The sequence below is a fragment of the Exiguobacterium sp. s7 genome (assembly GCF_018618195.1).
GTDB classification, from domain to species: domain Bacteria; phylum Bacillota; class Bacilli; order Exiguobacteriales; family Exiguobacteriaceae; genus Exiguobacterium; species Exiguobacterium mexicanum_A.
In genome coordinates this window covers 1-57,671 of sequence record NZ_JACSLO010000013.1, presented here as the reverse complement: position 1 = coordinate 57,671, position 57,671 = coordinate 1, and the positions used below count along the sequence as shown (strand labels likewise).

Annotated in this window: 53 protein-coding genes, 1 tRNA gene, 1 other RNA gene and 1 pseudogene (1 of these 56 running past the window's edge); 50 read left to right on the top strand and 6 right to left on the bottom strand. The window is 51.0% G+C overall.

The window, feature by feature from the left end:
• The 7 genes from KNP79_RS13315 to KNP79_RS13285 form a co-directional block, all read left to right on the top strand.
• Nucleotides 1-96, top strand: the final stretch of a protein-coding gene (locus KNP79_RS13315; RefSeq protein WP_215192753.1) for a YitT family protein. Its footprint begins 762 nt before the window's first position; the window shows 96 of its 858 coding nt (coding positions 763-858); its start codon lies off the left edge, out of view; its stop codon occupies nt 94-96.
• A gap of 108 nt (nt 97-204) precedes the next feature.
• Nucleotides 205-537 carry a cytochrome c551 gene (gene cccB, locus KNP79_RS13310; RefSeq protein WP_215192751.1) on the top strand — a complete coding sequence of 111 codons (333 nt, stop codon included), beginning with the start codon at nt 205-207 and terminating at the stop codon, nt 535-537.
• Between the two features lie 378 nt (nt 538-915).
• On the top strand, nt 916-1,602 hold the full coding sequence (gene ftsE, locus KNP79_RS13305) for a cell division ATP-binding protein FtsE (protein WP_214707244.1): 687 nt from the start codon (nt 916-918) through the stop codon (nt 1,600-1,602).
• Nucleotides 1,592-2,494 carry a permease-like cell division protein FtsX gene (gene ftsX / locus KNP79_RS13300; protein WP_034778552.1) on the top strand — a complete coding sequence of 301 codons (903 nt, stop codon included), beginning with the start codon at nt 1,592-1,594 and terminating at the stop codon, nt 2,492-2,494. Before ftsE ends, ftsX begins: the two co-directional genes overlap by 11 nt.
• Before the next feature lie 30 nt (nt 2,495-2,524).
• Nucleotides 2,525-3,883, top strand: a complete 1,359-nt coding sequence (locus KNP79_RS13295; RefSeq protein ID WP_215192748.1) for a murein hydrolase activator EnvC family protein — start codon at nt 2,525-2,527, stop codon at nt 3,881-3,883.
• Nucleotides 3,884-3,982: 99 nt separating this feature from the next.
• The gene (locus KNP79_RS13290; protein WP_215192746.1) at nt 3,983-5,386 is read left to right on the top strand and encodes a S41 family peptidase; all 1,404 of its coding nucleotides are present in this window, start codon (nt 3,983-3,985) and stop codon (nt 5,384-5,386) included.
• A gap of 40 nt (nt 5,387-5,426) precedes the next feature.
• Nucleotides 5,427-6,563 (top strand): PDZ domain-containing protein, encoded by a 1,137-nt coding sequence (locus tag KNP79_RS13285; protein ID WP_215192744.1) that lies wholly within the window; start codon nt 5,427-5,429, stop codon nt 6,561-6,563.
• A 41-nt stretch (nt 6,564-6,604) separates the two neighbouring features.
• On the opposite strand, the gene glpK is transcribed toward KNP79_RS13285, so the two are convergent.
• The 3 genes from glpK to KNP79_RS13270 all read right to left on the bottom strand — a co-directional run bounded on the left by glpK (nt 6,605) and on the right by KNP79_RS13270 (nt 9,816).
• Nucleotides 6,605-8,122: a glycerol kinase GlpK gene (glpK, locus tag KNP79_RS13280; protein WP_214823210.1), complete on the bottom strand. Its 1,518-nt coding sequence runs from the start codon at nt 8,120-8,122 to the stop codon at nt 6,605-6,607.
• A 30-nt stretch (nt 8,123-8,152) separates the two neighbouring features.
• The gene (locus tag KNP79_RS13275; RefSeq protein WP_034778546.1) at nt 8,153-8,860 is read right to left on the bottom strand and encodes an MIP/aquaporin family protein; all 708 of its coding nucleotides are present in this window, start codon (nt 8,858-8,860) and stop codon (nt 8,153-8,155) included.
• A 101-nt stretch (nt 8,861-8,961) separates the two neighbouring features.
• Nucleotides 8,962-9,816 carry a sulfite exporter TauE/SafE family protein gene (locus tag KNP79_RS13270; protein ID WP_215192742.1) on the bottom strand — a complete coding sequence of 285 codons (855 nt, stop codon included), beginning with the start codon at nt 9,814-9,816 and terminating at the stop codon, nt 8,962-8,964.
• Nucleotides 9,817-9,960: 144 nt separating this feature from the next.
• Between KNP79_RS13270 and uvrB the strand changes: the two genes are divergently transcribed.
• The 4 genes from uvrB (at nt 9,961) to KNP79_RS13250 (ending at nt 16,479) form a co-directional block, all read left to right on the top strand.
• Nucleotides 9,961-11,937: an excinuclease ABC subunit UvrB gene (gene uvrB, locus KNP79_RS13265; protein WP_251132975.1), complete on the top strand. Its 1,977-nt coding sequence runs from the start codon at nt 9,961-9,963 to the stop codon at nt 11,935-11,937.
• Complete coding sequence (uvrA, locus tag KNP79_RS13260; RefSeq protein ID WP_029595043.1) at nt 11,938-14,811, top strand: excinuclease ABC subunit UvrA; 2,874 nt, start codon at nt 11,938-11,940, stop codon at nt 14,809-14,811.
• 66 nt (nt 14,812-14,877) lie between these two features.
• A complete protein-coding gene (locus KNP79_RS13255) occupies nt 14,878-16,056 on the top strand; it encodes a DUF4097 family beta strand repeat-containing protein (protein WP_215192740.1) in 1,179 nt (392 codons plus the stop codon).
• Nucleotides 16,057-16,119: 63 nt separating this feature from the next.
• The gene (locus tag KNP79_RS13250) at nt 16,120-16,479 is read left to right on the top strand and encodes a hypothetical protein (RefSeq protein WP_215192738.1); all 360 of its coding nucleotides are present in this window, start codon (nt 16,120-16,122) and stop codon (nt 16,477-16,479) included.
• Between the two features lie 49 nt (nt 16,480-16,528).
• On the opposite strand, the gene KNP79_RS13245 is transcribed toward KNP79_RS13250, so the two are convergent.
• The gene (locus tag KNP79_RS13245; RefSeq protein ID WP_029595046.1) at nt 16,529-16,885 is read right to left on the bottom strand and encodes a hypothetical protein; all 357 of its coding nucleotides are present in this window, start codon (nt 16,883-16,885) and stop codon (nt 16,529-16,531) included.
• Between the two features lie 151 nt (nt 16,886-17,036).
• Here KNP79_RS13245 and hprK point away from each other — a divergent pair, with 151 nt between their 5' ends.
• From hprK to KNP79_RS13180, 13 genes are all read left to right on the top strand, one after another.
• Complete coding sequence (gene hprK / locus KNP79_RS13240) at nt 17,037-17,975, top strand: HPr(Ser) kinase/phosphatase (protein ID WP_029595047.1); 939 nt, start codon at nt 17,037-17,039, stop codon at nt 17,973-17,975.
• Entirely contained in the window at nt 17,975-18,793 is an 819-nt protein-coding gene (gene lgt, locus KNP79_RS13235) for a prolipoprotein diacylglyceryl transferase (protein WP_029595048.1), read from the top strand. The genes hprK and lgt overlap by 1 nt, the downstream gene beginning before the upstream one ends.
• Nucleotides 18,793-19,443: a pyrophosphatase PpaX gene (gene ppaX / locus KNP79_RS13230; RefSeq protein WP_035385648.1), complete on the top strand. Its 651-nt coding sequence runs from the start codon at nt 18,793-18,795 to the stop codon at nt 19,441-19,443. The genes lgt and ppaX overlap by 1 nt, the downstream gene beginning before the upstream one ends.
• Nucleotides 19,436-19,918: an acyltransferase gene (locus KNP79_RS13225; protein WP_215192735.1), complete on the top strand. Its 483-nt coding sequence runs from the start codon at nt 19,436-19,438 to the stop codon at nt 19,916-19,918. Before ppaX ends, KNP79_RS13225 begins: the two co-directional genes overlap by 8 nt.
• A gap of 295 nt (nt 19,919-20,213) precedes the next feature.
• Entirely contained in the window at nt 20,214-21,686 is a 1,473-nt protein-coding gene (locus tag KNP79_RS13220) for a tetratricopeptide repeat protein (protein WP_251132974.1), read from the top strand.
• 68 nt (nt 21,687-21,754) lie between these two features.
• On the top strand, nt 21,755-22,708 hold the full coding sequence (gene trxB / locus KNP79_RS13215; RefSeq protein ID WP_029595052.1) for a thioredoxin-disulfide reductase: 954 nt from the start codon (nt 21,755-21,757) through the stop codon (nt 22,706-22,708).
• Between the two features lie 125 nt (nt 22,709-22,833).
• A complete protein-coding gene (rapZ, locus tag KNP79_RS13210; RefSeq protein WP_029595053.1) occupies nt 22,834-23,706 on the top strand; it encodes an RNase adapter RapZ in 873 nt (290 codons plus the stop codon).
• A 1-nt stretch (nt 23,707) separates the two neighbouring features.
• Nucleotides 23,708-24,703: a gluconeogenesis factor YvcK family protein gene (locus tag KNP79_RS13205; protein ID WP_214752922.1), complete on the top strand. Its 996-nt coding sequence runs from the start codon at nt 23,708-23,710 to the stop codon at nt 24,701-24,703.
• Nucleotides 24,704-24,734: 31 nt separating this feature from the next.
• Nucleotides 24,735-25,688, top strand: coding sequence for a DNA-binding protein WhiA (gene whiA, locus KNP79_RS13200; protein WP_034778536.1), 954 nt, complete (start codon nt 24,735-24,737; stop codon nt 25,686-25,688).
• An 86-nt stretch (nt 25,689-25,774) separates the two neighbouring features.
• Complete coding sequence (locus KNP79_RS13195; RefSeq protein ID WP_021065439.1) at nt 25,775-26,011, top strand: hypothetical protein; 237 nt, start codon at nt 25,775-25,777, stop codon at nt 26,009-26,011.
• A gap of 95 nt (nt 26,012-26,106) precedes the next feature.
• Nucleotides 26,107-26,622 carry a DUF2179 domain-containing protein gene (locus tag KNP79_RS13190; protein ID WP_021065440.1) on the top strand — a complete coding sequence of 172 codons (516 nt, stop codon included), beginning with the start codon at nt 26,107-26,109 and terminating at the stop codon, nt 26,620-26,622.
• Between the two features lie 62 nt (nt 26,623-26,684).
• Nucleotides 26,685-27,125 (top strand): hypothetical protein, encoded by a 441-nt coding sequence (locus KNP79_RS13185; protein ID WP_215192733.1) that lies wholly within the window; start codon nt 26,685-26,687, stop codon nt 27,123-27,125.
• 57 nt (nt 27,126-27,182) lie between these two features.
• Nucleotides 27,183-27,878, top strand: a complete 696-nt coding sequence (locus tag KNP79_RS13180) for a MerR family transcriptional regulator (RefSeq protein WP_215192731.1) — start codon at nt 27,183-27,185, stop codon at nt 27,876-27,878.
• 41 nt (nt 27,879-27,919) lie between these two features.
• On the opposite strand, the gene clpP is transcribed toward KNP79_RS13180, so the two are convergent.
• Both clpP and KNP79_RS13170 read right to left on the bottom strand, forming a co-directional pair.
• Nucleotides 27,920-28,495, bottom strand: coding sequence for an ATP-dependent Clp endopeptidase proteolytic subunit ClpP (clpP, locus tag KNP79_RS13175; protein ID WP_138859072.1), 576 nt, complete (start codon nt 28,493-28,495; stop codon nt 27,920-27,922).
• Nucleotides 28,496-28,646: 151 nt separating this feature from the next.
• Nucleotides 28,647-28,719: transfer RNA gene (locus KNP79_RS13170), tRNA-Arg, on the bottom strand.
• Nucleotides 28,720-28,842: 123 nt separating this feature from the next.
• Between KNP79_RS13170 and KNP79_RS13165 the strand changes: the two genes are divergently transcribed.
• The 26 genes and pseudogenes from KNP79_RS13165 to KNP79_RS13045 all read left to right on the top strand — a co-directional run bounded on the left by KNP79_RS13165 (nt 28,843) and on the right by KNP79_RS13045 (nt 57,137).
• Nucleotides 28,843-29,988 carry an RNA polymerase factor sigma-54 gene (locus KNP79_RS13165; RefSeq protein ID WP_215192729.1) on the top strand — a complete coding sequence of 382 codons (1,146 nt, stop codon included), beginning with the start codon at nt 28,843-28,845 and terminating at the stop codon, nt 29,986-29,988.
• Between the two features lies 1 nt (nt 29,989).
• Nucleotides 29,990-30,247 (top strand): glutaredoxin family protein, encoded by a 258-nt coding sequence (locus tag KNP79_RS13160; protein WP_034778531.1) that lies wholly within the window; start codon nt 29,990-29,992, stop codon nt 30,245-30,247.
• A 112-nt stretch (nt 30,248-30,359) separates the two neighbouring features.
• Complete coding sequence (locus tag KNP79_RS13155) at nt 30,360-31,385, top strand: sugar-binding transcriptional regulator (protein ID WP_215192777.1); 1,026 nt, start codon at nt 30,360-30,362, stop codon at nt 31,383-31,385.
• A gap of 59 nt (nt 31,386-31,444) precedes the next feature.
• Entirely contained in the window at nt 31,445-32,452 is a 1,008-nt protein-coding gene (gene gap / locus KNP79_RS13150; protein WP_034778529.1) for a type I glyceraldehyde-3-phosphate dehydrogenase, read from the top strand.
• 98 nt (nt 32,453-32,550) lie between these two features.
• Nucleotides 32,551-33,735, top strand: a complete 1,185-nt coding sequence (locus KNP79_RS13145) for a phosphoglycerate kinase (protein ID WP_131437839.1) — start codon at nt 32,551-32,553, stop codon at nt 33,733-33,735.
• A gap of 18 nt (nt 33,736-33,753) precedes the next feature.
• A complete protein-coding gene (gene tpiA / locus KNP79_RS13140) occupies nt 33,754-34,506 on the top strand; it encodes a triose-phosphate isomerase (RefSeq protein WP_034778525.1) in 753 nt (250 codons plus the stop codon).
• The gene (gene gpmI, locus KNP79_RS13135; RefSeq protein WP_214823204.1) at nt 34,507-36,045 is read left to right on the top strand and encodes a 2,3-bisphosphoglycerate-independent phosphoglycerate mutase; all 1,539 of its coding nucleotides are present in this window, start codon (nt 34,507-34,509) and stop codon (nt 36,043-36,045) included.
• 37 nt (nt 36,046-36,082) lie between these two features.
• On the top strand, nt 36,083-37,375 hold the full coding sequence (gene eno / locus KNP79_RS13130) for a phosphopyruvate hydratase (protein WP_021065450.1): 1,293 nt from the start codon (nt 36,083-36,085) through the stop codon (nt 37,373-37,375).
• A gap of 466 nt (nt 37,376-37,841) precedes the next feature.
• Nucleotides 37,842-38,723 (top strand): UTP--glucose-1-phosphate uridylyltransferase GalU, encoded by an 882-nt coding sequence (galU, locus tag KNP79_RS13125; RefSeq protein ID WP_215192727.1) that lies wholly within the window; start codon nt 37,842-37,844, stop codon nt 38,721-38,723.
• A 21-nt stretch (nt 38,724-38,744) separates the two neighbouring features.
• Complete coding sequence (locus tag KNP79_RS13120) at nt 38,745-39,953, top strand: glycosyltransferase family 4 protein (protein WP_034780020.1); 1,209 nt, start codon at nt 38,745-38,747, stop codon at nt 39,951-39,953.
• Nucleotides 39,950-41,290, top strand: coding sequence for a glycosyltransferase (locus tag KNP79_RS13115; RefSeq protein ID WP_214796955.1), 1,341 nt, complete (start codon nt 39,950-39,952; stop codon nt 41,288-41,290). The genes KNP79_RS13120 and KNP79_RS13115 overlap by 4 nt, the downstream gene beginning before the upstream one ends.
• 54 nt (nt 41,291-41,344) lie before the next feature.
• Entirely contained in the window at nt 41,345-42,232 is an 888-nt protein-coding gene (locus KNP79_RS13110; RefSeq protein ID WP_052090147.1) for a YitT family protein, read from the top strand.
• A gap of 73 nt (nt 42,233-42,305) precedes the next feature.
• Nucleotides 42,306-42,530: a preprotein translocase subunit SecG gene (gene secG, locus KNP79_RS13105; protein ID WP_012726902.1), complete on the top strand. Its 225-nt coding sequence runs from the start codon at nt 42,306-42,308 to the stop codon at nt 42,528-42,530.
• A 102-nt stretch (nt 42,531-42,632) separates the two neighbouring features.
• Nucleotides 42,633-43,373, top strand: a complete 741-nt coding sequence (locus KNP79_RS13100) for an alpha/beta hydrolase (RefSeq protein ID WP_215192725.1) — start codon at nt 42,633-42,635, stop codon at nt 43,371-43,373.
• A gap of 16 nt (nt 43,374-43,389) precedes the next feature.
• A complete protein-coding gene (gene rnr, locus KNP79_RS13095) occupies nt 43,390-45,792 on the top strand; it encodes a ribonuclease R (protein WP_215192723.1) in 2,403 nt (800 codons plus the stop codon).
• A 49-nt stretch (nt 45,793-45,841) separates the two neighbouring features.
• Nucleotides 45,842-46,312: an SsrA-binding protein SmpB gene (smpB, locus tag KNP79_RS13090; RefSeq protein WP_029595066.1), complete on the top strand. Its 471-nt coding sequence runs from the start codon at nt 45,842-45,844 to the stop codon at nt 46,310-46,312.
• Between the two features lie 49 nt (nt 46,313-46,361).
• Nucleotides 46,362-46,717: a transfer-messenger RNA gene (gene ssrA, locus KNP79_RS13085) on the top strand.
• Nucleotides 46,718-46,844: 127 nt separating this feature from the next.
• Nucleotides 46,845-47,000 carry an alcohol dehydrogenase gene (locus tag KNP79_RS13080; RefSeq protein WP_215192721.1) on the top strand — a complete coding sequence of 52 codons (156 nt, stop codon included), beginning with the start codon at nt 46,845-46,847 and terminating at the stop codon, nt 46,998-47,000.
• Nucleotides 47,001-47,139: 139 nt separating this feature from the next.
• A pseudogene (locus KNP79_RS15890) lies at nt 47,140-47,322 on the top strand (transposase family protein); the annotation flags it as partial.
• A gap of 180 nt (nt 47,323-47,502) precedes the next feature.
• Nucleotides 47,503-47,781, top strand: coding sequence for a transposase (locus KNP79_RS15775; protein WP_251132972.1), 279 nt, complete (start codon nt 47,503-47,505; stop codon nt 47,779-47,781).
• A gap of 130 nt (nt 47,782-47,911) precedes the next feature.
• Nucleotides 47,912-48,595 (top strand): transposase, encoded by a 684-nt coding sequence (locus KNP79_RS15770; protein WP_371743435.1) that lies wholly within the window; start codon nt 47,912-47,914, stop codon nt 48,593-48,595.
• A gap of 79 nt (nt 48,596-48,674) precedes the next feature.
• Nucleotides 48,675-49,052, top strand: a complete 378-nt coding sequence (locus KNP79_RS13065) for a hypothetical protein (RefSeq protein ID WP_215192715.1) — start codon at nt 48,675-48,677, stop codon at nt 49,050-49,052.
• A 197-nt stretch (nt 49,053-49,249) separates the two neighbouring features.
• Nucleotides 49,250-51,121, top strand: coding sequence for an N-6 DNA methylase (locus tag KNP79_RS13060; RefSeq protein WP_215192713.1), 1,872 nt, complete (start codon nt 49,250-49,252; stop codon nt 51,119-51,121).
• Between the two features lie 78 nt (nt 51,122-51,199).
• On the top strand, nt 51,200-52,771 hold the full coding sequence (locus KNP79_RS13055) for a type I restriction-modification system subunit M (protein ID WP_215192711.1): 1,572 nt from the start codon (nt 51,200-51,202) through the stop codon (nt 52,769-52,771).
• Nucleotides 52,755-53,981 (top strand): restriction endonuclease subunit S, encoded by a 1,227-nt coding sequence (locus KNP79_RS13050; protein WP_215192709.1) that lies wholly within the window; start codon nt 52,755-52,757, stop codon nt 53,979-53,981. The genes KNP79_RS13055 and KNP79_RS13050 overlap by 17 nt, the downstream gene beginning before the upstream one ends.
• Before the next feature lie 3 nt (nt 53,982-53,984).
• Nucleotides 53,985-57,137, top strand: coding sequence for a type I restriction endonuclease subunit R (locus KNP79_RS13045; protein WP_215192707.1), 3,153 nt, complete (start codon nt 53,985-53,987; stop codon nt 57,135-57,137).
• The last annotated feature ends 534 nt before the right edge of the window (nt 57,138-57,671 follow it).

Sequence of the window (57,671 nt, the reverse complement as noted above, 5' to 3'; positions counted from 1 at the left end):
CGCATCGATCCCGACGCGTTCCTCATCTTCAGCGAGGCGCACGAGGTGATGGGGCAAGGGTTCACGTCCGACAAACGCTATATCAACGTGCCTTGAGTTGTGGAATCTTTGTGTATTTTTGATGAGATTAGGTTAGAAAGCGGTTCATAACGGCTATAATGGTAAAAGTAGGTTATTTCTACAACTTAGGAGGGGAACCTGATTATGAAGAAATGGATGATGGCAATCGGACTTGGCGCCATGCTCACGCTCGGAGCGTGTGGCGGTGGCGATGAAGAAGAGACGACGAGCAACGGGGACGGCGCGAACACGGCGTCGGTCGACGCGGAAGCGGTCTACGCCCAAAACTGTGCGGCGTGTCATGGCGCGAACTTAGAAGGTATGAGCGGCCCGAAACTTTCGGACGTCGGTTCACGTCTGTCGGCTAGTGAAATCGAAGAAATTATCAAAAACGGGAAAGGCGCCATGCCTGCGAACGTGATCGAGAAAGACGAAGAAATCACAGCGGTCGCGGCTTGGCTCGCTGAGAAAAAATAATCAAGGCACGGGAAACTCGTGATTTGACTAAGGCATTCGCGTCCGCGAGTGCCTTTTTGAATGTGCGTTTCACCGTCTGTGTCGATCTCGTGAAGCCCATCTTCATTTCGACAATTTCCCACCGAACTCCATCCAACTGAAACAATCCTGTAATGGTTATTTAAAAGTTCGATTGTTATAATTGTAGGCGCTTGAACTATCGCCTCAGCGATGAATTGGATAGGGGTGACTGTTATATGGTCGCTTGACAGGTTATCTGATTATCGTGTAGAACAGAGGCTAGGCGAAAATATTCACTTAACGAATCAATTCGATGAAACCAATTCAGAATTCGTCATAGATGCATGGAAAATATATAAAAAGGGTAGGGAATACGTTATGATATCGATGCAAAAAGTCAGCAAAGTATATCCAAACGGCGTCGTCGCAGTCGACGACCTCGATTTGAAGATCGAAGACGGCGAATTTCTATACGTCGTCGGACCATCCGGCGCCGGGAAATCGACGTTCATGAAAATGATTTATCGGGAGGAAAAACCGTCGAGCGGTCAGCTCATGATTGACGGGATTGACGTCGGCAAACTGAAAAACCGCCACGTCCCAAAACTGCGCCGTCAACTCGGCGTCATCTTCCAAGACTACAAGTTGTTGCCGTCTTTGACGGTATATGAGAACGTCGCGTTCGCACTCGAGGTCGTTCAAGCCGACACGGGCACGATGCGCAAACAGGTCATGGACGTGTTGAACCTCGTCGGCCTGAAGCACAAGGCGCGCAACTATCCGGACGAACTGTCGGGTGGGGAGCAACAACGTGTGTCGATCGCCCGTGCCATCGTCAATAAGCCTAAGCTCATCATCGCCGACGAGCCGACCGGTAACTTAGACCCGGACACGGCTTGGGGCATCATGGAAGTATTTGAAGAGATTCACCGTCGCGGGGCCACGATCGTCATGGCGACGCACAACCGTGATATCGTCGACAAGATCCGTCATCGCGTCATCGCGATCGAGAACGGAAAAGTCGTCCGCGATGAAGAGAAAGGAGCATATGGCTATGATATTTAAAAGTGGAATCCGTCATCTGCGCGAAGGGTTCAAGGGAACACTTCGCAACGGGTGGATGACGTTTGCGGCTGTCAGTGCCGTCACCATCACCTTGTTACTCGTCGGGGTGTTCGCCCTCGTCATGTTCAACGTCAATGAGATCTCGGAGAACGTCGAGAACGACGTCGAAATCCAAGTCTTCGTCACCCGGACCGCGGAGGAAGCGAAAGTCGAGAAGCTAGGGGAGAACTTAGAACAAATCCCTGGCGTCGCGTCGGTCACGTTCAGCTCGAAAGAAGATGAACTTGAAAACTTCCGTAACCAGCTCGGGGAAGACGCCAACGCCTATGGAACGGTCGAGAAAGACAACCCGCTCCATGACCGCTATATCGTCAAGGCATCAGACCCGCTCAACACGGAGACGGTCGCCGACGCCGTGCAATCACTCGACAACGTCGATAAGGTCACATATGGACAGGACTATATCGACAAGATGTTCGCCTTCTTCAACGGGATTCGCATCGGTGGACTCGTGTTGATCGTCGGTCTCACACTCATGGCGATGTTCCTCATCTCGAACACGATCAAGATGACGATCTTCTCACGCCGTCGCGAGATTGAGATCATGCGCCTCGTCGGGGCGAAAAACAGCTTCATCCGCTGGCCGTTCTTCATCGAAGGACTTCTCCTCGGTGTGCTCGGCGCGCTCATCCCGATCGCCGTCATCTACTTCGGTTATGACGTCGCATATAGTGCTTTACAACCATCGCTAGATCAACTGAATAGTGATATATTTAAATTGATTGATCCATCGGTACTGACGACACAAGTGTCGCTCGTCCTCTTGGCGCTCGGTGCTTTCATCGGGATCTGGGGCTCGACGACATCACTCGGTCGGTTCTTGAAAGTTTAATCTAATTTAAATATGAGGAGGAGTTGGCGGATGAAACGTTCGCTTGCGCTTGGATTAAGTTTGACGCTACTTGCCTCGCCGGTCATGGCGACGGAGAAAGACACGCTGAAAGCACGACAAGATCGTCTATCCAATCAATTGGAGGAGTCCAAGAAAGCGCAAGACGAGACGGACGCCGAGCTCGACATCACCGAGGCGGAACGCGACGCGGTATCGACAGAGATTCGCGCCGTCAACGAACGTCTCGAGGGATTAAGTGAACAGATCGTCGTCCAGCAGGAAGAAGCGGACGCGGCGCGCACTGAGCTCGAGGAAACCCGTGATCAACTCGCTGCCCAAGGGCAGTACCTCGAAAGCCAGAAGGCGCTCCTTAGTGAGCGTCTTCGTGTGCTTCAAGTACACGAGGACCGGTCCTATCTCCAAGTCGTCTTTGAGTCCCGCTCGTTCGGAGACTTCGTGACGCGGCTGTTGACCGCGCAGACGATCGCGGAGCAGGACCGGGACCTCATACATACCTACATGAATGAAGTCGAGCGGCTCGAAACGCTCGAGGCACGGCAACGGACGCAGCTGTCATTCTTGAAACAAAAAGAACGTGAGCTCGTCGTGACGAAACAAGCGCTCGACGTCGCCGCCGAACAGAAGCGCGACTTGTTGTCGGAGCTGAACGAACAGGTCGAACTGCTCGAACTTGAAAAAATGAGCCGTGCCGAAGAGCAGGCGCTCATGAACGAACAGAGCCGCATCATCGCCGGGCAGCTCGAAGCGATCGCCACGGCGGAACGAGAAGCGGCCGAAGCGCAGGCTCGAGCCGAAGCGGAAGCACGGGCGAAGGCAGAAGCCGAGGCGAAAGCACAGGCCGAGGCCAAAGCCGCAGCGGAAGCGAAAGGACAGTCGGACGAGAAGGCCACGGCCTCACCAGCACCGACGACCCCACCGCCTGCGGAAGCCCCGACGAACGTGTCGGGGCCGGCGACCTCGTTCGTCCGTCCGGTGTCCGGTTACGTGTCGAGCCCGTTCGGTCCTCGCCAAAACCCATTGACAGGCGTGGCGGAGTCGCACCGCGGCATCGATCTCGTCAATGCGACCGGGACCCCGATCGTCGCGGCGGCACCAGGCATCGTCATCAAGGCGGCGCCGGCGACCGGATACGGCAACGTCGTCTTCGTCTCCCACATCGTCGGTGGGGCCGTCTGGACGACCGTCTATGCCCATCTCGACTCGATCACGGTCTCGTCTGGGCAAACGGTGTCCGCTGGCCAGACCGTCGGTACGCTCGGTAACACGGGCTGGTCGACGGGACCGCATCTCCACTTCGAATTACATCGCGGACAATGGGCGCCAGGGCAACCGAATGCGGTCGACCCGGGTCCTTATATCGGTTACTGATGAGACGGACGTGTTCCAAATTTGTGGAACGCGTCCGTTTTTCTGAACTTTTTGCTATACTGAATGAAAGACTGACAAAGAGAAAAGAGGGAATCACCCGTGAAAAATACAACCGCAGGATTACTAGCCGGCGCCACGTTCGTCGCCGGAGCCGGTGCAGGGCTCGCGACGATGGCGTTTACGGATACGGCGCTGCCGATTCAACCGAAGGCAGAAGGCTGGGACAAGGTCGACCAAGTCCGGCAATTGATCGAGACGCATTCGCTCAAGGACATCTCGGAAGAGGACTTGTTGACGGGAGCGCTCGACGGTATGACCGGAGCGCTTGACGACCCGTACTCGGACTTCCTCGACGCCGAAGAGACGTCACAGTTCACCGACTCGATCGAGTCGAGTTTTGAAGGAATCGGCGCGACTTTGGAGAAGAAAGGAGAAGACATCTTAATCGTCGCTCCAATCAAGGGCGCACCGGCCGAAGAGGCGGGACTCCGGGCCGGCGACGTCATCACGGCGGTTGACGGCGAGTCGATCGAAGGGATGGCCGTCGAAGAGGCGGTTCAGCTCATCCGGGGCGAGAAAGGGACCGTCGTCACGCTCACGATTCGCCGCGGCGGACAAGAGGCCGACTATGAGATCACACGTGACACGATTCCAATCGAGACCGTCTACTCGGAAGTGAAAGAACAGGACGGAAAAAAGGTTGGTTATATCGAGGTGACCCAATTCTCCGAGCCGACGGCGGACGAATTTTTAGAGCAGCTCGAGGCGCTTGAATCGGAAGGGATCGATAGCCTGATCATCGACGTACGAGGCAATCCGGGTGGATTGCTCCCTGCCGTCATCGAGATGACCGAAGGATTCGTCCCGACGAACAAACCGGTCGTCCAAATCGAGAATGCGGACGGGGACCGCGAGTCGCAGAGCGGCCGTGCCCGGGAAGCGAAGCCGTACGACTTGTTCGTCTTGACGGACGAAGGGTCGGCATCGGCGTCTGAAATTCTGGCCGGAGCCCTCAAAGAAGGTGCCGGGGCCACGATCATCGGCAACAAGACGTTCGGGAAAGGCGTCGTCCAGACGGCGTTCGATTTAGAGGACGGCAGCAACTTGAAGCTGACGACGAGCAAATGGCTCACACCGGACGGGAACTGGATCAACGAGAAAGGCATCGAACCGGACGTCGAGGTCGATCAACCGGATTACTTCAATGTCACCCGCATCCTCGCCGACGCGGATACGCTCAAAGTCGGGGACTACGGGGAAGCGGTCTCGAACTTGCATACCGTGTTGACGGGCATCGGCTATGAGCCGGGCGGACAGCCGGGCTATTTCGGTGATACGATGGGCCGTGCCGTCAGTGCCTTCCAAGCCGACAACAACTTGCCGGAAGACGGGATCGTCAATGAAGCGACGGCGTCGGCGCTCGAGTCACGCTTGCTCGAGGAGATTCAAGATGAGGCGAACGATGCCCAATTGAATCGCGCGCTCGAAGAAGCTGCAAAATAAGGATTAGGGAAAGGATTGGACAAGTGTGGACGTTCTACGAATGAGTTTTACTGCTTTGTTGACCTTGATCGGTAGTCCGCTACTCTGGGCGACGCTCGTCGCCCTCGCTTACATATCCATGACGCGCATCAAACGGGAGCGGGGCATGTTCCGCTCGCGTCGGCGTTCGCCGAAATCGGACTGGCGCCATTTTCTATGGCCGAGCCTGCTCCTTGCCGTCATCGGTTCGGCGGCGCTGATTCTGCTCGAGACGACCGTCAACTGGGAATGGGTCGTGACGTTCAGTGTGCTTTACGCGCTCATCGTCTTGACGATGCACCCGCGTTTCAGCAGCCCAGCGTTCCCGTTTTTGATCATGCTGACGGCAGTCGCGCTTCGTGACGTCATCGAGTATGGCGGACTGACAGGGTGGATGGATCGATTGGCCGAGGTCGACTGGCCGGTGTATGCGCTCGTGTTCGGTGTCGTGACGCTCGCGGAAGCGATCCTCTTACGGTGGAACGGTCCGGTCGAGACGTCACCGACGCTCATCTTGTCCAAACGGGGCCAATTCATCGGCGGCCACGTCGTCAAACGGCTCTGGTTCTTCCCGCTTGTCGTCTTCCTACCCCCGTCCTTCGGTCTCGACGGCCCAGTGCCGATCATCTTGCCGATCCCAATCGGGGTGAGCCTGCTGTCGACGGGAGCACTCCCAGGGACGCTCCTCGGCCGCTTGAGCCTGTATCGAGGCCTGCTCGCGCTCATCGCCATCGGTTTGGTCGGGGCTTCCTACGCCATCGACGTCCCGTACGCGGCCTACGGATTGCTCGGTCTGTTCGTCTTGTATGAGCTCGCATTGCAACTCATCAAGCGGGAGAACCGAGGAACGACGCCGGTGTTCATCAACGGCAACCGGGGCGCGGTCATCATCGATACGCTCCCGGGCTCACCGGGCGAGGCGATGCAGCTCATCCCGGGTGAATCGATCTACAAAGTGAACGGGACCGTCATCACGGGCGGGAGCAGCTTCTATGAGGCGCTCCAGTTGCATAAACCGTACATCAAGCTCGAGGTGCTCAACTTGAACGGGGACATCCGTTTCGTGCAACGGGCGATGTACGAGACCGACCCGCACGAGCTCGGCATCTTGTTCGTCGCCGAACCGGCGAGCCCGCGTCTGCGGTTACGGAAACTATAAAAGGGAGCATCCTTGGCGGATGCTCCCTTTCGTGCGTTCAATTAAAGTTCAAGTTTTGATGGTTTGAAGCCCATTGTCGCTTCGACTGCGTGTTGCCAGCCTTTATACAGATTTTCGCGGTGTGCGTCGTCCATCTTCGGTTCGAATTGATGGTCAAGTTTCCACTGTTGTTTGATCTCTGCTTGGTCTTTCCAGAACCCGACGGCGAGACCGGCGAGATAGGCGGCACCAAGAGCCGTCGTCTCGCTCACTTCAGGTCGTTCGACCGGGACGTCCAAGATGTCCGCTTGGAACTGCATGAGGAAGTTGTTGTTGACCGCACCGCCGTCGACGCGGAGCGTCTTCAACTCGATGCCAGAATCTTGTTCCATCGCCGTCAAGACATCGCGTGTCTGATAGGCGAGTGACTCGAGCGTCGCCCGGACGAAATGTTCTTTCTCCGTCCCGCGCGTGAGGCCGAAGATGGCACCACGGACGTCCGAGTTCCAATACGGGGCACCAAGTCCGACGAAGGCTGGGACGACGTAGACGCCGTCTGTCGTCTCGACGCGGTTGGCGTACTGTTCCGTGTCTTTCGCCGACTTGAGCATACGGAGTCCGTCACGGAGCCATTGGATGGCCGAACCGGCGACGAAGATTGAACCTTCGAGCGCATATTCGACTTTACCGTTGTATCCCCATGCGATCGTCGTGAGCAGACCATGGTCCGACTTGACGGCTTCTTCGCCCGTGTTCATGAGCATGAAGCAACCTGTACCGTACGTGTTCTTACCTTCTCCTGACTCGAAGCAGGCTTGACCGAAGAGGGCTGCCTGTTGGTCACCGGCCGCGCCGGCGATCGGAACTTCGAAGCCGAAGAAGTGGTACGGGATCGTGTTGGCGTACACTTCACTCGACGGTTTGACTTCCGGGAGCATCGACTTCGGTACCGTCAAGATCTCGAGCAACTCATCGTCCCACTTCTGCTCATAGATGTTGTACATGAGCGTCCGTGACGCGTTCGAGTAGTCCGTGACGTGGGCGTGGCCGCCTGACAGTTTCCAGATGAGCCAAGTGTCGATCGTTCCGAAGAGGAGGTCACCGGCTTCGGCTTTCTCACGGGCGCCTTCGACGTTGTCGAGGATCCATTTGACTTTCGTGCCTGAGAAGTAGGCGTCGATCAAGAGGCCTGTCTTATCGCGGAACAAGTCGGCATGACCGGCTTCCTTCAACTCATCACAAATACCGGCTGTTTGACGCGATTGCCAGACGACGGCGTTATAAACCGGACGTCCTGTCGACTTCTCCCAGACGACGGCTGTTTCCCGTTGGTTCGTGATCCCGATAGCTGCGATCTCTTTTGGATCGATGTCGGCCGAACCGAACGCCTCGGCCATGACGGCGAGGACAGAACCCCAAATCTCATTGGCGTTATGCTCGACCCAGCCTGGCTTAGGGAAGTATTGTTTGAACTCGCGCTGAGCGGTCGTGACGATTTTTCCGTCGTGGTCGAAGATGATCGCCCGTGAGCTTGTCGTTCCTTGGTCAAGTGCTAAGATGTAGCGTTTTTCTTTCTCCATATGAGAGAGCCTCCTTAGAAATTAGAAAGATTATGGTACGAGAATACCGTACAGCAATGCGGCGATGACCGCCCCGATGATCGGTCCGACGACCGGGATCCATGAGTAGCCCCAGTCCGACGTGCCTTTGCCTTTGATAGGAAGGATCGCATGTGCAATCCGCGGTCCGAGGTCACGCGCCGGGTTGATGGCATATCCCGTTGTACCACCAAGCGAGAGACCGATCGAGACGACGAGGAAACCGACGATAAGCGGATTCAAACCGTCCGTGAACGTGTTGGCCCCGAAAGATAAAATTCCGAAGACGAGGACGAACGTACCGATGATTTCTCCGATCACGTTGAACGGTGTGCTACGAATCCCAGGTGCGGTCGAGAATGTCGCCAATTTGGCGCCCGGGTCGTCGGTCGCATCATAGTGCGGCTTGTAATGGACATACACGAGGACGGCCCCGATGAACGCCCCGATGAATTGTGCCAAAATATACGCTGGCACATCAGCCCAAGGGAATGAGCCTGCTGTCGCGAGACCGACCGTCACGGCAGGGTTCAAGTGAGCCCCTCCATAGATTCCGGCTGCGTATACCCCGATCATAACGGCGAAGCCCCAACCGAACGTGATGACGACCCAACCTGCGTTCTCCGCTTTCGAATGACGGAGGACGACGCCGGCGACGACACCGTTACCGAGCAAGATGAGTAGCATTGTACCAATAATTTCGCTGACGAATGCTGACATGTGATACTCCCTTCCTTCCATATTAAATTTGGCTTACCACTTCATTATATGCCCCAAATGAAAGCGTTTCAAAACCGAATATGCAAAAAAAGCCACTTTTCTTATGAAAAGTGGTTTTGATTGGTAATCCGGCGTCTGAAGTCGAGGCCGATCCCGACGAGAAAGATGAGCAGGACCATCAAACTCACGTACGCGAGCGGGGGAAAGCTCGTGGCTCCAAGGTCGAGGAGGATCGAAGCGATGACGGCGAGGTAGAGCCAAGCGAGGCGTCGCGAAATCTCTTTATCGTCGTAACGGTCCGTGAGGGATGCCCCGATCGGCGCGCCGATGAACGCCCCGAGGACGAGGGCAAGCGGCGTCACATAATCGAGCGATAGCGACGGCAGATAGCCGACGAGTCCGCCGAGCGAGATGAACAGGACGGCAGCAAGGCTCGTCCCGACCCCGCGATGCGTCGTGAAGCCGAGCCAACTGACGAGGAGCGGGACGATGATGAACCCGCCGCCGATGCCGAGGAGGGCGGACAACAGTCCGGCCATCGCTCCGATCATCATCCCCGCGAGAACGGTCGATTTTTTCGGCTTCTGCGGTTTCGATGTTTTCTTTAATAGCGTAACGGCAAAATAAGATAGGATAGCCAGATAAAATAAGTTCAGTAACCAATCATACGTCCCCGAGATCGAGAGGACGAGGCGGCTCGACAGCTGTGCCGTGACGGCGCCGGTCAGTCCGACCGTGATGCCGGTCGACCAAGACACGTTGCCGAGCGACGTATGTTTCTTCGCGCCGGACAGGCTCGTCCCGACGACGAACAGGAGCGACGTGGCGACGGCCTCTGCTGCCGAATAACCACTAAAGAGTAGCACCGGGACGATGATGACCCCGCCGCCGATGCCGAAGAATCCGGACAAGGCGCCGACGATGGCACCGAGCGGGATGAAGAGAAGTGACCACATGACGACCAACTCGTTTCTACTTAGATTCACTCTCCATGATAACGAAAAGCGGAACGATTTGGGAAGCGTGTCAGAAGCGAATATTTGTTCGTGTATGTGCTATAATCAAGTCAATATGCAAGGAACAGAAAGCGAGGAATATATATGGATAAGATTAGCGTTCCGTTCGACTTACAATCAGAATATAAGCCGGCCGGCGACCAACCGGAGGCGATTCGACAGCTCGTCGAGGGCGTCAATCGCGGCGACCGGTACCAGACGTTGCTCGGGGCGACCGGCACCGGGAAGACGTTCACCGTATCGAACGTCATCCAAGAAGTGAAGAAGCCGACGCTCGTCTTGGCCCACAACAAGACGCTCGCCGGACAGCTCTACTCGGAGTTCAAGGAATTCTTCCCGAACAACGCCGTCGAATATTTCGTCAGCTATTACGACTATTACCAGCCGGAGGCGTACGTGCCGTCGACCGACACGTTCATCGAGAAAGACGCCTCGATCAACGATGAGATCGATAAACTCCGCCACTCGGCGACATCGGCCTTGTTCGAGCGCGACGACGTCATCATCGTCGCTTCCGTCTCCTGTATTTACGGTCTCGGTAACCCGGAAGAATATAACAGTCTCGTCATAAGTCTCCGTGTCGGGAAAGAGATGGGGCGCGACCAGATGCTTCGCAAACTGATCGACATCCAATATGAACGGAACGATATCGATTTCCAGCGCGGCCGTTTCCGTGTCCGCGGCGATGTCGTCGAGATTTTCCCGGCGTCACGCGACGAACAATGCTTGCGCGTCGAGTTCTTCGGAGACGAAATCGATCGCATCCGCGAGATGGACCCGCTCACCGGCGAGATCATCGCCGACCGCGAGCACGTCTCAATCTTCCCGGCGTCCCACTTCGTCACCCGCGACGAGAAGCTGCAAAAAGCGATCGTCAACATCGAGGCCGAGCTCGAACAACAGCTCGCGAAGTTCCGCGAGGAAGGCAAACTGCTTGAAGCCCAGCGTCTCGAACAGCGGACGAACTATGACCTCGAGATGATGCGTGAGATGGGCTACTGTTCAGGCATCGAAAACTATTCGCGTCATTTGAACTTGACCGAGGCAGGGGCGACGCCTTACACGCTCATCGACTACTTCCCGAAAGACTTCCTACTCGTCGCCGATGAGTCGCACGTGACGCTCCCGCAAGTACGCGGCATGTATAACGGTGACCAGGCCCGGAAGCAAGTGCTCGTCGACCACGGGTTCCGCCTGCCTTCAGCTAAAGATAACCGTCCGCTCAAGTTCGACGAGTTCGAGAAGAAGTTGTCGCAAGCGATCTTTATCTCGGCGACACCAGGTCCGTTCGAGCTCGAGCATACCCCGCACATGATCGAACAGATCATCCGGCCGACAGGACTGCTCGACCCGACGATCGAGATTCATCCGATCAAAGGACAAATCGACTACTTGATGGACCAAATTCGCGACCGCATCAAACAGGACGAACGCGTCCTCGTGACGACGCTCACGAAAAAGATGGCCGAGGATTTATCGGACTATCTGCGTGAAGCGGGCATCAAGGTCAACTATATGCACTCTGAAATCAAGACGCTCGAGCGGATTGAGATCATCCGTGACCTGCGTCTCGGAAAATACGACGTCCTCGTCGGAATCAACTTACTGCGGGAAGGACTAGACATCCCGGAAGTGAGTCTCGTCACGATTCTAGACGCCGACAAGGAAGGGTTCCTTCGTTCGGACCGATCGCTCATTCAGACGATTGGGCGGGCGGCGCGGAACTCGAACGGGCACGTCATCTTGTTCGCTGATAAGATGACCGACTCGATGACGCGCGCGATTGAAGAGACCGATCGTCGTCGCTCGATTCAAGAAGCTTATAATGAAGAACACGGCATCACGCCGCAGACGATCCGTAAAGAAGTACGCGGCGTCATCCGCGCGACGGTCGACGCCGAGGAGGATGTGCTCGAATCACTCAGCTCGATGAAGCCGGCTGAACGTGAGGAAGCCATCGCCAAGCTAGAAGAAGAAATGAAACAAGCGGCCCGCGACCTCCAGTTCGAACGGGCGGCCGAATTGCGTGACTTAATCTTGGAGTTGAAGGTAGGGAATTAAATGGCTGAAAAGAAAAATGCGATCGTCATTAAAGGGGCGCGCGTCAACAACTTGAAAAACATTGATATCGATATTCCACGGGACCAGCTCGTCGTCTTGACGGGCTTGTCCGGTTCCGGTAAATCGTCACTTGCGTTCGACACCATCTACGCCGAGGGGCAGCGCCGTTACGTCGAGAGTCTATCGGCCTACGCCCGTCAATTCCTCGGACAGATGGACAAACCGGACGTCGATACGATTGAAGGGCTGAGCCCGGCCATCTCGATCGACCAGAAGACGACGAGCCGTAACCCGCGCTCGACCGTCGGAACGGTGACGGAAATCTATGACTACTTACGTCTTTTGTTCGCTCGCATCGGGAAACCGGTCTGTCCGCGTCACGGTATCGAAATCTCGAGCCAGACCATCTCACAGATGGTCGACCAAGTGATGGAACTGCCGGAGAAGACGCGCCTGCAAATCCTGGCGCCAATCGTCTCGGGCCGCAAAGGGACGCACGTCAAAGTGTTCGACTCGCTCAAAAAGGAAGGGTTCGTCCGCGTTCGTGTCAATGGCGAGACGATCGAACTGACCGATGAGATCGAGCTTGATAAGAATAAGAAACATTCGATCGAAGTCGTCGTCGATCGCCTCGTCGTCCGCGCTGACGTCGAAGGTCGTCTTGCCGACTCGCTCGAGACGGCGCTTCGCCTTGCCGACGGCCGAGCCATCATCGACAAGATGGACGGCACCGAGCTCCTGTTCAGCGAACATCACGCTTGTCCGATTTGTGGCTTCTCCATTGGCGAACTCGAGCCGCGTATGTTCTCGTTCAACTCGCCGTTCGGTGCCTGTCCGACGTGTGACGGGCTCGGTACGAAGCTTGATGTCGACCCGGAACTCGTTATCCCGGACCCGTCGAAGACGCTGAAGGAAGGCGCCGTCGTCGCCTGGCAGCCGACAAGCTCGCAATATTATCCGCAACTGCTCGCCTCGATGTGCAAACACTTTGACATCGACATGGACGTGCCGTTCGAACGTCTGTCGAAGCGTGACCAAGACCTCGTCTTGCACGGGACGGACGAAGAGTCGTTCTTGTTCCGTTACGAGAACGATTTCGGACAAGTCCGGACGAACACGATTTTCTTCGAAGGGGTGCTCCGCAACATCGAGCGCCGCTATAAAGAGACGACGTCCGATTATATCCGTGAACAGATGGAGACGTACATGGCGACACACGCTTGTCCGACATGTAGCGGTTATCGGTTGAAAGAAGAGACGCTCGCCGTCAAAATCACGGGCCACCATATCGGGCAAGTGACCTCACTGTCCGTCGTCAACGCCATCAAGTTGTTCGACTCAATCATGACAGAGTTGAGCGAGAAAGATATCGCCATCGCCCGTCTCATCTTGCAAGAGATTTGTGAGCGGCTCAGCTTCTTGAACAACGTCGGTCTCGACTATTTGACGTTGTCACGCGCCGCCGGGACGCTCTCGGGTGGAGAAGCGCAGCGGATTCGTCTCGCGACGCAAATCGGCTCACGGCTCACGGGCGTCCTATACGTCCTCGATGAACCGTCGATCGGGTTGCATCAGCGTGACAACGACCGCTTGATCGCGACGCTCAAACAGATGCGTGACATCGGTAACACGCTCATCGTCGTCGAGCACGACGAGGACACGATGATGGCAGCCGATTATTTGATCGACATCGGACCGGGTGCCGGCGAACACGGCGGAGAAGTCATCGCCGCCGGGACGCCGAAACAGCTCATGAAGAACCGAAAGTCGCTCACGGGCCAATATTTGTCCGGTAAGAAGTTCATCCCGCTCCCGGCCGAACGGAAAGTGCCGGACGAGCGTTTCTTGAAGATCTTGAAGGCGGAAGAGAACAACTTGAAAGGGGTCGACGTCTCGATCCCGCTCGGTATGTTCATCGCCGTCACCGGCGTCTCCGGTTCCGGGAAATCGACGCTCATCAACGAGATTCTGTATAAATCGCTCGCTCATCACATCAACCGGGCCAAGGCGAAACCAGGGAAGCATAAGAAGATTGAAGGACTCGACCATATCGACAAAGTCATCGATATCGACCAGTCACCGATCGGACGGACGCCGCGGTCGAACCCGGCGACATATACCGGTGTATTCGATGATATCCGTGACGTGTTCGCGTCGACGAACGAGGCGAAGATGCGCGGCTATAAGAAAGGGCGCTTCAGTTTCAACGTCAAGGGCGGACGCTGTGAGGCGTGCCGCGGGGACGGGATCATCAAGATCGAGATGCACTTCTTGCCGGACGTCTACGTCCCGTGTGAAGTGTGTCACGGGAAACGCTATAACCGTGAGACGCTCGAAGTGAAGTACAAAGGTAAGACGATCGCCGACGTGCTCGATATGACGATCGAGGAAGGGCTCGACTTCTTTGACAAGATTCCGAAAATCAAGCGCAAGATCCAGACGATCTTTGACGTCGGTCTCGGTTATATGAAACTCGGACAACCGGCGACGGAACTGTCCGGCGGGGAAGCGCAACGCGTCAAGCTCGCCTCCGAGCTCCATAAACGTTCGACCGGGAAGACGATTTACATCTTGGACGAGCCGACGACGGGTCTTCACGTCGACGACATCGCTCGTCTGTTGAAAGTGCTGCAACGCCTCGTCGAGAACGGGGACACGGTGCTCGTCATCGAGCATAACCTCGACGTCATCAAATCGGCCGACTACTTGATCGACCTTGGACCGGAAGGCGGGGACGGCGGCGGTACGATCGTCGCGACCGGGACGCCGGAAGAAGTCGCCGAAGTCGCCGCGTCGTACACCGGCAAGTATTTGAAACCGGTGTTAGAACGGGATGCGGCCCGAGCGAAACCGAAAGCAGGAAAACGTAAGTAAGGTATAGAAATGATGAGAAACGGGAACATGATTGACGTGTGACCAAATCGAAGGGGGAAACGAACAGTGAAACAAGAAATGCGTGAACTGATTCTCCAGCAAGTGAAAGACGGGAAGTTGACGATTGAAGAAGGCATGACCCAGCTCGAACGGCTCGAGAAGTTGGAGCCGGAGCGTGTCCAAGCGCTCGAGGAACGTCAAGAGACGGAGAAAGTCGATGCCTACTCGGTCGAGTCGCTCACGACGAAACTGACGTCGGCGGTCGAAGGGCTCGTGACGAAACTTCGTGAAAGCGACTTCACGTTCAGCTCGAACTTCGGGCCGGAAGTGACGTATTCGAAATCGTTCCCGTTCACCGGGAAAGATATCTCGCTCGACTTGTTCAACGCCTCGGCGACGATCGTCTCGTCGGACAACGACGAGTGTGAACTGATTGTCACCGGACGTCCGCTCCGTCAGCAGGACGCGGACAAGGCGCTCGAACAGCTCCAGTCAGCGGTCAAGCATTCGGTCATCGGTGACCGTCTCGTCGTGTCACTCCGCGACAAGCTCGTCCGGGCGCACGTCGAACTGTACGTCCCGCATCATCATTTCGATCACCTACACGTACAGACGCTCAACGGTGAGGTCCGTGCCGACGGCCTAGACGTCGAGAGCGTTCGTATCCAGACGGCGAACGGCCGGGTCGTACTTCATGAAGTACATGCCTCGGAGCTGCTCCTCAACACGGGGAACGGAACGGTCGAAGTCGAAGCGGTCGAATCTGAACTCGTCCACGTCCGGACCGGCAACGGAGCCGTCATCGTGAACGGCAAATACGACAAGGCGTCGCTCAAGACCGGCAACGGGAACATCCGCGCCGAACTCGCGACGGCACGTCCGGCCAAGTTCGAGCTCGCCTCGCTCGCCGGAAACGTCCGTCTCGTCTTGCCGCACGGCGTCGAGGTCGAAGGAGAACTCGAGACGAACTTCGGTGGTCTCCACTGTAATTTAGACGAGCTCGAGATCATCCGCGACCGGAAAGACGTCGCCCAACGCCGACTCGAATTCTTGTCGGGCCGTGGCCAGACACCGCGGATCGAAGTCGAGGCCGGGACGCGTACCGGCACGATCGACCTCGAACACGGTTCGCTCCACACACCGTCGACGTTCCTCGAAGAGGACAAAAACGAACCGACGGAACCAATCGACCCAGTCGACCCGGTCAATCCGGCCGACTTGAACAACCCGTTCCATCAGCAATGACCGACAACCCGAAGGCCTCTTGCCTTCGGGTTTCTTTTAACTTGAGAGACGAGGAGGGACGGGATGAAGCGATTTGTGTCAGCGTACGGATGGATGATGATTGCGGTGCTGGTGCTTGGCGGATGTGCCGACGAACAGCGCATCGTCAATGAGAACGAGCCGGCTGGCGACGAAGCGATTGCTGTCGCCTGGGCGTATGTGACCGCGCGGAACTGGCAGGAGCCCGCAATCGATGCGGGAGCAAGTGCCGAGGTACATCGTGTCACGGTCGATGATGGTTATGAACTGTTGGACGATGCGTATGCCGGGACCGAGGCGCTCGCCGTCTCGTTCGAAGCGGACCCGAACAGTAGCGTCGACGTACCGACGATCTTGGCCGCACCGGAGTCGAACACCGTGGTCGGCTATGTACCGGGCGAATGAGACATCCATGACAAAACCCGAAGGCAGTTGCCTCCGGGTTTTTGTCATGTCATAGATTCATTTGATACTCCATTTGTTCCCAATCCATCATTTGACCGTCATACAGCGTGAATGAGCCGATGATGAACAGGATGAACAGGACCGGTCCGGCGATGAGTAAGAAAATCCCGAGGTTCCGCATCGTCTTCGACCGTTTCCAATAGAAGATGATGGCGACGATCATCGATAACAGCGACCCGGACAAGAACAAGCCGACGATGTTCAAGATGAACAACAGCAACACCGTCTCGTTTTTCGTCGCGGCATATTCGCGCCACATGTCAAACAGTGATTTGACCAAGTAGACGAGCGCCGCGATCCCGACGATAAAAATAAAGACAATGGCAATCCAAAATAGTGAATTCATGTGATTTCACCTCCCTAATCCTCTATACCCGTTCTACGGAATCGCCACGAATTAGTTTCATCTCTTTTTTTCGACACGTTTCGCTCACTTTCGTTGACGCTTCTCCAGAAGAGCTATGATACAATAATGAGCGTGAAAGGGGCAGATACTCATGCAAAATATCGTACGCACGGCTCAACTCGTTGAGCGCTTCAAACTTCAAGTCATCGCCGGGGAAGAGGGACTCCATCGTCCCGTCGCCACACCGGACCTCAGTCGACCGGGACTCGTCCTTGCCGGCTACTATACCCACTATGCGAAAAATCGGCTGCAAGTGCTCGGGAAGACCGAGCTCACGTTCTACGCGAGCTTGTCGGAAGAGAGCCGCCGCGAGCGGGCGAAGATTTTATGCACGGAATTGACACCGGGCATCCTCATCACGCGCGGCTTCGACATCCCGAAAGAGATTGAACAAGAAGCCGAGGCGGCGAACGTCCCGCTCATGCGCACGAACGCGATGACGACATCGATCGAGTCACAGATCACAAACTTCCTTGAGATGGAACTCGCACCGATGACCGCGATGCACGGCGTGCTCGTCGACATCTACGGCGTCGGCGTGCTCATCAAAGGACAGAGCGGTGTCGGGAAATCTGAGACCGCGCTCGAACTCGTCAAGCGGGGTCACCGCCTCGTCGCCGACGATTCAGTCGAGATTCGTCAGACCGGGGACCAGTTGCTCGTCGGTTCGGCACCGAAATTGATTCGTCACTTGCTCGAGATTCGTGGGATCGGCATCATCGATGTCATGACGTTGTTCGGCGCTGGCGCCGTCCGCTCGCACAAGAAGATCAGCTTGATCATCAACCTCGAGAACTGGGATGCGGGCAAAGTATACGACCGCGTCGGGCTCGACCACAACACGATGAAAATCATCGATAGCGAAGTGCCGTTACTCACGATCCCGGTCCGTCCGGGACGAAACTTGGCCGTCATCGTCGAAGTCGCGGCGATGAACTATCGCCTGCAGAACATGGGCATCAACACGGCCGAAGAGTTCGCGGAACGTCTCGCGAACGCCATCCAAGACAACGAAGGGGACATGGAATAATGGTAGAGCCAACGTTTGACCGCGTCGCGTTTGAAATCGGGTCGCTCCCGATTTATTGGTACGGCATGATCATCGCCTTCGGTGCGATGCTCGGCCTCGTTCTCGCCTTGTTCGAGGCGAAGCGCCTCAATTATGATTCAGAACGGGTCGTCGATGTCATCATCTGGTCGATTCCGATCAGTATCGTCTTCGCCCGGATTTACTACGTCATCTTCCAATGGGACTACTACAGTGAGAACCTTGGACAGATCATCGACATCCGCCAAGGCGGGATTGCAATCCATGGTGCCATCTTTGGAGCGCTGCTCGTCGTCATCATCTATTGCATGCGCAAGTCGATGTCGTTCTGGAAGATCACCGATATCCTCGCTCCGTCGCTCCTGCTCGGGCAAGCGGTCGGACGTTGGGGGAACTTCATGAACCAAGAGGCGCACGGTGCCGAGACGACGAGCCGTTTCTTGAAAGAGACGCTCTTCCTCCCGGATTGGATCGTCAATCAGATGTATATCGACGGCGCTTATTACTTGCCGACGTTCTTGTTCGAGAGCGTCTGGAACATCCTCGGCGTCATCTTGCTCGTCGTCTGGCGTATGGTCGGTAACCCGCCGCGCGGCTACATCTTCTTATCGTACCTCGTCTGGTATTCGATTGGACGCTTCTATATCGAAGGGCTCCGCACGGATAGCCTCATGGCCGGCGATCTCCGGACGGCACAACTCGTTTCGATCGCGATGATCGTATTCGGTGTCGTCATGATGATCGTCCGCCGCAAAGCGAAACGATACGACGACCCTTCAGAGAAAGGACTGTTTGATTGATGGATACACTTCTATTCGATTTGGATGGCACGTTGCTCGATACGAACCCGCTCATCATCGCGAGTTTCCGTCACACGCTCGGGTACTACTTCCCGGACGAGACGTATCGCGATGAGGACATCTTCCCGTTCATCGGACCGACGCTCGAGAAGTCGTTCAAGGCGCTCAATGAGCCGGAATGGAAAGAGATGCAGGCGTTCTATCGCAGCTTCAATATCGCGATGCACGACCAGCTCGTCGCCGAATATCCGGGTGTGATCGAGGGGCTGTATCGCCTCCACGCCAAAGGCTACAAGATGGGCGTCGTCACCTCGAAAGGCCGTCCCGTCGTCGAGCAAGGCTTGCGTCTGTTCAAGATCGACCATCTGTTCGATGTGGTCGTCACGGCCGATGATGTCGTACATGAGAAACCGCACGCCGAACCGGTCGAACGGGCGCTCCGTGCGCTCGGATCGACGGCGGACCGCGCTGTCATGGTCGGGGACAACGACACGGACATCTTCAGCGGCAAGAACGCCGGGACGAAGACGGTCGCTGTCGGCTGGGCCATTAAAGGCCGTGCGTTCCTCGAAGCGCTCGAACCGGACGTCATCATCGACTCGATGGAACATTTCGAGGCGTGGCTCGACGAGGTCACGGTCCATGCGTAAGACGGAACGCTTTCGTCTAGACGGGCCAAACCCGCTTTGGCAGATGTACCGGACGATTCGCTTCCTGCGTGTCTTCAAAAATACGACGGTCGTCTTGATCGGGCGGTATTTCCCGTCCGTCAAGGCGAAGCGGTGGTTGTATCGAAACTTCCTCGGTATGAAAATCGGGGACTATAGTGCGCTCGCACTCATGGTGACGCCAGACGTCATGTTCCCGGAGCGGATTTCGATCGGCCGTAACACGGTCATCGGGTTCAACTCGACGATCCTCTGTCACGAGTATCTCGTCGACGAGTATCGGATCGGCGACGTCCACATCGGGGACGAGGTGTTGATTGGGGCGAACGTGACGATTTTACCTGGCGTGACGATTGGCGATCGGGCCGTCATCGGTGCCGGGGCCGTCGTCCATCGTGACGTCGCGCCCGGAGAGCGCGTCGTTGGGGCAAAGCTCCATATCATCGACACAAAATAGACACAATTTAGTGCGAAATCATTTTGAGGTCAAGACATGTAGGGCCTCATAAAATTACTAGGGCGGTATCACTTTTTTTAAAGGAGATACCGCTTTTTTGTGTCTATGGGCGCTGACATGAAACCTCCATATTTTTGTCGAAAAGCATTTGAACGACCTAGCAAAATATATTCATTATAGAAGGAATATAGTCCCGATTTTTTTTAAGTTTTTCAGTTGCCCTCGTTGTTTGAGTGCGGTATTCTTAACCCTGCAACTAAAAATAGATTTAGAGATGATGTGGAGGATTTAGAATATGGAAGCGAACTATGAAGCAGTAATGACGCTACCCGAACCAGAATCTCCGCTCGCCGCGGAGCTCCACTACTATAGAGGTCGTCGTGCGTTACGTGAAGGTCGCCTAGATGAAGCGACTTTTTTCATGGCTGAAGCCACTGCCGCTGCAGCGCACCGCGTCGACTATCACAAACAGTACGCTGAACTGTTATTTGAAGTAGGGGAGATCTATCACGCCAATGACGTGTGGAAACGGGTGCTAGAACTCGATGAGACGTCAACCGAGGCCTTGTATCACCTTGCGAGCAATTGCGCTTATATCTCTTTATATGAAGAAGCAGCGATGTATGCGAAACGTTACCTCGAAGTCGAGGCACACGGGCGCTATGCGGACTCGGTCCAATCGCTATTAGAACTGATCGAACTCGAGCAAGAACTCGAGGACGAAGATGAAGACGAGTTGATCACGTGGCACACCGAGGCCCAGCAGCATATCGACAAAGGCCGCTTGTTCGCCGCCAAGTCGACGCTCGAACGGTTAATCGACCGCTATCCGCGCTTTTGGCCGTCGTTCAACAACTTGGCCGTCGTCAACTTTTATCTCGGCAACGATGAAGCGGCGTTCGAGACGCTCGAGTATGTGCTCGATGAAAATCCGGGCAACTTGCATGCGATTTTGAACACGATTTTGTTGTTGCACGAGGCTGGACAATCAGAAGCGGCGCTCCAACTGTCGGTCCCGCTGACACGGGTCCGCCCGCTCCAGTTCGACTTACGCTACAAACTCGCCACGACACTCGCGCTCGTCGGTCAATACGACCGCGCGTACGAAGAACTCCGCCTCTTGAAAGACCGCGGATTCCGTGGGGATTCACTGTTCGGGCATTGGCTCAGCGTGTCCGCCTACAAGACCGGGCGTCTTGAAGAAGCGGCCACCTATTTGAACAGTGACGAGTTGAAACAATTTGAAGAAGCGAGCCCGTATGACATCCGCGACAACCTCGAGTTCCGTTCGGCACTCGTCCAAGGGTTGCGCCAAGAAGAAGACGCGGCTCGCATCGAAATCATCCGAATCATCTCGAAACTTGCCGACGACGAGGCGTTTGAAGCACTCGCGTTGACGAACGGGATCACCGACAACGAGACGGTGCTCGCCTTCGCCGAGAAATGTCGTGCTGAGATTTGCGGGGCACCGTTCACCGGTGACGCCCGGATCGCTCGGGCGTATGAGGCCCTCGTGCTCGCCGAGACGGAAGTGACGGAAGCGGAACAGATGAGCCTCGACGGCGACTTCTATGAACGGTTCTCACTCCTGCTCCTTGCCGGGGCATCGTTCGAGGACGTCACGGCATCGGCCGCGGCCCTCGTCTGGATGTTCTATGCGAAACGGGATGCCCTCATCCTCGACGACTGCGCCGACACGTTCGGAATCGACGTCGCGACGCTCACGGGCACAATCCGTTCGTTCAAACAGACACTCGAACAAGCATAAAGATAGACGATACCTCCCTAGGTTTCTTATACTGAAGTCAATCAATTTCATGCAGAGGTGGAATCATTATGACAGAAGAAAAAATCTATGACGTCATTATCATCGGGGCCGGCCCAGCCGGAATGACGGCGGCACTTTACGCGTCGCGTGCCAACTTATCGACACTTATGATCGAACGCGGTATCCCAGGTGGACAGATGGCGAACACGGAAGATATCGAAAACTATCCGGGCTATGACAGCATCCTCGGCCCAGACTTGTCTCAAAAAATGTTCGACCACTCGAAAGCATTCGGGGCGGAGTACGCTTATGGCGACGTCCAAAGCATCTCGGACGAGACGGAATATAAAGTCGTCCACGCGCACAACCGTGACTATAAAGCACGGGCGATCATCCTCGCTTCTGGCGCACAATACAAGAAAATCGGTGTCCCGGGCGAAGAAGAGCTCGGCGGCCGCGGTGTATCGTATTGTGCGGTCTGTGACGGGGCGTTCTTCAAAGGGAAGAACTTGTTCGTCATCGGCGGCGGCGACTCAGCTGTCGAGGAAGGCGTGTTCTTGACACGTTTTGCTGACAAGGTGACAATCGTTCACCGTCGCGACGAGCTTCGCGCGCAGAAGATTCTTCAAAAACGGGCGTTCGACAACCCGAAAATCGACTTCATCTGGAACCACACGCTCAAAGAGATCGTGGAAGCCGATGGTAAAGTCGGTGGGGCACGTCTCGTCAGCACGGTCGATGGGACCGAGTCGGACCACGAAATCGACGGTGTGTTCATCTATATTGGTATGAACCCGATCACTGGTTTCGTCAAAGACCTCGGCATCACGAACGAGCAAGGCTATATCGTCACGAACGAAGCGATGGAGACGAAGATCCCAGGGATTTTCGCAGCCGGCGACGTACGCGACAAGACGCTCCGTCAAGTCGTCACCGCGACGAACGACGGATCGATTGCCGCTCAAAACGCGCAACACTATATCGAGGGACTCCTCGAGGCGTTGCACGAACAAAACGCGTGACATGAGGCAGAAGGGATTGCGGGCGACCGCAATCCCTTCTCTTTTTTTCGGACGTTCGTTATACTAAGGACAGAAGAGAGCTGCACACACGGCTCGGTTGTCAATTTTAAGGGGGCGTCAGTGACATGGAAGACTTTAAAGGATTAGAAGAATTGATCATCATCAGCGGGATGAGCGGGGCCGGGAAATCGGTCGCAATGAATAGCTTTGAGGATCTCGGCTATTTTTGCGTCGATAACTTGCCGCCGGTGCTCTTGCCGCAATTGATCGATGTCATCAGCTCGGTCCGGCCGAAGATCGCCGTCGCGATCGACACACGGACGCGCGACTTCATCGACAGCCTGTTCATCGTCATCGACGACTTGGAACAGAAGAACGTGCACCCGCACTTGTTGTATCTCGACACACGGGACGAAGTGCTCGTGCGCCGCTACAAGGAGACGCGCCGGTCGCATCCGCTCGCCCCGGAAGACGCGCCGCTCGTCGGCATCGGAATGGAGCGCTCGTTGCTCGAAGGGTTCCGTGACCGGGCCCATACGCTCTACGATACGAGCGACTTGAAGCCGCAGATGCTCAAAGACCGCATCTTGCTCCAGTTCAACGAGGAACGGATCCCGTTCACGGTCAACTTCATGTCGTTCGGGTTCAAACACGGCGTCCCGCTCGACATCGACCTGTTGTTCGACGTCCGCTTCATCACGAACCCGTTCTATATCCCGGAACTCCGTCCGCTCACCGGGCAGACGGAAGAAGTCCAGAATTACGTCATGTCGCACCCCGAGGCGCGGGCGTTCTATAAAAAACTGATCGACATGCTCGAATTCCTGTTGCCGCAGTACAAGCGCGAAGGGAAGACGCAAGTCGTCGTCGCCTTCGGCTGTACGGGCGGGAAGCACCGTTCGATCACGTTCGCCGAGAAAGTGTCGGCCCATTTCGCCGAACGCTATAACGTCAAGACCGTCCATCGCGATCTCGCGCATGCGACGAAGGAGAAATAAGATGAGACGCGATAGAAAAGTGGTGGCCATCGGTGGAGGGACGGGCCTCTCGACGCTCGTCCGGGGCTTGAAGCATTATCCGCTCGACATCACGGCCATCGTCACGGTCGGGGACGACGGGGGCAGCTCGGGGCGCCTCCGTGACGAGTTCCATATGTTGCCGCCGGGCGACATCCGGAACGTCATCCTCGCCTTGTCCGAGGTCGAGCCACTCATGGACAAGATTTTGCAGTATCGGTTCGACAGCGGTTACGGGCTCGAAGGGCACTCGCTCGGCAACCTCATGTTGACGGCGGCGACGCATATCTGCGAAGGCTCGTTCGTCAAGGCGGTCGACGTCTTGTCGCAGCTGTTGAACGCCCAAGGCAAGGTGCTCCCGGTGACGGAGACACTCATGACGCTCGCCGCCGAGTTCGAAGACGGGACGATCGTCAAAGGTGAATCGAAGATCCCGCTCGTCGAGAAACAAATCAAGCGCCTGTTCTTGCTCGAGGAAGGCATCAAGCCGGCGGCTGGTGTCGTCGAGGCAATCGAGGACGCCGATCTGATCGTGCTCGGTCCAGGGAGCTTGTATACGAGCATCATCCCGAACCTCTTGATTCCAGAAGTGCGTGACGCCATCGTCCGCTCGGGTAAACCGGTCGTCTACATCTGCAACGTCATGACGCAGCCTGGTGAGACGAAAGGGTATGACGCGATGAAACATTTGAAATCGATCGAGGCATATCTCGGCAAGTCGACGGTCGACACGATCGTCGTCAACAACGAGCCAATCGAGGACATCTATTTAGAGCGTTACCTCGAGGACGGCTCGGAAGAAGTCCGCTTCGATCGGAAGAAGCTTCGAAATTACGGCACGAACGTGCTCGCGGGGGACATCGTCGACTATAACCGTGACTATATCCGCCATGACTCGGACGCCATCGCCGGACTCGTCATGCAACGTGTCCTGCGCATCAAGAAACCACGCTCGTTCCAAGAACTTGAGCTGAAATAAGTTGTGATTGAACAGAAAGGAGGGGACCGGCATGAGCTTTGCCTCTGACGTCAAAAAAGAATTGACGCAACTCGTCGTGACCGATGCCGAGGCGAAAGCGGAACTATCCGCGCTCGTCCGGATGAACGGCGTCATCTCGCTCGCTTTAGGGCGAGGGATGACGCTCGACGTCTCGACCGAGAACGCCGCCATCGCACGTCGAATCTATTCCCTCATGAAACGGCTGTACGACCATCATCTCGATTTGTTCGTACGGAAGAAAATGCGGTTGAAGAAGAACAACGTCTATATCGTCCGGGTCGCCCAGCGTGCCGAGACGATGCTTCGAGACCTTGAAATCCTCGGGGAGAACTACGAGATGATCCGCACGCTCAACTCGGACATGACACGTGACGAGAACCTCGCCCGTGCCTATTTACGCGGGTCGTTCCTTGCCGGCGGGTCGATCAACCATCCGAAGACGTCGTCGTATCACCTCGAGGTGTACAGCCTGTACGAGAACCATAACCAGGCGCTCCGTGACCTCGCCAACCGCTTCGGCTTGAACGCGAAGACGCTCGAGCGGAAGAAAGGGCATATCCTCTATATCAAAGAGAGTGAAAAGATCTCGGACTTCCTGAAACTCATCGGGGCGACGCGCGGCATGCTCGACTTCGAGGACGCGCGTATTATCAAAGACATGCGCAACTCGGTCAACCGGCTCGTCAACTGTGAGACGGCGAACTTGAACAAGACTGTCGGGGCGGCGCTCCGCCAAGTCGAGAACATCAAGTTCCTCGAGCGCACGGTCGGGCTTGAAATCTTACCGGTCAAACTCCGGGAAATCGCCGAGCTCCGGGTCACCCATCAAGACGTCTCGCTCCAAGAACTCGGCGAGATGCTCGAGACGGGACCGATCTCGAAATCGGGGATCAACCATCGGCTCCGCAAGATCGACCAGATCGCGGACAAGGTGCGAAACGGTGAAGAAATCAGCTCATCGTGACCCCGGTTGCACCAAAACCATTCTTCCTATATAATTAGCAATTGTGTATAGGACTTAGAAATGTAACTTAAAGGAGCTTCATGATTATGTCGAATGCAAAGAAAAGAATCTCGCTCACGATCGACGCTGATTTAGACCAGGTCATCACGGAGCGTGCGAAACAAATCGGGATCCCGAAAAGCGCCCTCGTCACGTTCGCGACAAGCCTCTTCCTCAACCAATTGCGCGCGGAAGAAGTATTGTCAGGTGACACGAACGCCATCTATCAGGTCATCCGCAAAGATTATGAACTGCTCACGAGCGTGGATAACTTAGACAAATAATTGCGAAAGGCTGACTGCGGTCAGCCTTTTTTGGTTGCATCCGGCCTTAAAATTTGGAATAGTGGTTATATTGAATTCGAATGGAGGTCGATCCTATGGGGCAAATCTTGCTCATCCTAGTATTACAACTCGTCTACGTACCGGTGCTGACGCTTCGGACAATCATGCTCGTCAAAGGAAAAACGATGATTGCGGGGCTGTTCGGGACGCTTGAGACGCTAATCTATATCTTCGCGCTCGGGATCGTGTTCCAAGATTTGACGACGCTCGGCATGATCGTCTATGCGGTCGGATTCGGGCTCGGGATTCTCGTCGGCGGTTACGTCGAGCGTAAGCTTGCTATCGGCTACAACATGATCCAAGTCCACACGCAAGAGTTCCCGGCCGAGCTCATCCAAAAGATGCGCGACAGCGGTTATGGTGTGACGCACTACCAAGGTCAGGGGCGTGACGGCATCCGATATCGTCTCGACGTCTTGGCGGCACGGACACGGATGAAAGATTTGCGGCAAATGGTCGAGGAGTATGAGCCGAAGGCGTTCCTCGTCGCATTCGATCCGATTGACTTTAAAGGCGGCTATATGATGAAAGGGCTCCGACGCCCGAAATGAACGGGACGACTCACGGAAGTGGGTCGTTTTTTCGTGGAACGGGGAATACAAGAACAAAGGAGATGAGCGAGTTGAGACGAAAAGGGTTATGGATCGTCGTGGTTGGGTTGATTCTCGTCGGCGGCGCGTTGTTGGCCACCTCGTTTTGGAAGTCGGAGTCCTCGATCAAACCGCCGCTCCCGACAGTCCGGATCGGGTCGGTGACGGCCGAGGTGAAGCAGTCGACGTTCTGCTGGTCCAATGGGGGCGAGGCGGTATGTGAAGACCACGGGTTGCCGGAAGCGGACGACTTGCAGCTCGTGCCCGTCGAACCGGGTGCCGAGATTGATGTCGAGTTCCATGCCGAGCCGTCGAACGCCTCATTCCATCAAATCATCGATGGGGAGCTCGTACGGTCTGAACCCGTCGTGCCCGACGAACCGGGCGTCTATTTGTTTGAGACGGGCGGGGAATGGCCGCAAGGCGATAGCCGCTATGTGTTCGGGGTCGAGGTCGAGGAATAAAAGAGTTGACCTGTCCGCTACGGGCGGCTTTATGATCAACGAGAAGGGGGGACGCCAATGATTCAAATCGGAAAAGTGGTCCATCTAACGGGGTTGTCCACTAAAGCAATCAAATGGTATGAAGCGAAAGGACTCGTACGACCGACTCGTTTAGATAATCAGTATCGGTTATACGGGATGGAAGAAATAAGACGCCTGAACGAAATCAAGTTACTACGCCAAATGGGTATCTCGCTCGAACAAATTCAAACGGCAGAAAGTGTGAGCGAGTTACTCGACAGCAGACTTGATGAGGTCCAACGCGAAATCGAGGCGTTGCGACAAGTCGAGCAACAAATCAAATGGATGCAAACAGGGGGAGATTCAATGAAAGTACGTTATGAGATGTGGGACCGACCGAAAATCGTGAACGGCTATGTATCCGAACTCACCACAATCCCATTCGTTTGGGAAAAATTGCAACCAGAGCTGACGACAGACGAATCATATGGCGTCTGTTTAGCGAAAGAAGAAGCTTATCTAGCAGGGATGACTGATCCTGTCATAGGAGAAGAGGGAAGACAGGTTGAACTGTCGGCAGGACGTTATCTTGTCGCCACGGTCGAAGGCGGAATCCCGGCCATCCCCACGACGTATAATCAACTTCTAGCGTTGCCGGATGTAACGTTGCGGGATGCACTCGATTTTGAGCGCTACATTCATGGGCAAGACGGAGCTGACGACTTGATTGAAATTTGGTTACCTGTCCAATAAAAAGAAGCGCCTTTCCCGGAGTTGGGAAAGGCGCTTTTGGATTAACGCGTCATGACCTTGTCGATGAGACCGTAGTCTTTCGCTTGTTCAGCTGACATGAAGTAGTCGCGCTCTGTGTCGCGCTCGATGACTTCAAGCGGCTGGCCTGTGTTGTCGGCCATGATTTGGTTCAATTTCTCGCGCATCTTGATGATGCGTTCAGCATGGATCTTGATGTCCGATGCTTGACCTTGCGTACCGCCGAGCGGTTGGTGAATCATGATCTCCGCGTTTGGAAGCGCGAAGCGTTTGCCTTTTTCACCGGCTTGGAGCAAGAAGGCACCCATCGATGCGGCCATTCCGATACAAATCGTCGACACGTTCGGTTTGATGAAGTTCATCGTGTCATAAATCGCCATTCCGGAAGTGATCGAACCACCCGGGCTGTTGATGTAAAGTGAGATGTCCTTATCTGGGTCCTCGGCTGCAAGGAAGAGGAGCTGGGCAACGATCGAGTTGGCGACGTTGTCGTCGATCGCACTTCCGAGCAAGATGATGCGGTCCTTGAGCAAGCGTGAGTAAATATCGTACGCGCGTTCCCCGCGACCTGTTTGTTCGATAACTGTTGGAATTAACATTGAATCTGCCTCCTTTATGTAGGTTGTAAACATATCATACCGCTATAGTCAATGTTGGTCAAACGATAGTCATCGTTTTTGACCTATTCCACGGTTTGACGATTCTAAAACGACAAAAGAGGCCAGGCATCTGCCTGACCTCTTTCTTTGATACACCCGGAGAGATTCGAACTCCCGACACCTGGCACCGGAAACCAGTGCTCTATCCCCTGAGCTACGGGTGCATGTTCTCTGACACGATTTATTATACATTTGTTTTTTTAAAAAAGCAATCCTGTTCGTCTCACTTTTTTTTGAGCGCGTTTTCCCGCCTTTCGCTACAATAGGAAACGAGAGGGGTGTGACCGATGCAACGCCAAGAACAACAGCAACTTCAAAAGCAACAGCTGACCCAGGACATGGTCAGGCGTCTGCCGGTTCTCGAAGCAGACCGGACCGCGATCGCTTTTCAGCTCGGCCGCTTGTCAAAGCGGAACCCGAACATCGCCATCGGCAGCGGTGCGGTCGAATGGGTGGAGGACACGGCGAGCGGGTTCGAGTCGCGTCTGTTCGAACAAATCGAGGAAGGAAGTGGGAACGAGGTCCAACGTATGCTTCAAAAGCGACTCGTCCTCGCGCTAGACCACCGCGGCCTCTTACCTGATAGTGACTTCGTGCTCGCCCATCGGTTCGAGGTCGATGTGGCGGACATTGAGGCGGCACGCCAGGCGCTCTTGTTTTTAGAACCGACGGGGATCGGGGCGAAGAATGAGCGGGACTGTCAGTACCGGCATGCGATTGAACATGACGACCCGCTCGTCTTGGACGTGTTCGAGGCGCTCGACGCGAACGTTGATGACATCCCGGGACGACTCGACATCTCGGTGGCCGAGTTCGACCGGGTGACCCGTATCGTGGCGACGTTACCGAAAACACCAATATTATATGAAGGAACCGAGCATATCGTACCGGAACTCGAAGTCGTCCGGCGTGACGGTGAGCTTGTGACAACATGGTTCAGCCCAACGCTCGATGTGGCTCGAATCGGGGACGACCGCGAGGCGAAGTGGTGGCACGAGACGCTCGAGATGCGGAACGCGACGCTTCATTCAGTATGGACGGTCATCGCGGAACGTCAGGCGGACTGGCTCGACGGCAACCTCGTCTTGCATCCGTTGACGCGGAAAGAAGTCGCCGAACGGATCGGCAAGCACGAGTCGACCGTCGGACGGGCCATCCAAGGAAAGTATGTGGCGACCGAGGGCGGTGTCATGGCGTGGCGCCACTTTTTCGTCAGGTCCACGGATCATGGGCAATCGCCGTTCATGGTGAAAAAGGCGCTCGCCGAACTGATTCAACAAGAGACGTCACCTTTGAGTGACGCCGCACTCATGCGAGAGTTGGCCCGGATCGGCTATACGGTGACACGACGGACCGTGGCGAACTATCGGGAAGCGCTCGGTTTTGGAAACTCGCGGGAGCGGGAACGACAACTATGGAAAGGAGGGGACTGACATGGTGCTGACATTATACCGGCGTGCCAACTGTTCGCTCTGCGAGGAGGCACTCGTCATGCTCGAATGGCTCATGGAAGACTATCCGTTCGAACTCGAGCAGGTCGACATCACGGGCAACGAAGAACTCGAGGCGAAGTACTTGTTCGAGATCCCCGTCGTCTTACACGAGGGGCGCGTCATTAGTCAAGGGCGATACGATGACAGTAAAGTTGAAGATTTTGTTAAGTATACGCTTACATCGAAAAAAAACGTTTGAAGGGGTTGCAAGACGGAAAGGTCATTGATAAGATGAAGTCGTAGCGGTGGGACGCAAATATAAAAGTGGGACAAAAATTGTCCACGCTTTAAGTCGAGGGGGAATGAGTATGATCCAGCAGCTGATTCAAGTTCAGAAGCAAATCGTTCCCGACATGCTCGATACGCTCCGACATCGTTACGACATCTTACATTACGTCCGGTTGATGCAGCCAATCGGTCGCCGGACACTCGCCACAAGCCTCGGGCTGACGGAACGAATCCTAAGACGAGAAGTCGACTTTTTGAAAGACCAAGGTCTATTGATGGTCGCTACTCAAGGTATTTCCCTTACGGAATCGGGCCGAAACGTTCTCAGAGACTTGCACGAGGTCATGGGGGAGATCCTAGGAATCTCGGAAGTCGCACGAGAACTCGAGCGAAAACTAGGCGTTCGCCAAGTCGTCATCGTACCGGGTGATTCCGACGAGACGTTCTGGGTCCAGCGAGATATCGGTCGGGCCGCCGTCGCGCAGCTGAAAGCGCGACTGGCACCTGACGACAATATCATCGCGGTCACAGGCGGGACGACGATGGCATCGGTTGCGGCCATGATGTCGCCCGATAAAAAAGAACGGCCGATGCATTTCGTGCCGGCACGCGGCGGACTCGGGGAGACGCTTGAGTTACAGGCGAACACCGTCTGTTCTCGAATGGCCGACCGGGCCCATGCCGACTATCATTTACTCCACATTCCGGACGAGGTTTCGCAAGAGACGTTCGAGCGGATGGTGGAGGAACCTAGCATAAAAAATGTCCTGGAAATGATTAGAGCGGCGCGAATTGTGGTACATGGAATTGGTGAGGCGGAAACGATGGCGAAACGCCGTCACGCGTCACCAGAGCATTTGCGGATGATCGAACGGCATGATGCCGTCGCCGAGGCGTTCGGATATTACTTCAACGCCGAAGGTGAAATCGTTCATCGGGTCAAGACGGTCGGGATCCAATTAGAGGAGCTCGACGACATGGACACCGTCATCGCGGTCGCCGGAGGGAAATCGAAGGCACAAGCGATTGCCGCATATGCGAAACACACGCCGAACATCATCCTCGTCACAGACGAAGGTGCGGCGACAGAATTATTAAATCGTTATTAAAGAGTTGACCCCCGTTGGCTCTTCAATAAATAGCTTCTACCCTAAGGAGGAAATTAACTATGGCAGTAAAAGTTGGTATTAACGGATTTGGACGTATTGGTCGTTTGGCATTCCGCGAGATCATCAAAAACGAAGGAGTCGAAGTTGTTGCAATCAACGACTTGACTGACACGAAGATGCTCGCTCACCTTCTCAAGTATGACACGACACAAGGTCGTTTCGACGGAGAAGTAGAAGTACACGACGGTCACTTCCTCGTAAACGGCGAGAAAGTCGTTACACTTGCTAACCGCAACCCAGAAGAACTTCCATGGGGCGAGCTCGGTGTTGACATCGTTCTCGAATGTACTGGTTTCTTCACAGCAAAAGAAAAAGCGGAGCTTCACTTGAAAGCTGGCGCGAAAAAAGTTGTGATCTCGGCTCCGGCTACAGGTGACATGAAGACTGTTGTTTACAACACAAACCACGACATCCTTGATGGTACTGAGACAGTAATCTCTGGTGCTTCTTGTACGACAAACTGCTTGGCGCCAATGGCGAAAGTTCTCCAAGACCAGTTCGGAATCGTTGAAGGTCTCATGACAACAATCCACGCTTACACAGGCGACCAAAACACGCTTGACGCTCCACACCCGAAAGGCGACTTCCGTCGTGCACGTGCGGCAGCAGCAAACATCGTACCGAACACAACTGGTGCGGCTAAAGCGATCGGCCTCGTTATCCCAGAACTTCAAGGTAAACTTGACGGTGCGGCACAACGTGTACCAGTTGCTACAGGTTCACTCACAGAGCTCGTAACAGTTCTTGAGAAAACTGTATCTGTTGACGAAATCAACGCAGCAATGAAAAAAGCAGCGAACGAGTCATTCGGTTACACTGAAGACGAAATCGTATCTTCTGACATCGTCGGAATCACTTACGGTTCACTCTTCGATGCGACACAAACTAAAGTAATGACAGTTGGCGACAAGCAACTCGTTAAGACAGTTTCTTGGTACGACAACGAAATGTCTTACACTGCACAATTGGTTCGCACACTCAAGCACTTCGCTGAAATCGCGAAGTAAGTTCGTGAACTAAATAGAATCAAATAGGAGCGGAAACAAGAGATTGTTCTCCGCTCTATTTATGAAATTGACACGCACGACATATGGAGGCGAAGGTTATGAACAAACAGTCTATTCGTGACATCGATGTAAAAGGGAAACGCGTCTTTTGCCGCGTTGACTTCAACGTTCCACTCAAAGATCGCGTCATTCAAGATGAAACGCGGATCCAAGCGGCTCTTCCGACGATCAAACACTTGATCGACGGCGGCGCGAAAGTCATTTTGGCGAGCCACCTCGGCCGTCCAAAAGGCGAGAAGAACCTCGAGTACTCACTCGCACCGGTCGCTAAACGTCTCGCTGAACTTCTCGGCAAAGATGTACCCCTCGTTGAAGAGGCGTACGGTCCAGTCGCAGAAGAAGCCGTTTCAAAACTTGGTGAAGGTGACGTCGTCGTTCTCGAGAACGTCCGTTTCTACCCTGGTGAAACGAAAAACGATCCAGAACTCGCGAAAGGTTTCGCGGCACTCGCTGATATCTTCGTCAACGACGCGTTCGGTGCGGCTCACCGTGCCCACGCTTCAACAGAAGGTATCGCGCAAAACGTGGACCACGCGGTGGCTGGTCTCTTGATGGAGAAAGAACTTGAAGTCCTCGGGAAGGCACTCTCGAATCCAGACCGTCCGTTCACGGCGATTATCGGCGGATCGAAAGTTGCTGACAAGATTGGGGTCATCGACCACCTTCTTGACATCGTTGACACACTCATCATCGGTGGCGGTCTCTCGTACACGTTCTCGAAAGCACTCGGGCACGAAGTCGGAACGTCACTCCTTGAAGAAGACAAGCTCGACCTCGCTCGTCAGTTCATGAAAAAAGCAGAAGACAAAGGCGTGAAGTTCTTGATGCCGGTCGACTGTGTCATTGCGAAAGAATTCGGCGAAGAGACATACGTCGGACCAGTCGATATCGACTCGATCCCTGCGGATCACATGGGTCTTGATATCGGACCGAAGACAGTCGAAATTTACGCGGAAGCGATTCGCGAATCGAAACTTGTCGTTTGGAACGGACCGATGGGCGTATTCGAACTCGATAAGTACGCTAACGGAACGAAAGGTGTCGCTCAAGCACTCGCAGACAGCGACGCATACTCAATCATCGGTGGTGGTGACTCAGCCGCGGCAGCAGCCAAGTTCGGCCTTGCTGACCAAATGAGCCACATCTCGACTGGTGGCGGCGCTTCACTCGAATTCATGGAAGGCAAGAAACTTCCAGGCGTCGAAGCGTTGAACGACAAGTAAAATAGAGGAGGGTTATCGATGCGTAAACCGATTATTGCAGGTAACTGGAAAATGAACAAAACACTCTCGGAAGCTGTCGCTTTCGTAGAGGAAGTTAAAAATAACATCCCGTCAACGGACAAAGTTGACGCGGCGATTGGTGCACCAGCACTTTTTCTCGCACCGATGGTAGAAGCAGCGAAGGGGTCAAACCTTAAGCTCGGTGCTCAAAACATGTACGACAAAGACAGCGGGGCATACACAGGTGAAATCAGCCCGGCCATGGTCGCTGACCTCGGCGTGACATACGTCATCCTTGGACACTCAGAGCGTCGCGAATACTTCGGCGAATCTGATGCGTTCATCAACAGCAAAACGAAAAAAGCGTTCGAACACGGTCTTACGCCAATCGTTTGTGTCGGTGAAACATTAGAAGAGCGCGAAGGCGACAAGTTCGAAGAAGTCATCAAGACGCAAGTCGAAGGTGGCCTCGCGGACCTCTCAGCTGACCAAGTCAAACAACTCGTCATCGCGTACGAGCCAGTTTGGGCGATCGGCACTGGTAAATCAGCGGACGAAGCAGATGCGCAAAGCTCATGTAAATATGTTCGTGACGTGGTAAAAGGTCTTTACGGTGAAGACGTGGCGGCTGCGGTTCGCATCCAATACGGCGGTTCTGTAAAACCTGAGAACATCAAGGAGTATATGGCACAAGAAGACATCGACGGCGCACTCGTCGGCGGTGCTTCACTTGAAGCTGCTTCGTTCCTCAAGTTGTTGGAGGCGATTTAAATGGCAAGACCAGTCGCCCTCATCATCTTGGATGGTTTTGGAATGCGGAACGAGACGTTCGGTAATGCGGTCGCTGCGGCGAACAAACCGAACTTCGACCGCTTCTGGGAGCAGTATCCACATACGCTCTTGAACGCGAAAGGCGAGTACGTCGGCCTTCCGGAAGGTCAGATGGGGAACTCGGAAGTCGGTCACTTGAACATCGGTGCCGGCCGGGTCGTCTATCAGTCACTTTCACGCGTCAACAATTCCATCAAAGACCGTTCACTCTTCGACCGCCAAGCGATGAATCACTTGGCCGGACATGTGAAAAAGTATGATTCGAGCCTCCACATCATGGGCCTCGTCTCAGACGGTGGGATTCACTCTCACATCAACCACATGTACGCCATCGTCGAGTTTGCAAAACTTCATGGTATCGAAAAAGTATTCATTCACGCTTTCACGGACGGCCGTGACTGTGATCCGAAATCAGGCGCTGGCTTCCTCGAACAGACGGAAGCGAAGCTCGCTGAACTCGGACTCGGTCAAGTCGCTAGCGTGTCTGGACGTTACTATGCCATGGACCGCGACAACCGTTGGGAACGCGTCGAGAAAGTATACGACGTGCTCGTCAACGCGAAAGGTGAAGTCGGCACGAATGCAGTCGACGTTCTTAAACAGTCGTATGCAGACGGCTTGACGGATGAATTCGTTCTTCCGACGGTCATCGAGAAAGACGGTCAACCGATTGCGACGATTAAAGACAACGACGCAATCATGTTCTTCAACTTCCGTCCGGACCGGGCGATTGAACTTGCGAAAGTGTTCAAAGAGAAGACCGGCTTCAAAGGCTTCGAACTTTCGAACACACATCCAGAGAACATCTTGCTCGTCTCGATGACGAAATTCTCGGATGAAATCGACACGGACATCGTCTTCCCACCAGAAGATTTGAAAAACACGCTCGGTGAGACTCTCGCCGCGCAAGGGTACAAACAGCTCCGCGCTGCGGAAACTGAGAAATACCCGCACGTCACGTTCTTCTTGAACGGACAACAAGAAACACCGTTCGAAGGTGAAGATCGTTTCCTCGTACCGTCACCGAAAGTGGCGACGTACGACTTGAAGCCGGAAATGAGCGCATACGAGCTCACGGAAGGTCTTCTCGAACGCATCGAATCGGACACGTATGACGCGTATATCATCAACTACGCGAACCCGGACATGGTCGGCCATTCCGGTATGCTCGAACCGACGAAGAAAGCTGTCGAAGTCGTCGACGAATGCCTCGGTAAAGTAGTGGACGCACTCATTGCCAAAGGCGGCGCGGCGATCATCACGGCGGACCACGGGAACGCTGACCTTGTCACGAACCCGGACGGCTCACCGATGACGGCCCACACGACGGAACCAGTACCATGTATCGTCACGAAAGAAGGGGTGGAACTGAAACCAGTTCTAGAAGGCGCTTTATGCGACCTCGCCCCGACGCTCCTTCACCTTCTCGGTGGAGAGCAACCGGCAGAAATGACCGGCACATCAATCGTCACGAAGTAACTCAAAAAACTTTCCAAACAAAAAGGAGCGAATTTTCATGTCAATGATTACAGAAATTTACGCACGCGAGATTTTGGATTCACGCGGTAACCCAACAATCGAAGTAGAAGTCTTCACAGAAGACGGCGGTTTCGGCCGTGCCCTCGTCCCATCAGGCGCATCAACTGGTGAGCACGAAGCAGTCGAACTCCGCGATGGCGACAAGTCACGTTACCTTGGTAAAGGCGTACTCAAAGCCGTTGCTAACGTAAACGACACAATCGCACCAGAACTCATCGGCTACGATGTATTCGACCAAAACGCACTCGACAAGAAAATGATCGAGCTCGACGGTACGAAAAACAAAGGTAAACTCGGCGCAAACGCGATCCTTGGTGTCTCTATGGCAGCAGCACACGCAGCAGCAGACGAGCTTGGCCTTCCACTTTACACGTACCTCGGTGGATTCAACGCGAAGACGCTTCCAACTCCAATGATGAACATCATCAACGGTGGTTCGCACGCTGACAACAACGTTGACTTCCAAGAGTTCATGATCATGCCTGTTGGCGCGCCAACGTTCCGTGAAGCGCTCCGCATGGGTGCAGAAGTATTCCACGCCCTCAAATCAGTTCTTTCTGGTATGGGTCTTAACACAGCTGTCGGTGACGAAGGTGGTTTCGCACCAAACCTTAAGTCTAACGAAGAAGCGATCACAGTTATCCTTGAAGCGATCGAAAAAGCTGGTTACAAAGCTGGCGAAGACATCTACCTCGCAATGGACGTTGCGTCTTCTGAGTTCTACGACAAGTCGACTGGCAAGTACGAACTCGCTGGCGAAGGCAAGTCAATGACAACTGCTGAGCTCGTAGACTTCTACGCTGAGCTCGTAAGCAAATACCCAATCATCTCAATCGAAGACGGTTGCGACGAAAACGACTGGGACGGCTTCAAATTGCTCACTGACAAAATCGGTGACAAAGTTCAGCTCGTTGGGGATGACCTCTTCGTGACGAACACTGAGAAATTGGCTGAAGGTATCGAAAAAGGAATCTCGAACTCGATCCTCATCAAAGTTAACCAAATCGGTACGCTCACAGAAACATTCGATGCGATCGAAATGGCTAAAAAAGCTGGTTACACAGCTGTTATCTCACACCGTTCTGGTGAAACAGAAGATGCGACTATCGCGGACATCGCTGTTGCGACAAACGCTGGTCAAATCAAAACTGGTTCGCTCTCGCGTACAGACCGTATCGCGAAGTACAACCAACTTCTCCGCATCGAAGACATGCTCGGCGATGTAGCGAAATACGACGGCATCAAGTCGTTCTACAACCTCAAAAAATAATTGATTGTTTTCAGGTCCGCCTCGTGCGGGCCTGTTTTTTTGTGGTTTTGATTATCTTCATCAGACGGCGGGACGCTTTCCTGGGGTGATGCGGATGCCTCCGCAGCGCATGCGCGCTTTACGGGGTCATCCTTGCATCACTCTCCCCAAGGAGTCGCCCACCGTCTGATTCCGTCCAAGCGGCACCGTAGATTGCCTGCAGAAAGCATCGGTGCCGCCAGGGCGGATAGTATATTCTGCTCCGTTTCCGGGAATAGACTAGTGTAGGTGAAAGGAGGCGTTCGTCATGATGGTCAGCGGTTTTCTCCTTCTTCTCATTGTGCTCGGTGTCGGTGGTTGGTTCCTGTACAAGTATATGGACGACCGGAAATGGTCGTGACGTGCGTCACGGCCGTTTTTTTGTGTGCGTGAACACTCGGAAATTGGGTATAATCATCAGATACAGCATAAAAAAGGAGAGACGTCCATGACACGTGTACGGAAAGCCATCATCCCGGCCGCCGGGCTCGGTACCCGCTTCTTGCCGGCGACGAAGGCGATGCCGAAAGAGATGCTCCCGATCGTCAACAAACCGACGATCCAATTCATCGTGGAAGAAGCCGTCGCTTCCGGCATCGAGGACATCATCATCGTGACCGGGAAGAACAAGCGCGCCATCGAGGACCATTTCGACCGGGCCATCGAGCTCGAACAGAACCTTGAGTCAAAAGGCAAGATCGAGCTCCTCGAGTCGGTGCGCCACTCGTCGAACCTCGCCAACATCCACTACATACGGCAACAGGAACCAAAAGGGCTCGGCCACGCGATTTGGTGTGCCCGCAAGTTCATCGGCGACGAACCGTTCGCCGTCCTGCTCGGGGACGATATCATCGAGGCGGACGTGCCGGCGACGAAGCAATTGATCGACCAGTACGAGCAGTATGAGCGCTCGATCATCGGGGTGCAACGCGTCCCGTATGAAATGACGAATCGATATGGTATAATTGACCCGCTTGCCGTCGAAGGAAAGCTCATCCCGGTCCGGACGTTCGTTGAGAAACCGGCCGTTGGTGAAGCCCCATCGAACCTCGCCATCCTCGGCCGTTACATTTTGACGCCGGACGTCTTCGAGACGTTGTCGGCGCAAGAAGTCGGGACGGGAGGCGAGATCCAATTGACGGACGCCATCGCCCGCTTGAACGAGGTGGAGACCGTCTTCGCCTATGAATTTGACGGGCGTCGCTATGACGTCGGGGAACCGATCGGCTTCATCGAAGCGACGATCGCCCACGCACTGTGCGACCCAGATTTAAAAGCCAACGTCCACACGCTCTTGAAGCGCTTCGTGGACGAACTCGAACAACAGTAAGGTGTGTTATTTTTGAAAACAATGTTAATGGTCTGTCAAAACTATTATCCGGAGATCGGCAGTGCCGGCAACCGGATGCAAAATATCACGCATCTCATGAAGGAACGCGGATACGAGGTGGAGGTCATCACGGCCGCCCCATCGTATCCGAACTTCAACTTGTATAAAGACGATCGCTTCTGGAACGACAAGGCGCTCAACAATCAGCCGTTCATCAAGCGGCTCATCACGAAGAAGCGCAAACATACGTCGAACATGGTGAGTCGGCTCGCTTTGTTTTTGGAACAGATGATCAAAGGCGTCGCCGCCGTCCAAAAGCTCGACTCGAAACCGGATGTCGTCTTTGCGACGACCCCGTCTTTTTTTATGGCGTTCGTCGGTGTGTATGCGAAACGCAAGTACGGCGTCCCGTTTATCTTGGACGTGCGTGACCTCTGGCCGGAGTCGGTGAAAGGCGTCGGCGTGTTCAAACACGACTGGATGCTCGCCCCGGCGTTCTGGTTCGAGAAGCGTCTTTACAAGTCGGCCGATGAAATCATCATCAACTCGGAAGGGTTCCGCAGCTATCTTCGCCAGCGCGGCGTCGAGAACGAGATGATCCACTACATGCCGAACTCGATTCGTGAGAGCGAGCGCAACCTTGAGCGGACCGTCCCCGAGGACGACCGGATGGAAATCCTGTACGCCGGGAACATGGGCCTCGCCCAAGACGTGTCGCTCTTGCTTGAACTTGCGGAGCGGTTCCGTGACGAGCCACGCGTCCATTTCAAATTGATCGGTTACGGGTACCGGAAAAACGAGTTGAAAGAGACGATCAAGGCCCGTGGCTTCAAGAACTTCCTCTTCCTCGAGGCGATGCCTCGGACGGAGGCGTTCCAAGCCATCAAGAACGCGGACGTCGCGTTCGTCAGCCTGATCGAGCAAGAAGTGTTCGATACGGTCATCCCGGGCAAGCTGATCGACTACATGGCGGTCGGTAAACCGATCGTCGCGGCGGTGTCAGGCCATGCGGCGAATGTCATCGAAGCGGCCGAGGTCGGTTACGTGTCACGGAAGCGTGACATCAACGAGATCGAGCACATGCTCCGTAAACTGCTCGAACGTCCCGAGTTACGTGAGAAATACGGCGTGAACGGGATCCGTTATGTGAAAGAGAACCTGTGCTGGGAAAACAATATACACGTCCTCGAAGACGTGATCGAAAAAGTAACGATGGAGGAAACACGATGAAGTCAGTATGTATGTTTGTATGGAACCATTTTACGAATGATGCGCGCGTCTTGCGCGAATGCTCGGCGCTCGCCGAAGCGGGCTATGAAGTCGATTTGATCGCGCTCCAAGACCCGAAAAATCCGTCGCTCCCGAAAGAAGAGATGCGTCCGGAAGGGTTCCGCGTCATTCGCGTCAAACGTCAGCCGTCGATTCTCGCCAACGGGATGAAGGCGCTCAAATCGATTCGGACATGGGTGTCTGAGAAGAAGACACGCCAGCTCGGGGCTGGACTCGTCGGCGCGGGATTGTTCATCCTCGCACCACTGACGATGCTCGGACTCGGTGCGGCAGCGGGTGCGATTTTGTTCCCGCCGGTGCGTAAAAACATCGTCAACGCGAGCGCGATGCTCGAGATGGTGTTCACTTCGACGAAGAAGTCGTACGATTTCTATCACGCCAACGACTTGAACACGCTCCCGCAGGCGTTGATCGCCGGGAAAATCGTCAACAAAGGCAAGATCGTCTACGACTCGCATGAAGTCCAGACGGACCGGACCGGTTACGGCTATATCCAAAGTAACCTTGAAGGCTGGCTCTTGCCGTATGTCGATTCGATGATGGTCGAGAACCACACGCGCGCGGCGCACAACGAAGAGCTCTACGGCTTCTATCCGTACGTGCTCCACAACTATCCGTTCTATCGTCCGCTCGACTTCTCGCTCCGTAAAGACTTGCATGCGCTCCTCGACTTGCCGAAAGATGAGAAGATCCTCTTGTACCAAGGCGGCATTCAAGCCGGTCGCGGACTCGAGCAGCTCATCCTCGCCGTCAAGGACTTCAACGAAGGCACGCTCGTCATGATCGGGGACGGAAAACTCAAACCGGTCATCAAACGCATGATCGAGGACGAAGGCGTCAGCGACCGCGTCAAGATGATTGACAAAGTACCGGTCGAGGCGTTACCGTACTATACGATGAACGCATATCTCGGTTTCCAAGTGTTGAACAACGTCTGTTTCAACCACTACTCGGCGTCATCGAACAAGCTGTTCGAATATTTGATGGCCGAAGTACCGGTCGTCTCATGTGACTTCCCGGAAATCGAACGTGTCGTCGCCGGGAACGACGTCGGTGTCGTCGTCGACTCGCACGACCCACAATCGATCGCCGAAGGCGTCAACCGCCTGCTCGACGATCAAGCACTCTACGCCCGTGTCAAAGAGAATACGAAGACGGCGCGTGAGCAATATAACTGGGATTTGGAAAAAGAGGCACTCTTGAACGTCTACACGAACGTCGTGGACCGCAAGTTGCCGATTATGAAAGACGGTGCGCCAAAGCCAGCTCAACAGTAAGACGAAGACTGTGGCTTTGTGCCGCGGTCTTTTTTTATGGAAGGGGGAAAATTGATGAAACGTCAGCAACAACATTTACTGCGTCAACAAGTCTGGAAGAAGCTCCAATCGATCTCCTTGAAGGATATCGCCTGGATCATCGCCGGCTCATTCATTCTCTCGTTCGGGGTGAACTACTTCACCGTCCCGAACGACTTCTCGGAAGGCGGCCTGCTCGGGGTCACGATTATCCTGTACTACTTGTTCGGCTGGGACCTCGGTGTCACGTCGATCATCGGGAACGGTCTGTTGTTCATCGTCGGCTATAAGCTGCTCGATCGACGGACGATGGTGTACTCGGTCGTCGCTGTCATCGCGACATCGTTCTTCCTCAGCTTGACCCATAGTTGGGGCAGCCCGGCCGAGGACAAACTGCTCGCGGCCGTCTACGCCGGGATCATGATCGGTGTCGGTATCGGCATGGTGCTCCGCGTCGGTGGGACGACCGGGGGCGGGGTCATCATCGCTCGGCTCATGGAGCGGTATTTGCACATGAGCGTCGCCGTGTCGATGTTCATCATCGATGCAATCGTCGTCGGGGCGTCGGGCTTCATCCTCGGGGAGCAGGTCGTGCTCTATACGTTGATCGCCATCATCATCGGCTCGTGGGTCATCGACCTCGTCGCTGAAGGGCTCAACATCCGCAAGGCCGTCACCATCATCAGCGACAAGCAAGAAGAGCTCGCCGTCGTGTTGACGGAGACGCTCGGCCGCTCGGCAACGATTATCCATGGCCACGGCTACTACACGAAGCAGGACAAAAACATGCTGTATATGATCGTCGACAAGCGTCAAATCGGTCCGCTCAAGCGAATCGTCGAAGTGACCGACCCACGTGCCTTCGTCGTCATCCACCAAGTGAAAGAGGTCATCGGGGAAGGGTTCAGCTACCCGTCCCGATAATTTGAACGCTGGCGTTTTGACGCCAACTTCTATATAATAAGAAGCGTGTAAAAAGAAGGAGGAACTGACTACTATGCAAACGATCGCTACAATCAGCCTGCTCGTCGTGGCTGTTTTATTGATTGTCGTCGTACTGCTCATGTCAGGTCGGTCGCAAGGTCTTGGGGCGATTGCAGGTGGCGCGGAGCAGTTGTTCGGCCGCCAGAAAGCGCGCGGCTTCGACGCTGTTTTGAACCGAACTGCAGCTGTACTAGGCACATTGTTTTTCATTTTAGGATTACTAGTCGCATCATTATGATGAAAGGCTGATCGTTCTCGATTTTTACGTGAGGCGGTCGGCTTTTGTTTTTTTCAATTATTTTTTGGGAATAATGGATTGTATGAGGAGATGACGTTAGCAATGAAGATTACAGCACCGAAACCGTTCTTCTTTGAAGGCGGACCACGTGCCGTGTTGATGTTACATGGCTTTACCGGATCGAGCGCGGATGTCCGCATGCTCGGTCGTTTCCTGCAAAAAGAAGGCTATACGTGTATGGGTCCCCAGTACCGAGGCCATGCCGTCCCGCCGGAAGAATTGCTTCAGTACGGACCGGCGGACTGGTGGGAAGACGTCATGAACGCCTACCAGTCATTGAAAGAGAAAGGCTATGAGGAGATTGCCGTCTGTGGCCTCTCGCTCGGCGGCGTCATGTCGCTTCGCCTCGCTTCGGAGGAAAACGTCAAAGGCGTCATCCCGATGTGCGCTCCGACCGGAATCGATGCCGAAGATCGGTTATACAAAGGAGTCAAAGCCTACGCCCGAGAATATAAATCTCGAGAAGAAAAATCGCCTGAACAGATCGAACAGGAGATGGCGGACTTCAAACCGATGCCGACGCTCAAAGACCTCCGTGCCTTCGTCCGTGACACGACGACAAAACTCGAAGATATTTTCGTCCCGGCGCTCGTCGTCCAAGGGGCGAAAGATCAAATGGTCGATCCTGAATCTGCACACGAAATTTACGAGGCAATCAACGCGTTCCAAAAAGAACTGCTCATGTATGAGGAGTCGGGACACGTGATCACACTCGATAAAGAAAAAGAGAAACTGCACCAGGACGTGCTCGATTTTCTCGAAACGTTAGACTGGTCAGTTTGAAAAAGGAGGTGTCACGTTGAATTTACGTGACCAACTACTAGAAATCATCCAAGCCAGTGACAAAGCACTGACGGTGGACCAATTGACCGAGCGTCTCGCGCTCGAGTCGACGGATGCCTTTAAAGAGCTCATCCGCACCTTGAACACCCTCGAAGAAGAGGGCTTAATCGGCCGCACACGGACGAACCGTTACGGGACGCTCGCCGTGCTCGGCCAAGCAGCGGGAATCATCTCGATTCACCAACGCGGCTTCGGCTTTTTATCGGTCGAAGGGGAGACGGAGGACGTGTTCCTTCCGCCCGACCAATTGAAAGACGTCTACCACGGCGACACGATCCTCGTCAAAAAACGCGAGGACAACCGCGGCAAGACCGAGGGCGTGCTCCTCAAAGTATTGAAGCGTGGCTTGTCGGAGTTCGTCGGGACGTATACGCTCCCGAGCGGACGCCTCGACCAGTTCGCCTTCATCGAGCCGGATGACAAGCGCATCAACTTCTGGCCGGTCGTCAACCCGGACAAATCGCTCGGTGCCGTCGATGGCCATAAAGTCGTCGTCCGCATCACAAAATATCCGGACGGACGTTTCGCCGGAGCGTGTGACGTCGTCCGCATCATCGGACATAAGAACGACCCGGGCGTCGACATCTTGTCGATCGTCTATAAGCACGGCATCCCGACGGAGTTCCCGGAAGATGTGATCGACCAGGCGAACGCCGTGCCGGACGAGGCCGACGAGAAGGACTTTATGGGCCGTGTCGACCTTCGTAACGAGACAATCTTCACGATTGACGGCGAAGACGCGAAAGACTTGGACGATGCCGTCCACGTCAAGAAACTCGACAACGGTAACTATGAGCTCGGCGTCCATATCGCCGACGTGTCACACTACGTGACGGAAGGGTCACCGCTCGACGTCGAGGCGTTCGAACGGGGGACGAGTGTGTATCTCGTCGACCGCGTCATCCCGATGTTGCCGCACCGTCTCTCGAACGGGATTTGTTCACTCAACCCGCACGTCAACCGGTTGACGCTCAGCTGCGTCATGGAGATTTCCCCGCAAAACGGGAAGGTCGTCCACCATGAGCTGTTCCCGAGTGTCATCAAGACGACGGAGCGGATGACGTATACGAACGTCCGCGAGATCATCGAACGTGATGACGAAGCGACGCTCGAACGCTACGAGCCGTACATCCCGTTGTTCGACCTCATGGCTGAGCTCGCGGAAGTGCTCCGCAAGCGCCGTAACTCGCGCGGTGCCATCAACTTCGATTTCGCCGAGGCGAAAGTCGTCGTCGACGAGGAAGGCAAACCGGCCGATATCGTCTTGCGTCCGCGCTCGGTCGCCGAGAAGTTAATCGAGGAGTTCATGCTCGCGGCCAACGAGACGGTCGCCGAACACTTCCACAAGATGGACGTGCCGTTCATCTATCGTGTGCACGATAACCCGAAATCGGACAAGCTCGATTTCTTCTTCGACTTCGTCGCGAACTTCGGCGTGCATATCGAGCGGTTCAAAGGCCAGAAGGTCGAACCGAAGACGCTTCAGAAGATTTTGAAGGCGATCTCGGGTGAACCGGAAGAGCCGGTCATCAGCACGATCATGCTCCGTTCGATGCAACAGGCGAAGTACGACGATGTCTCGCTCGGTCACTTCGGCCTGGCGACCGACTTCTATACGCACTTCACGTCACCGATTCGTCGATACCCGGACTTGATCGTCCACCGTCTCATGCGCACGTATGCTTTCAACGGCGACGTGTCAGAGAAGACGATCGCCAAGTACGAGGACCGTCTCGGTTCGATCGCCGAACAGGCGTCGAAACGCGAGCGTCGTTCGGTCGATGCCGAACGTGAGACGCAAGCCTTGAAGAAAGCCGAGTACATGGAATCACGTCTCGGTGAAGAGTTCGATGGCGTCGTCAGCGGTGTCACGAACTTCGGGATGTTTATCGAGCTTCCGAACACGATCGAAGGACTCGTTCGTCTCCAGTCGATGGATGACTACTACCACTTCGACGAGTCGCAACTCATGTTGCTCGGCGAGCGGACGAAACGTCAGTTCCGCATCGGTGACTCGGTGCGCGTCAAGGTCGACGCCGTCAACTTGGACGAGCGCACGATTGACTTTACCGTCGTCGGCATGCCGAAACGGGAACAGTCGCGCCGTCGCCAACCGACGACGATCAAAGCGACGGAAGGCCGTCCGAAGAAGGACGACAAAAAAGGCCGCGGCCGTGACGACAAACGTCCGAAGCGCGGCAAGCCGGGTAAACCAGGGAAACCGGGTCAAGCCGGCAAACCGTCCAAACCAGGCGAGAAGCCGAAGACGTCGCAAGGACGTTCGGCACTCGACTTGAAAAAGAAAGACGGTCAAAAACGAACAGGCGACGCCAAACGCGGAGCGAAGAAGCGTCGTTGATGGGAGGGGGCGACCCCTCCTCCATATTGAAGTAAAGGACTGAATGTCTATGGCCAAGAAGAAAGATTCGAACGCGCTCGCGCAAAACCGAAAAGCGTCCTTCGATTACGCGATCGAAGATACGATTGAAGCCGGCATGGTGTTGACGGGGACCGAGATTAAATCGGTGCGCCAGTCGAAAATCAACATTGCCGACGCCTATGTCCGCTTTGACGGTGGCGAGGCAACGCTTCACAACTGTCATATCAGCCCGTTCGAGCAAGGGAACCGGTTCAACCATGAGCCGCTTCGTGTCCGAAAGCTATTGTTGCATAAGAAGCAAATCAATCAGCTCATCGGTGCACAAGGGCGTGACGGGTATACAATCATCCCGCTCAAAGTGTATCTCAAGAACGGCTTTGCCAAATGTCTCCTCGGCATCGGGCGCGGGAAGAAGAAGTATGACAAGCGCGACGACTTGAAGAAGAAAGATGCGAAGCGCGACGTCGACCGGGCACTCCGGGACCGGCAAAAATACTGACAGCGAGACCTGATTGTGGTATAGTTGTTGTAGTACCAATTACCACCTCGGGGACGTTATGGATTCGACGGGGGTAGGTCGGTCGTATGTGGCGTGTCGAGGGGTCGGCCTCGTTAAAACGCAAACGCCTATAACTGGCAAAACTAACACACAACTCGCAGCAGCCTAAGTGCCCTGCGGATCCTGACATCCATCGCTTGTGTGGATGATTATCAGGGTCTCAAACTAAGCAAGCTACGCTTCAACCTCGCCGTCTGAGGGCGCGAAGAAGAGATGAATCAGACTGGATGCGACAACGCCTGTTTATCGGCAGTGTCACATTGAGATTCAATAGATAAACTACACACGTAGAAGCATGCGTTACGATGCCTTCGGACGCGGGTTCGACTCCCGCCGTCTCCATTTTTAAGCAGTCTGCGATGGTTGCAATCAATGATATTTCATGAAGACCTTCTAATTTCATTGAGATTAGAAGGTCTTTTGATTTTTATGGAGCAACTCAATCACAATGAAATGAAAGCAGGTGAATCGAATGGGAAAATATCAATTAGATACGAAAAGTAAAGTGGCCGCTGCCAAGTATCAAGATGGGAAAAAACCAGTTGTGTCGAATAAAAAGGATAAGATTAATCAGATTCGAGAAGCATATTTGCAGAAGAAAAATGAGAAGAAACAATCTGGGGAATGATCAGACAGCTTAGCTGATTGTCAACAGCGGTTTAAAATTGGTTCTTCCTCACTTTTGATGAAGCCCGTCTTCGGGAATTAGTTCACTAAAAGGATTGAAGGGATTAATCATTTTAGATGGATTTCTTCCAGAACTAGAAGTGATTGATACGAACCACTTCGATGAAGTATATCAGTTCATTTGTCATGGAAAAAAGTCTTGTGCTGCCTGTCCTCGTTGTACAAAGTGCTCATACCGTGTCCACAGCAGATACATCAGGACGTTGAGGGATGAGCATGTGTTCGGGATGGATGTACAGCTGCTGGTTCAGGCGAGACGCTTCTTCTGCGACAACCCTGTCTGTCCGACAAGTATCTTCACGGAAAGGTTCCCGTCCCTTTGTCGACCACATTCCCGCAGAACAATCCGTTTGGAACGCAGTCTTTTGAGGCTATTGGGTGGGATGAGTGCGATTGGGCTGGAACGTATTTTGAACAACATCAGCGACAGTACTCTACTCCGAATGTTGAAACGATCGGAAAATCATGTGAAGAAACCTGTTCCTCACGTAATCGGCATCGATGACTGGGCTTGGAGAAAACGAAAAAAGTATGGGACGATCATCTGCGATCTTGAGACCAGACGACCAATCGCGCTGCTTCCCTCTCGGGATGTTAAGACCGTCTCTGCCTGGATTCGCTCACACCCTACCATCCAGGTCGTGGCACGGGACGGGTCCGTCGAGTTCCGGGAGGCCATCCGCTTGGCCGATGAGACGATTCAACAGGTGAGCGACCGATAGCACCTGTGTCAGAATTTAGGAAAAAAATTGAAGAGGTTTTGAAACGACGCCTTCCATCAAGCGAAAAGATTCTTCTCGAACCGGATGGTCCAAGCGTCGAACGTGAGCTGACGGATGCCGAGAGAAGGAAATGGGCACTTATTCTGACCGTACAGCAGGATGCCAAGCAAGGGGTCCCAATTTCCGAGTTGGTCAGACGGCATCAAATCGACCCGAAGACATGTCGGAGATATCTGAAGCTGACAGAGCCACCAAGGATCAGTCGGTCACATCGACGACACAGTGCAGACGTGCACAAACAAGACATCGCCAGATGGACCGCCAAGGCAGGACGACAGAATGGATGCATCGGGCATTGAAACGAAAAGGGTATATCCGTGGAATCAGTACATTCCGATCCTATGTCGCAAAGTTGAAAAAAGTAGTCCCACACGAAATAAGCATCAATCGAAGAATCATCCAGAAAGTCCTTTGGGAAGATGAGCCTTCCAACAAACCACTTCTCCTAAAGATACTGGGCATCCATCCCTTCTTGAAGCAATTGAACGAGCTCGTCCGTTCGTTCAAGGAACTTTTCGGGGAGACGACGTCTGAACAGGATATCTTTGAGTGGTGTGAACAGGCGGAACGGATGAATGAAACTTCACTCTCCTCTTTCGCTACCTATATACGAGGCGATGTCGACGCCATCCGACTCGGGATGACGCTGCCCTGGTCAAATGGCATGGTCGAGGGACAGGTCAATCGACTGAAAACAATCAAACGTCAAATGTATGGTCGGGCGGGATTGGCACTGTTACGCATCAAAATATGAGTGTCACTTGAATTTTGATGTTCTACTGATATATGAATCGATAGCCACATAACCATAGAGATGGAGCGTTTCATCAAAAGTGAGGAAGAACCATTTTAACAGCGTTCATTACAATACATTACCAAACTATTCAGATATTCAAGTTGGAATAGATACGGTACATGGCGTTAAAGGAGAAACACATTCAGCTACATTATATTTAGAGACTTTTTATAAGGGCCTAGATTTAAATAGAATCATTCCTTTTTTAAAAGGAGAATATGACAAAAAAGTAGCTGCTCAAAAGAAAGGGCAAGAGGCATTGAAAGTTACATACGTAGGTATGAGTAGACCAACGCATTTATTATGCATAACAATGAATAGTGATGGAGTTACCGCTATTGATATAGAAGGTTTTAGGGAGAAAGACTGGGAAGTGATTTATATTAGTGAGCCATCTTTGTTGAGTCCTATTTAATAATTTTCAATTCCATAATTTAAAAGTAATTTAATTACTTTTAAATTAAATGTGTTTACTTTTTGTTTTTAATCTGCTATCTTAAAATCAAGGCAGAAAAAGTGGTTGAGACTATAAAAATATTGTGCCTCTTTTTTTGATTAAATTTAATAAATTAATCCAATTACTTTTCAGAGTAATTGGAATGGGAGGTTTTTATGATTGATTTAAGTACGTCCCTTTGGAAAATTTCTAATGTGTTGAGAGGTTATGTTGGTGTATTAGAGTATAAGCATGTATTGGCATCAACTATGACAGTAAAGTACATGGAGGCAGACGATAAATTTGTAATTCCAGAAGCAGCAAAATGGAGTAACATCGTTTTTACTCGACATGACTTAAAGAATGTATTGATGAATGCTTTTAAAGAAATTGAAATGACTAACCCGAAATTAGGAGAAATTTTTGCTACTAAAAGTTTAGCGAAGTTAGATGAACAGACAGTGGATCATTTAATATCATTTACTAATCACATGGAAGTGACACCTGAAGTGTTTAACGCTATGTTATATTACTTTGCTTCAAATGAAGGGAAAGCGGGTGGTGAATTTATTACACCATATTCATTAGCCAAATTATTACCATCTCTTTTAAACGTAAGAAATGGCGAAGTCTATGACGGAACGGCTGGTGCGTCTCTTTTATTAACTGAAGCAGCAAAATACGCCGAGAAACATGAACAAAAAGCAAAATTATTTGGGCAAGAAATCAACCCTACAATTTACGCCTTAGGAAAAATGAATTTAATTATCAATGGTATGGATCATGAATATGCTTTAGGCAATACGTTACTTGAACCTGCATTTGTTGAAGGGCAGTTAAAGAAATTTGATTACGTTTTAATGAACTTCCCATTTTCTTTAAAGAACTGGGGAAATGAAAGAGCAGAATACGATTTATACAATCGATATAAATATGGTATGCCTAGTAACTCGAATGCTGATATGGCATTTATCCAGCATGCCATCGCATCTTTAAAAGAGGATGGTAAGGCAGCACTGATTGTTACACATGGGACGTTATTTAGAGGTGGTGCGGACAGAAAAATACGACAAGCACTTTTAAAGGAAGATTTAATTGAAGCAATTATTGGCTTACCATCAAATCTATTCTTTACTACTAACATTCCTGTAGCAATTCTTATTTTAAATAAAAATAAGTCTGCTGAACGAAAAGGAAAAATTCAATTCATTAATGCGCAAGACCATGTTGAAAAAACACGCGGTCAAAATGTTTTAAGAGCAGAGGATCAACACAAAATTATTAGTGCATATCAAAATATCGAAGAAATTAAGCAATACAGCATGTTTGTATCAATTGAAGATATTGAAGATGCAAACTTAAATATTGCTCATTACTTCACTGAGGATAATGTAGATAGTATTTTTGGGAATGTTTTAGTAAACAAAAATACGTATGAAAATGCTTCTACGCCAAAAGTTGAGCTTAAAGAATTGGCTACCATCATTAGAGGAATGAATACACCACCGAAAAAAGACTTAGAACAGCAAGAGGGAGACTATCATTTACTTCAATTAGCGGATGTTCAAGATGGTAAAATTCAGTTTCAGCAATTAAATGGAATTGATTTAGAACCAGAGAAGGTAAATGCATACGAAGTAAAAGAGGGCGATATTTTATTGTCTAGCCGAGGTACAGCTATAAAAATTGCCATCGTACCTGCTTTAGATAGAAAGCTTATCGCTTCACATAATTTTATCATTATTCGTCCTAACGATAACGTGAATTCGTACTTTATTAAGTCGTTCTTAGAAAGCCCTATTGGTACGTACTATATTAGTTCTAAGCAAAAAGGTACTGCTGTGACGGTATTGAGCGTTAAAGATATTGAATCGATACTTTTACCGGAAGTTGATATGGAGACACAGAATGAGTTAGGTGAACAATTTTTGAATGCAGATAACGAATTAGCAGAGGTAATTCGATTAGCAAAGGAAAAATATGGTTCACTTTACTATGAACTATATGAAAAAATGGGTTTAACAACAGCATTTAAAACGTTAGATTAAGTAATAACTAAATACTATATATGAGAAGCCCTTTTGGCTAAGGGTTTTTCATATACTATGTAATAAAAGGGGATAATTATGGCTAAGAAAAAAGAATTAAAAGAAAAAAGCACGGAAGAAACTTTATGGGAATCGGCTAATAAGTTACGTGGTTCTGTTGAAGCATCAGAATATAAGCATGTAGTTTTAGGACTAATCTTTTTAAAGTTTGCAAGCGATAAATTTGAAGAACGAAAAGCTGAATTAATTGAAGAGGGAAAAGAAAAATATGTAGATATGGTTGATTTTTATACGATGAAAAACGTATTCTACTTGCCAGAAGTTTCACGTTGGAGTTATTTAATTAAAAATGCAAAACAAGAAGATCTAGCATTAAAAATTGATACAGCACTAGCTACTGTAGAAAAAAATAACCCTTCACTTAAAGGGGCATTACCTGACAACTACTATTCACGTTTAAAGTTAGATATAAGTAAGTTGGCTTCATTAATTGATACTATTAATAACATTGACACTTTAAAAGACAAAGAACAAGATATCGTTGGACGTATCTATGAATATTTCCTAAGTAAATTTGCATTAGCAGAAGGTAAAGGTAAAGGTGAGTTCTATACACCTAAAAGTATTGTAAAACTTATCACAGAATTATTAGAACCATATAAAGGCAAAATATACGATCCAGCTTGTGGTTCAGGTGGTATGTTTGTTCAATCTGTAAAATTCATTGAATCTCATCAAGGTAATAAAAAAGACATTTCAATTTACGGGCAAGAATATACAAATACAACTTACAAGCTTGCAAAAATGAACCTAGCTATTAGAGGTATTTCAGCTAATCTTGGTGATATGGCTGCAGATACTTTCTTTAACGATCAGCATAAAGACTTAAAAGCTGACTTTATAATGGCAAATCCACCGTTTAATCAAAAGCAGTGGCGAGCTGAAGATGAACTATCTGATGATTCTCGTTGGGCTGGTTACGAAGTACCACCTAGAGGTAATGCGAACTATGCTTGGATTTTAAATATTGTATCTAAGTTATCTGAAAATGGTGTAGCTGGATTTTTATTGGCTAATGGTGCATTAAGTGGTGGTGGTGATGAATACAAAATACGTAAAAAGTTAATTGAAAATGATTTAGTTGAAGCGATTATTGTATTACCTCAAAATATGTTTTACACAACCAATATAAGTGTTACATTGTGGATACTCAATAAGAATAAAAAAGAGCGTATTATTGATCAAAATGGAAAACTAAAAAGTTATCGAAACCGAGAAAAAGAAATTTTATTTATGGATTTAAGAGAGATGGGTATTCCATTTGAAAAAAAATATATTCAGTTTTCAGATGATGATATTACAAATGTTTCTAATACGTACCACAACTGGCAACAAATTGATTGTGAAATCAAATACCAAAACATTCCAGAATTTTGTTACAGTGCATCATTTGAAGAGATTGCCAAAAAAGAATTCTCGTTAGTACCAAGTAAATACATTGAGTTTGTAAATCGGGATGAGGATATCGATTTTGATACTAAAATGAAGTCATTACAAAACCAGTTCACTGAAATTCTTAAAGCTGAAGAGGAATCTAAGAAGAATTTATTAAGTATTTTTAAGGAGTTAGGATATGACATTAAATTATAAGAGAATTGGAGATTGCATACAGTTAGTTGATGAAAGAAATGTTGATCTTAGTATAAATACTCTTTTGGGACTTAGTATTACGAAAGAATTTATTCCATCAGTTGCAAACACTATTGGTACAGATTTAAAAAATTATAAAGTTATTAGAAAAAACCAATTTGCTTGTAGCACGATGCAGGTAAGACGGGATAAAAAAATGCCAGTTGCTTTGCTAAAGGATATTGATGAAGCAATTATATCAGCAGCTTATCCTGTTTTTGAAGTTATAGATACAAATCTTATTTTGCCTGAGTATTTAATGATGTGGTTCAGTAGGGGGGAATTTGACAGAGAAGCATGTTTTTATGCAATAGGTGGGGTTAGAGGTAGCATAGAATGGGAAGATTTTTGTAATATGCAACTTCCTGTTCCTTCTATAGATAAACAAAGGAAAGTTGTAAAAGAATTTAAAGTTTTGAAAGACAGAATAGAACTTAACAACAGTTTTATTCAAAAATTAGATGAAACAGCACAGACTATTTATAAGCAATGGTTTATTGACTTTGAATTTCCAGATAAGGATGGTAAGCCTTACAAATCCAATAAAGGTGAAATGGAATTTAATGAAGAATTGGAAAGGGAGTATCCGAAAGGATGGGAGTCTGTTGGATTATCAAAAATAATTTCAGTAAAAGATGGTACACATGGCTCACCTAACCCAACTGATTTTGGGTACCCTTTGGTAACATCCACTCATCTTAATAATTATTATATTTCGCTTGACGAAACGTACAATATTAGCGAAGAAGATTATATTCAAATAAACAAAAGAAGTAAGGTTGAAAAATATGACATCCTATTTAGTATGATTGGTACTGTTGGCTTAATAAGCTACATATTATATGACGAGATAAATTTTGCTATAAAAAATGTGGGATTATTTAAGACATCTGAAAAAGAAGAAATGGCAGAGTACATTCTTTTCTATTTAAAAAGTGAGTATATGAAACAATATATTGCATCCAATCCAAATGGTAGTACCCAAAATTATGTAACATTAGGGTTCCTGAGAGAAATGCTTATTTTATTACCACCTAACCCTATTATTTTTAAATTTAAAGAAAACGTTCAAAAAATTATTGAAAATATTCATTTAAAAACGAAAGAAAATTTGTTATTAAAACACATGCAAAATATAGTTTTATCAAAACTTGCAGCAATGGAGGATTAGATTATGAAATTTACGGAAGAATCCTTGGAACGAGCTGTTATAGAACTATTTAAAAATGAAAACTACCAGTATCAGAATGACGGAAATGTAAAAAAAGAAATTGATGAAGTTTTGCTTCGTGATGATTTAAAAGAATTTCTTCTTAATCGTTATTCGGATCAAAAGATTACGAATAATGAAATTGAAAGTATCATTCTTCAACTCGAAATGTTACCTACATCCGCGTTATATGAAAGCAACAAAGCTATTATAAAAATGATTTCTGATGGTTTTGTTCTTAAACGTGAAGATCGAAGTAAAAAAGACTTATTTATTCAATTTATAGATTTTGATCCTAATAATATTGATAGAAATCTTTTTAAGATAGTAAACCAACTAGAGATTCAGGGCTATGAAAAGCGTATACCTGATGCAATCGTTTATGTTAATGGAATACCTTTAGTTGTTATTGAGTTTAAGAGTGCTATTAAAGAAAATACGACTATTAAAGACGCTTATACACAACTAACGGTGCGTTATCGTAGGGATATTCCAGAACTATTTAAATATAATGCTTTTTGTGTCATTAGTGATGGAGTAAATAATAAAGTAGGTTCTTTATTTGCTCCATACGATTTCTTTTATGGGTGGCGTAAAATAGAAGGAAATGAGCCTTTTGAAAAAGATGGTATTGATTCGCTATATACAATGGTAAAAGGTTTATTTAATAGAAGGCGTTTCCTCGAAGTATTACGACATTTTATTTATTTTCCCGATACAACGAACAAAGAGCTAAAAGTTGTCCCTCGTTATCCTCAATACTATGCAGCGACCAAATTGTTGGCGAGCATTAAAAGAAATATGAAGCCGCAGGGTACAGGTAAAGGTGGTACTTACTTTGGTGCAACAGGTTCAGGAAAAAGTTACACAATGCTTTATCTTACTCGTTTAGTAATGCGTGATAAAGAGCTACAAAGCCCAACTATCGTTTTAATATCAGATCGTACGGATTTAGATGACCAATTAGCCGGGCAATTTACGAATGCCAAAAACTTTATTGGTGATGAGCAAGTAATTAGTGTAGAAACTCGAGATGACTTGAAAACGTACTTACGAAATCGTAAAAGTGGTGGAGTATTTCTAACAACAATTCAAAAATTTAGCGAAGATATCGATTTATTAAGTGACAGAAATAATATCATTTGTATTTCAGACGAAGCACACCGATCACAAACTAACCTTGATCAAAAAATAATTCAAACAAAAGATGGAGTTCACAAAAAGTACGGATTCGCAAAACATCTTCATGATTCCTTACCTAATGCTACATACGTAGGGTTTACTGGAACACCTGTAGATGCCACGATTGATGTTTTTGGTCAAGTTGAAGATGCATATACAATGTTAGAGGCGGTTTACGATGAAATTACAGTTCGAATCGTTTATGAAGGAAGAGCTGCGAAAGTAAATCTTAATGAATCAAAGCTTCAAGAAATCGAAAAATATTATAAAGTCTGTGAAACAGCTGGAGCGAATGAATATCAAATAGACGAAAGTAAACGTGCCGTAACTCAAATGGAAGTGATTTTAGGAGATCCAAAGCGACTAAAATTGATTGCCGAAGATTTTGTAGAGCATTATGAAAAGAGAATCGAAGAAGGCGCAACCGTTAAAGGAAAAGCAATGTTTGTTGCTGCTAACCGACATATCGCATTTGATTTATATAAGGAAATCATCGCATTACGTCCAGAATGGGCAGAAGTTAAAGTGTGTGACGAAGGTGTAAACCTTACAGATAAAGAAAAAAAAGAAATTAAGCCTATGGAAAAAATTAAAATGGTCATGACACGTAACAAGGACGATAGTAAAGAATTATATGACCTATTAGGCACGAAAGAATACCGAAAAGAATTAGATCGACAATTTAAAAACGAAAAGTCGAATTTTAAAATCACCATCGTTGTTGATATGTGGTTAACAGGCTTCGACGTACCTTCACTAGACACTATATATATTGATAAACCTATTCAACAGCATACGTTAATCCAAACTATTTCACGAGTAAACCGTGTTTATGAAGGTAAGGAGACTGGATTAGTTGTCGATTATTTCGGTATTAAAAGTAATCTGAATGTAGCTATGAAGAAGTATGGAGTGGTTGAAGGAGAAAATTTTGATGGTATTGAAAAAGCTGTGGTAATAGTGAAAGACCAACTCGACTTATTATCAAGAATTTTCCACACCTTTAATAATACGTCCTATTTCACTGGAACACCTTTACAACAATTAGAATGTCTAAATCAAGCAGCCGAGTTTGCACAACAGACAGAGCAATTGGAAAAGCGTTTCATGGCCATCACTAAAAAGCTTCGTTCTGCTTATAATTTATGTGTTTCTAGTGAAGATATTAGTCAAAAAGAAAGAGATTATGTTCATTATTATTTAGCAGTTCGATCGATTATTCATAAACTAACAAAAGGTGAAGCTCCAGATACTGCACAAATGAATGAAAAAGTAAGACAGATGATGAAGGAAGCTCTAATTAGTGAGGGTATTGAAGAAGTCTTTAAATTAGATAAAGATGATCCTAACAACAGTTCGGATTTATTTGGCGATGACTATTTAAATAAAATTAATAAAATCAAATTACCAAACACTAAGATTAAGCTGCTACAAAAATTGTTAGCAAAAGCAATTGAAGAATTTAAAAAGACTAATAAAATGCAAGGTGTCGATTTTTCAAGAAGGTTTAAAGCGCTAGTAGAACATTATAATGAACGAACAGATTTCCAAGTGTTACAAAGTGATGTATTAGAAGACGTTGCGGAACAATTTGCAGAATTATTTGCGGATTTAATAAAAGAGCGTGATTCATTTATGGATTTAGGTATCGACTTTGAAGAAAAGGCCTTTTACGATATTCTTAAAGCCATTTCAGAAAAATATAAGTTTGAATATCCACATGATAAACTCATCAAATTATCACAAGCAATTAAAACAATAATTGCAGATAAAGCCAAATATACAGACTGGTCGAGCCGAGATGATATCAAGGCAGAGTTGAAAGTAGACCTTATAATTACACTCGATGAAGAAGGATATCCACCTGTACCAAGTGATGAGGTATTCAAAGAGATATTTGAGCAGGCTGAGAATTTTAAGAAATATAACGCTTAGTAGCAAAAGGCTTATCGTGGAGTTTAACAATAATCCTCTTTATATGGGAATAGTGCTAACAATAAATATAAGGTAATTGTTAATCATATGAGGCAATCAGATATTATCTTTTTATAAAACTATTTCAGTTCTATGTAATTTAAACTGAGAAATGTATGATAGTCAGTCAAACTGGCATTCACCAATTTAAATTTAGGCATAAAAACTCTCTAAAACCCAACAACCCCAACACCCAAGACGGCGGCCCCATCCACCCCCGCCGTCTCCATTTTTAAGCAGTCTGCAACGACTGCAATCAATGATTTTTAATGAAGACCTTCTAATTTCATTGAGATTAGAAGGTCTTTTGATTTTATGGAGCAACTCAATCACAATGAAATGAAAGCAGGTGAATCAAATGGGAAAATATCAGTTAGATACGAAAAGTAAAGTGGCTGCTGCCAAGTGTGTAATGCAAAATAGGAGTGCAGAAGTGTGCAACGGAAACGTACACAACTCTGCACTCCTATTTTAGAAAAGAAAAAGGACTTGCCA

Excerpts from the sequence above, each read along its gene's own strand:
- cccB (WP_215192751.1), top strand. The coding sequence starts at position 205 with ATGAAGAAATGGATGATGGCAATCGGACTTGGCGCCATGCTCACGCTC.
- ftsE (WP_214707244.1), top strand. The coding sequence starts at position 916 with ATGATATCGATGCAAAAAGTCAGCAAAGTATATCCAAACGGCGTCGTC.
- ftsX (WP_034778552.1), top strand. The coding sequence starts at position 1,592 with ATGATATTTAAAAGTGGAATCCGTCATCTGCGCGAAGGGTTCAAGGGA.
- KNP79_RS13295 (WP_215192748.1), top strand. The coding sequence starts at position 2,525 with ATGAAACGTTCGCTTGCGCTTGGATTAAGTTTGACGCTACTTGCCTCG.
- KNP79_RS13285 (WP_215192744.1), top strand. The coding sequence starts at position 5,427 with ATGAGTTTTACTGCTTTGTTGACCTTGATCGGTAGTCCGCTACTCTGG.
- glpK (WP_214823210.1), bottom strand. The coding sequence starts at position 8,122 with ATGGAGAAAGAAAAACGCTACATCTTAGCACTTGACCAAGGAACGACA.
- KNP79_RS13275 (WP_034778546.1), bottom strand. The coding sequence starts at position 8,860 with ATGTCAGCATTCGTCAGCGAAATTATTGGTACAATGCTACTCATCTTG.
- KNP79_RS13270 (WP_215192742.1), bottom strand. The coding sequence starts at position 9,816 with ATGTGGTCACTTCTCTTCATCCCGCTCGGTGCCATCGTCGGCGCCTTG.
- uvrB (WP_251132975.1), top strand. The coding sequence starts at position 9,961 with ATGGATAAGATTAGCGTTCCGTTCGACTTACAATCAGAATATAAGCCG.
- uvrA (WP_029595043.1), top strand. The coding sequence starts at position 11,938 with ATGGCTGAAAAGAAAAATGCGATCGTCATTAAAGGGGCGCGCGTCAAC.
- KNP79_RS13250 (WP_215192738.1), top strand. The coding sequence starts at position 16,120 with ATGAAGCGATTTGTGTCAGCGTACGGATGGATGATGATTGCGGTGCTG.
- KNP79_RS13245 (WP_029595046.1), bottom strand. The coding sequence starts at position 16,885 with ATGAATTCACTATTTTGGATTGCCATTGTCTTTATTTTTATCGTCGGG.
- hprK (WP_029595047.1), top strand. The coding sequence starts at position 17,037 with ATGCAAAATATCGTACGCACGGCTCAACTCGTTGAGCGCTTCAAACTT.
- lgt (WP_029595048.1), top strand. The coding sequence starts at position 17,975 with ATGGTAGAGCCAACGTTTGACCGCGTCGCGTTTGAAATCGGGTCGCTC.
- ppaX (WP_035385648.1), top strand. The coding sequence starts at position 18,793 with ATGGATACACTTCTATTCGATTTGGATGGCACGTTGCTCGATACGAAC.
- KNP79_RS13225 (WP_215192735.1), top strand. The coding sequence starts at position 19,436 with ATGCGTAAGACGGAACGCTTTCGTCTAGACGGGCCAAACCCGCTTTGG.
- KNP79_RS13220 (WP_251132974.1), top strand. The coding sequence starts at position 20,214 with ATGGAAGCGAACTATGAAGCAGTAATGACGCTACCCGAACCAGAATCT.
- trxB (WP_029595052.1), top strand. The coding sequence starts at position 21,755 with ATGACAGAAGAAAAAATCTATGACGTCATTATCATCGGGGCCGGCCCA.
- rapZ (WP_029595053.1), top strand. The coding sequence starts at position 22,834 with ATGGAAGACTTTAAAGGATTAGAAGAATTGATCATCATCAGCGGGATG.
- KNP79_RS13205 (WP_214752922.1), top strand. The coding sequence starts at position 23,708 with ATGAGACGCGATAGAAAAGTGGTGGCCATCGGTGGAGGGACGGGCCTC.
- whiA (WP_034778536.1), top strand. The coding sequence starts at position 24,735 with ATGAGCTTTGCCTCTGACGTCAAAAAAGAATTGACGCAACTCGTCGTG.
- KNP79_RS13195 (WP_021065439.1), top strand. The coding sequence starts at position 25,775 with ATGTCGAATGCAAAGAAAAGAATCTCGCTCACGATCGACGCTGATTTA.
- KNP79_RS13190 (WP_021065440.1), top strand. The coding sequence starts at position 26,107 with ATGGGGCAAATCTTGCTCATCCTAGTATTACAACTCGTCTACGTACCG.
- KNP79_RS13185 (WP_215192733.1), top strand. The coding sequence starts at position 26,685 with ATGAGCGAGTTGAGACGAAAAGGGTTATGGATCGTCGTGGTTGGGTTG.
- KNP79_RS13180 (WP_215192731.1), top strand. The coding sequence starts at position 27,183 with ATGATTCAAATCGGAAAAGTGGTCCATCTAACGGGGTTGTCCACTAAA.
- clpP (WP_138859072.1), bottom strand. The coding sequence starts at position 28,495 with ATGTTAATTCCAACAGTTATCGAACAAACAGGTCGCGGGGAACGCGCG.
- KNP79_RS13165 (WP_215192729.1), top strand. The coding sequence starts at position 28,843 with ATGCAACGCCAAGAACAACAGCAACTTCAAAAGCAACAGCTGACCCAG.
- KNP79_RS13160 (WP_034778531.1), top strand. The coding sequence starts at position 29,990 with ATGGTGCTGACATTATACCGGCGTGCCAACTGTTCGCTCTGCGAGGAG.
- gap (WP_034778529.1), top strand. The coding sequence starts at position 31,445 with ATGGCAGTAAAAGTTGGTATTAACGGATTTGGACGTATTGGTCGTTTG.
- KNP79_RS13145 (WP_131437839.1), top strand. The coding sequence starts at position 32,551 with ATGAACAAACAGTCTATTCGTGACATCGATGTAAAAGGGAAACGCGTC.
- tpiA (WP_034778525.1), top strand. The coding sequence starts at position 33,754 with ATGCGTAAACCGATTATTGCAGGTAACTGGAAAATGAACAAAACACTC.
- gpmI (WP_214823204.1), top strand. The coding sequence starts at position 34,507 with ATGGCAAGACCAGTCGCCCTCATCATCTTGGATGGTTTTGGAATGCGG.
- eno (WP_021065450.1), top strand. The coding sequence starts at position 36,083 with ATGTCAATGATTACAGAAATTTACGCACGCGAGATTTTGGATTCACGC.
- galU (WP_215192727.1), top strand. The coding sequence starts at position 37,842 with ATGACACGTGTACGGAAAGCCATCATCCCGGCCGCCGGGCTCGGTACC.
- KNP79_RS13120 (WP_034780020.1), top strand. The coding sequence starts at position 38,745 with ATGTTAATGGTCTGTCAAAACTATTATCCGGAGATCGGCAGTGCCGGC.
- KNP79_RS13115 (WP_214796955.1), top strand. The coding sequence starts at position 39,950 with ATGAAGTCAGTATGTATGTTTGTATGGAACCATTTTACGAATGATGCG.
- KNP79_RS13110 (WP_052090147.1), top strand. The coding sequence starts at position 41,345 with ATGAAACGTCAGCAACAACATTTACTGCGTCAACAAGTCTGGAAGAAG.
- secG (WP_012726902.1), top strand. The coding sequence starts at position 42,306 with ATGCAAACGATCGCTACAATCAGCCTGCTCGTCGTGGCTGTTTTATTG.
- KNP79_RS13100 (WP_215192725.1), top strand. The coding sequence starts at position 42,633 with ATGAAGATTACAGCACCGAAACCGTTCTTCTTTGAAGGCGGACCACGT.
- smpB (WP_029595066.1), top strand. The coding sequence starts at position 45,842 with ATGGCCAAGAAGAAAGATTCGAACGCGCTCGCGCAAAACCGAAAAGCG.
- KNP79_RS13080 (WP_215192721.1), top strand. The coding sequence starts at position 46,845 with ATGGGAAAATATCAATTAGATACGAAAAGTAAAGTGGCCGCTGCCAAG.
- KNP79_RS15775 (WP_251132972.1), top strand. The coding sequence starts at position 47,503 with ATGTTGAAACGATCGGAAAATCATGTGAAGAAACCTGTTCCTCACGTA.
- KNP79_RS15770 (WP_371743435.1), top strand. The coding sequence starts at position 47,912 with ATGGGCACTTATTCTGACCGTACAGCAGGATGCCAAGCAAGGGGTCCC.
- KNP79_RS13060 (WP_215192713.1), top strand. The coding sequence starts at position 49,250 with ATGATTGATTTAAGTACGTCCCTTTGGAAAATTTCTAATGTGTTGAGA.
- KNP79_RS13055 (WP_215192711.1), top strand. The coding sequence starts at position 51,200 with ATGGCTAAGAAAAAAGAATTAAAAGAAAAAAGCACGGAAGAAACTTTA.
- KNP79_RS13050 (WP_215192709.1), top strand. The coding sequence starts at position 52,755 with ATGACATTAAATTATAAGAGAATTGGAGATTGCATACAGTTAGTTGAT.
- KNP79_RS13045 (WP_215192707.1), top strand. The coding sequence starts at position 53,985 with ATGAAATTTACGGAAGAATCCTTGGAACGAGCTGTTATAGAACTATTT.